We start from the raw sequence: 57,671 nt of genomic DNA, 5'->3' as shown, positions 1-57,671 counted from the left end.
CCGCGGCCGCCGAACCGGCGGCCGCCAAGCACCACCACCAGTACCAGTACCAGTACCAAGCGAAAGATCGCATTACGATGGACGATTCCGGCTTCAGCACCATGCTCGCGCGACTCTCCGAGAAGTCGCGCGACGACTACTACAACCCGTACACCAAGTTCTCCTGGCCCGACACCGTGCCCGAGGACCAGTGGTGGATGAACCCCGACTACCTCACCGTCTCCGGCACGGGTCTGATCGACGACGAGAAGACGCTGAAGGCCCTCGCACGGTACGAGACGGTCAACTTCTTCAGCCTGCACGTGCACGGCATCCGCGAGCTGATGATCGAAGTCGCGAAGCGCATCCACACGCCCGACTTCGCCGACTACAACGAGTACCTGCACCACTTCATCGGCGAAGAGAACGCCCACATGTGGTTCTTCGCCGAGTTCTGCTACCGGTACACCGGCGGGATCTACCCCGAGGCCGCGTCCCCGCTCCGCCGTGAGGGGTTCGGCGACCTGTGGGACGACGTGATCGTCTTCTCCCGGATCCTCATCTTCGAAGAGATCTTCGACTACTACAACAGCCGCATGGGCAAGGACCCGTTGATCCCGGACATCCTCCGCGAGATCCACTCGGCACACCACCACGACGAGAGCCGCCACGTCGCCTTCGGCAAGCAGCTCGTCAAGCGCCTCTACGACCGCGCCCTGGCCGCCGACCCGGGCCGTCGCGACGAGATCGAGAAGTACGTCAAGGACTACATGACGTACTCCGTGCGCAGCCTCTACAACCCGCAGATCTTCCGTGACTGCGGCGCCGAGAACCCCCTCGCCCTCCGCAGGCAGGCAATGTCGCACCCCGTGCGCGAGGCCTTCCACGTCAAGCTCATGGCGCGCGTCGACCGGTTCTTCGTCGCCAGTGAAATGTTCAGCACGTCTTGGGGGACCGACCATGTCAGCGCTTGAGAACGCCGAGTCCACGAACGCGTCGGCCGCAACGCACGCGTCGGCCGCAACGCACGCATCGATGGAAACCGTCCTCGACTTCCTCCGGAAGCTCAACGCCTCCGTTGACACCATCGCCTGGGACCGCGACCTCATCGAGGCCCGGATCCTCGACTCGCTGGCCTTCGTCGAGTTCCTGCTGCTCATCGAGGAACTGACCGGCGAGCCCGTCGACCTCGCCACGACGGACGTCAACAACTTCCGCACCCTGGAACGCATCAACGCACTGCTCACGGAGGCCGGCCATGCGCACGTCTGATCCCGGCCTCCGCGCGCCCGTCGACGTCACCGACGGCCTGGTCACCCTCGGCCCCGAGGCGGTCCGCCTCCGGACCGCACTGGACGCGGTGTTCACCGGCTGGGCCGCTGCCGCCGACGCCGCCGAGGTCCTCTACCCGCCGCTCATCCCGGTCGCCGACCTGGCCCGCTTCGACTACTTCACCAACTTCCCGCACCTGGTCCTGGCCGCAGCGCCGGTCAACACGGACGCGGCCGCCGACCTGCCCACGCACCCGGCGGAGCCCGGCACCACCCTCGGCGGCCACCAGCTCGCCGAGGCCGGCCTCGTGCTGCCCTCGGCCGCCTGCTACAACGCCTACCTGTCCCTGTCCGGCGCCCGGCTGGACGAGCCGGTCAGGTTCACCACCATCGCCCAGTGCTTCCGGCGCGAGACGCACTACGAGGGCCTGCGCCGCCTGCACGGCTTCACCATGCGCGAGATCATCGCCGTCGGCGACGCCGGAACCGTCAAGGACCACCTCACCGCCCACAAGGCCCTGATCCTCGACTTCGCCGCCCACGTGGGCCTGGACCTGACGACCGAGGTCGCGACGGACCCGTTCTTCGACGCAAACGGTTCCCGGGCCGTCATGCAGCGCCTCTTCCCCACCAAGGAGGAGTTCGTCGCCGACGGCGGCCTGGCGATCGCCTCGGTCAACTACCACCGCAACTTCTTCGGCGACCGCGCCGACATCGCGTACGCCGGCGAGCAAGCCCACACCTCCTGCGTGGCCTTCGGCATCGAGCGCTGGCTGCACGTCCTCGCCGCCCGCTTCGACGGCGACTGGGACGCCGCCGAGGAGGCCGTGAGGTCGTACCCCGCGGGGAGGCAGGCGCCGTGACCGGGCTCCTGATGCCGGCCGAGTGGGAACCGCACGAGGCCTGCATGCTCGCCTGGCCGCCCCACGCGTCGCTGTGGGGCGAGAGCTTCGCCGACGTCGAGCGGGAGTACGCCGCGATCGTCCGGGCCATCGCCGCCTTCGAACCGGTGACCGTACTCGTCCTGCCCGGCCAGGCCGAACGCGTACGGGCCCTGTGCGAGGTCGACATCACCACGGTGGACATCCCCATGGACGACGCCTGGCTCCGTGCGACCGGACCGATCGTCGTCCACGGCCCGGAAGGCCGCATCGGTGTGGACTTCCGCTACAACTCCTTCGGCGAGCGGTTCCACCCGTACGCCCAGGACGACCGGATCACCGAGCGTCTGCTGCCCGTCCTGGGCATCGACCGCCGGGCCACCATGACGGTCCTCGAAGGCGGAGCCATCAGCGTGGACGGCGAAGGGACCCTGATCGCCACCGAGCAGTGCGTCCTGAACGCCAACCGCAACCCCAGGCTCGGCCGCGCCGACGTCGAGGCCGAGTTCGAGGCCCTGCTCGGTGCCACCAAGGTGATCTGGCTGCCCTACGGCCACCTCGCCGGCGACACCGACGGGCACGTCGACCACGTGTGCCAGTTCATCGCACCGGGCCGCGTCCTGGTCGAGGCGTGCGGCGACGCCGCCCGCCCCGACCACGCCCGGCTGAAGGCCAACCGCGCCGTACTGGAAGCCGCCACCGACGCGGCCGGACGCAGCCTGGAGATCCTCGAACTGCCTCCCCAGCAGCCGGTTCGGGTCCACGGCCAGGACGCGGTCGTGAACTACATGAACTTCTACATCGCCAACGGCGCAGTGGTCATGCCGCTGGCGGGCACGAGCAGGGACGACGAGGCGCTGGAAGCGGCCGCCAAGGCGTTCCCCGACCACCGCGTCGTCGGCGTCGAGGCAACCACCCTGGCCACCGGCGACGCCGGCATCCACTGCATCACCCAGCAGCTCCCCGCCCCGCGCCCCGCGGCAGGGGCGACCGGCCGCTGAACACCCGCACCGGCCGGAGCCGAGCCGCCCCCGGGCAGCCCGGCTCCGGCCGGTGCGGGCCGAGGCCCGGCTGCTCTCCTCGGCGCGCCCGCGGCCGGTGGACAGCCCTACGGCCGCCACAGCCCTACGGCACGAGCTTGCCGACGCCGCCCAGGGCCTGGGCGGCGCGCTGGTTGATCTGCCACAACTGGCCTTCGACGTTGCTGACGTAGATCCAGCCGTTGACGGTGTCCAGCGCGAGCCCCGCGCAGGTGCCCAGGCCGGAGGCCACCACGCGCTGGGCGCCGTCGGCGAGGGTGATCTCGTACAGACGGCCGTTCGCGTGGTCGATGGCGTACGCCCGGCCGGCGCCGTCGAGCTCCACGCGGATGGTGGTCGCACCGGTGAGGGCGGTCACGACGCGGTGGGTGCCGTCGGCCAGGTTGATCTCGTAGAGCTTGCCGCTGCCGTCCTTCTGGCCGGCGTAGGCCTTGCCCTTCCCGTCCAGTGCGATGCCGCCGAGGCCCGAGCCCAGGCCCGTGGCGATCGTGACGTTCTGTCCGCCCGCCAGGCCGACCTCGACCACCTGCCCGGTGCTCCAGCTGGCCACGTAGGCCTTGCCGGCTCCGGTCAGCGCCACGCCGTACGCGCCCGGGATGTCGGCGATCTTGTGGGAGGAGCCGCTGGACAGGTCCACCGCGAGCAGGCGCCCACCGGTGTAGTCGGTGGTGTACGCCGTGCCCTGCCGGTCCACCTCCACATCGCCGATGTCGCCCAGGGCGCTCGCGGCCACGCGCGTGGCGCCGGTGCCGACCTTCACCGCGGTCAGCTTCTTGCCGCTCCGGTCGGCGACGTACGCGGTGTCCCGTGCCGGGTCGACCGCCAGGCCCTCGGACGCTCCCAGACCCGTCGCGAGGAGGGTGTGGCTCCTCTTGTTGCCGATGAGCTTCGCCACGTCTTCGAGCTTCGGCATGTCCTCGTCGCTGATGCTCACCTTCGGTGGTCCGAACGCCTTCGTGGTCGACGAGGCCATGGTGGACGTGGCGCTCGGGTCCTCCGAGACCTGGCGCTGCGCGGCGGCCATGCCCTGGGCGTTGTGGAAGAGCGGATCGAGGAAGCCCATGACGTCGAAGGCCCCGTGCGCGGTCTGGCGCACGAGCCACGGGTCGCGCTCGCTCTCCATCTTGCGCACGGCCTCCGAGACGTCCCCGGCCCCCGGCGTCCCGTCGTTGAGCTTCTGGGCGGACTGCTCGGCGGAACCGGCCTCGTCCCCGCCGTTGTCGAAAATGTTCTTGAAGGACATGGGCTTCACTCCTAGAGCGGCTGCTTCTGGTTCTGGTAATCGAGCACTTCCGGCTGGAACACCCTGTGTTCGCCGGCGCGGACGGCGACGGTCTCGGCCGTCCCCTTCTGCATGAACCGCTTTTTGTCGTCGGCCAGGTCGAAGCGGCTGTTGTCGAGGGCGGATTCGCCGAGTTTCCATGCGATGACCTTGGAATGCTTCGGCTCGGCGCCCTGCTTGGCGGGTTCTTTGACCTCGACCGGGACGGGATAGTACAAGGCGACCCAGCCGCCGAAGGTGACGGGGAATTCGTAGTCGAACTGGCGGATCTGACGCCGCGTCGTGGCCATGACGTCCGCCCGGCTCATGACGTCGAAGCTGACCGACGAGATGTGCTTCCATTCGGTGGTCAGCGAACCGCTGATGGATCCGGTGATTCCGAGCGCCAGTTCTCCCCACAGCTCTCCGGTGCCGGTGACGGAGCTGGTGGCCTTGGTGGCGCTCGTCGCCTCCGTCTGGGACTCCGTGTTGACGCCCTGGTTGTCCTTGCTGTTGAGCAGGGTGGTCTTCTGGTACTGCTTCATCTCCATGCTCTTCTCCAGCTGTTGCTGGAGCGATGCGATGGATTTCGCCCCGAAGGTGAGTTTCACCTCTCCCTGGAGCGACCAGCTGATCGTGTTCGAGATCGAGAACTCGACCGTGTCCGTCACCGTGATTTTGATCGGGTCGGTTCCGTTGATGTACGTCTGCTTGGAAATCATGTCGGGGGGAGGCTGCTGGATGTCGCTCCGCTCCTCGATCACGGGTACGCCGACGTTCATGAAGGCCCGCCAGCCGCGCTCGCGCGCGGTCTGCTCGTCCTGCGGAAAGCCGCCGTAGCGCACCGTGTTCAGGGAGAACCCGATGGGGTCGATCTGCTTGCCCCCTCCCTGGGGCGTCCGCTTGAACAGGTTCCTGAGCCGGTTCCGCTCCAGGATGCCCACGGCCCTGGCGGCGATGTCGAGTTCCTCTTGGTTCCGGCTGGTCAGCGGGTGCCGCATGAATACGTCGTTGATGTAGGCCGTGCCCACATCGTTCTTCGCGCTGCTTTCGCCCATGGCTTCATCCCTCCCTGCGTCGCAGGTCGGTGACGCTACGCATCAGTAGGCAGGGTGCGCAGCGAGGGGTACCGGCCACCTGTTCACAACCGGACAGATGTCGCTGACCAGGCACATGATCACATTCGGGCATGGCGCGTTCTCGGGCCTGCCTGCCGCCCGAGGTGCGGTGTTGCTTGATCACTTGAGGTCAAGATCGCGGACGCGGCGCGGCGGCGGAGGGAGCGGTCGGGTGTACGAGGTGTCCGGATCCGTGGCCCTGCCGGTGCCTCGGCGTAGTCGGGCCGTCACTTCCGGCTCGATTTGATCTAGGTCGAATGTTCGACTCCGCCACTCGGCGGCCCGGCCCGGCGAGACCTTCCGAGGAACCTGCACGACAGGGCCCCAAACGGCTTCAAGGCCACCGCCTGGCAAGCGGTGGCCTTGAGCGCCGGGGATCACCCGAGGGCGGTGCGTGCGACCTGTGCGGGTCGCGGTGGCGCGGTGGCGTGGTGTCGTGGTGTCAGCCCGCGAAGCGGGCCATCCAGGCCTCGACCTCGTTCGAGGTGCGCGGCAGGCCGGCCGACAGGTTCTCGTGGCCGTCGTCGGTGACCAGGAGGTCGTCCTCGATCCGGACGCCGATGCCGCGCCACTCCTCGGGCACGGTCAGGTCGTCGGGCTGGAAGTACAGGCCGGGCTCGACCGTGAGCACCATGCCCGGTTCGAGGACGCCGTCGACGTACTCCTCGGTGCGGGCCTGGGCGCAGTCGTGGACGTCCAGGCCGAGCATGTGGCCGGTGCCCGCCATGGTGAAGCGGCGCTGGAGGCCGAGCTCGTACGCGCGGTCGACGGGGCCCTCGATGAAGCCCCACTCGACCAGTCGCGCCGTCAGGTGGCGCTGGGCGGCCTCGTGGAAGTCGCGGTACGGGGCGCCGGGCTTCACCGCGGCCATGCCGGCTTCCTGGGCCTCGTACACCGCGTCGTACACGGTGCGCTGCACGGGGGTGAAGGTGCCGTTGATGGGGAGGGTGCGGGTGACGTCGGCGGTGTAGAGGGAGTGGGTCTCCACGCCGGCGTCGAGGAGCAGCAGGTCACCGGGGCGCACCGGGCCGTCGTTGTCCGTCCAGTGCATGATCGTGGCGTGGTCGCCGGCGGCGCAGATCGAGCCGTAGCCGACGTGGTTGCCCTCCAGGCGGGCCCGGCGGAAGAAGGTGCCCTCGATCCACCGCTCGGACGAGGCGACCGCGCGGGAGAGCTCGCCGACGCAGTCGGTGAACCCGCGGACGGTCGAGTCGACCGCCTTGCGCATCTCGCCGATCTCCCAGGCGTCCTTGACGAGTCGGAGGTCGCTCAGTGCCTGCTCCAGCTCGGCGTCGCGCTCCTCGTCGGTGGTGACGGCGGCTTCGAGGGCCGGGTCGATCCCGCGGACGATCCGGGTCGGCACGCCGGAGCCGGCGGCCAGGTCCTCGGTGACGGTGCGGACGTCACGGCAGGGCAGTCCGAGGACCACCTCGGACTCCGCGAGGGAGCGGCGGCGCCCCATCCACAGCTCGGCCGTGTAGCCCATCCAGAACTCGTCGTCGTCCCGGCTGTCGCGGGGGAGCTGATAGCAGTACGCGTCGTGGCCGCCGTCCGCGCGGGGTTCGAGGACGAGCGCGCCGTCGCGGGCCTGGTCGCCGGCCATGTGCACGTAGCCCGAGTACGGACGGAACGGGTACGTGTCGTCGTTGGAGCGGTACTTGAGGTTCCCGGAGGGGACCACCAGGCGCTCGCCGGGGAAGAGCGCGGAGAGCGCGGCGCGGCGGCGGGCCGCGTACGGGGCCTGCTCGGAGGGCTCGAGCCCGTGCCGCTCGGTGTCCGCCCATCCCGTCCGCATGAGGGCGGAAAGCTCTTCGGAGACGCCTCCGTAGAGGCCGTTCTTGCGACCCTGCGCCACGTCCTGCACCTTCTTCCGGGTGAGTTCTGGTGAATTCTGGTGAGTTCTCCGCCACCGGTCGTCGGCGGCAACCGGACGTTACTGCGCCGCGGGCCCGCCGGGTGCCGAGATCGGACAGTGGCACGAATCGGCCACCCCTGGTCGGCGAGGGCGGACCGGAGGGGCCGATAATGCGGTTCATGGCGAACGCGAAGCTCAGTGAGGCACTCCGACTTCTGGGGGTCGGCGATGAGGCCCGCCGGGTCTACATCCGGCTCCTGGACCTCGGCCCCGCACCGCTGAGCGCCATCGGTTCCGCGGCGGGTCTCGGGGGCGCGGAGCTCTCCGCGGCGTACGGCCAGCTCGTCGACGCGGGCCTGGCGAGCGCGGCCGCGGGGGAGCGGGACGTGGTGGCCCCGGTGCCGCCCGCCGCAGGCCTGGAGATCCTGGGCCGGCACCGGGCCGCCGAGCTCGACGAGTCGCGGATCACCGTCGGGGGCGCGTTCGAATCGTTCCGGCGGCAGCGGCTCACCGCGTACACCGACGACCTCGTCGAGGTCGTCACCGGCGACGCCATCGGCCCCCGGAGCCGGCAGGCCTGGGCCAGCGCCCGCGAGCAGATCAGGCAGTTCGACTCGCCCCCGTACACCCTCATCCCCGGCGCCACCGAGGACGCGCTGGCCACGCTGGCCCGGGGGGTGACGCAGCGCGTCATCTACTCCCAGGCGTCGCTGGAGCACCCCGACATGATGAGGACGGTCATCGAGCCGTGCATCGAGGCGGGCGAGCAGGCCAGGGTGCTGCCGTCGGTCCCGGTCAAGCTCCTGATCATCGACGAGGCGTACGCCCTGGTGTCGCTGTCGATCCGGGAGGCGGACGTGCACAACAGCATGCTGGTCGTGCAGCCGTGCGGGCTGCTCTCGGCCCTCGTGGCCCTCTTCGAGCAGGCCTGGCAGAGCGCGCTGCCCTTTCACGGCCGGACCGCGCGGCCGGCCGGACTCCTGCCTGCCGACCGGCGCCTGCTGCGGCTGCTCGCGGGCGGTGCGAGCGACGAGGTCATCGCCCGCGAGCTCGACGTCAGCCGCCGTACGCTCTTCCGCCGGATCCAGGTCCTGATGGCTCGCCTCGGCGCCACGAGCCGGTTCCAGATGGCGCTCCAGGCCCAGCGCTCGGGCTGGCTGTGACCCGGTCCCCCGGGGCCGGCCAGGTCGAGTGGAACGCGGGCACGACATCAGCCACCGGCCGGACGTGGGTGGGCATGTTCAGGTCAAGTTGCAGGTCAAGTGGCGTCTTCACGACCCTGACACAGGACATCCGCAGGACCTCCCCACTAGCGTGATGCCCGCTTCACCGCTTGAGCCCCCCGACCAGCGGGCACCGAAGCATGCCCGCCGCCAGGACTGGAGTGAATCACCATGCACCTCCGCCACGTGTGGAAGCGCCTGACCGGTGCGGTCGTCCGCCGCGGTACGGGCGCCACCATCGGCGCGCTCGCGCTCATAGCCGGATTCGTCTTCGCGGGCACCGCCGCGGGCACGTCGGACGCGGCCGCCCAGCCGGCCGGCCGGGCCGCCGCCGGCCAGTGGGCGTGCGCCGGCGCCGCCATCCCGAACGGATGGGTCCTCACCGCGTACGACAAGAACGGCTGTAGCGGCTGGGGCTCGTGGTACCAGCAGCCGGCCGCGGACGGGCTGTACACCTGCGGCGGCTCGCCGATCGTCTCGGGGTACGTCGTCACCGACTACGTCCGCCTGGGTTGCAACGGGGTCGGCTCCTGGCGGCACAACCTCCCCAAGGACGGGATCTGGACCTGCGGCGGCTCACCGATCGTCTCGGGCTACGTCGTGACCAACTACCTTTCCTACGGCTGCAACGGGGTGGGCGCCTGGCAGCACAGCATCGCGCGGGCCGGCCTGTACACCTGCCCCGGCTCACCCATCCCGTCGGGCTTCCGCTCGACCAGCTACATCGCCTACGGCTGCAACAACCAGGGCGCCTGGCTCCTCGTCCGCGCCTGACCTCCGCCGCGCGCCGGAGGTGCCGCACCACGTGCGGTGCCTCCGGACGACGTGCTGCGCGAACGCTCAGCGCCCGGCGGGTGACGAACGCGGGTGTACGGCAGTGTTCAGCGTCTGATGGGGCACGGGCGCGGGAACGGGCAGCACGGGCCGTGCCGATCGTTTCGGAATCAGATCCAGCCGCGGCGGGCCGCGACGACGCCGGCCTGGAAGCGGTTCACCGCGCCGAGGAGTTCGTGGAGGCGGCTCATGCGCCGGCGCATGGTGCGGACCGACCAACCGAGCTGACGGGCGATGGCCTCGTCCTTGAGACCACTGACCAGCAGGGTGAGCACCAGGCGATCCTCCTCACCGAGCGGGTCCTCGGCCGGGACGTCGAGCGGCAGGGCCTGTTTCCAGCACAGCTCCCAGTAGTCGGTGAGGGCGTCCAGCAGGGTGGACGGGCGGATGACCGCAGCGCGCACGCCGTCGAGGTCCAGGGAGAGCGGCATCAGCGCCAGCCGGCGGTCCGCGATGGCCAGTTTGATCCGCAGGCCCGGCATCACCCGGGCCTGCTCGCCGTGGCGCACGAGTCCGCGGATGTCCTCGAGCACCCCCGGCCACTCCAGCGCCTCGGGGGCGTAGACCGCGCGGTAGCGCACGCCGCGCCCCAGCGCCGTGCTCTCCACCGGGTTGGAGGTGGTCAGTGCGTACGGCGGCCGGTCCAGCGTCATGACGTCCTCGCGCGCCTCCTGTTGGAGGCGGACGAACCAGCGGCCGAGCGCCTCGCGGCCGGTGGCGATCTCCACCTCGTCCTCCCCGGCGGTGCCGGACTGGGCCGCCGCGAAGAGGCGGGACAGCTCACCCGCCGCCGAACGGACCCGGTCCAACTCCGCGGCCCTGGTGCGCACCAGGGACTCGACCGCCGCTCCCGGCTCGATCGCCGCGTACCGGCGGCGGACGCCCGCGAGTCGCCCGACCAGGCCTTGGTCGTGCAGCCGGTCCAGCGCCCTGGCGGCGCGGAGGGGGGAGCAGCCGAGGTCGGCGGCGAGCTCGGTCGGGGCCGCCGTACGCCGGGTCAACACGGCCCGGTAGACGCTCTCGTCGAACGGATCGATGCCTGCGGCGGTGAGATCGTTCGTCATATGCGGATACTGGCCCACTTGTGCCAGCGGCAGCAATGGGCCGCCGGGATTTGTTGTACGGAGAGTGACTTCGGGGCTAGGACTTCTCCCCATGGCCAAGAACGCACGTAGAAGCCGACGCCTGGTGGCCGTCACGGTCACCACCGTCGCGGTCGCCGGGACGCTCACCGCGATGCCCGGCACCGCGACCGCGAAGTCACCCGACCCGAACCAGAGGGTCATCGTCGAACTGTCCGGGGAGGCCGCCGTCGCAGCCGCCCCCGGCGGCTCGCTCACCTCCACGGCCGCCGGCACCACCTCCGCCGTCGGCGACGCCCGGCGGGCCCTGGCGGCACGGCAGGACGCCTTCGTCGGGACGGTGCGCAAAGCCGGACTGCACCCCGCCTCACCCCGCAGACTCGGCCTGCTCGTCAACGCCGTGGCGATGACGGTGCCCGCCTCCGAGACGGCGCGGCTGGCCGCGCTGCCGGGCGTCATCGCCGTCCGGCCCGACACCCGGATGCAGGTGCGCACGGACACCAGCGTGCCGCTGACCGGCGCGCCCGAGGTCTGGAAGCGCAAGGACCCGGCCGGGGTGAGGGCCACCGGCAAGGGCACCGTCGTGGCGGTCCTGGACAGCGGCGTGGACTACGGCCACCCCGACCTGGGCGGCGGCTTCGGCAAGGGCCACAAGGTCGTCGGCGGCTTCGACTTCGCCAACGACGACAACGACCCGATGGACGACAACGGTCACGGCACCCACGTCGCGGGCATCATCGCGGGCAAGGCGGCCAAGAAGGGAGGCGTCACCGGCATGGCGCCCGGCGCTCGCCTGCTGGCCTACAAGGTCGTCGGCGCCGACGGCAGCGGCTACACCTCCGACATCATCGCCGGCATCGAGGCGGCGGCCGACCCGGCCAACCCCCACCCTGCCGACGTCATCAACATGAGCCTCGGCGGCCCCGGTGACGGCACCGACCCGCTGGGCCGCGCGGCGACCGCCGCCGTACGGGCCGGAGTGGTCGTCGTCGCGGCGGCGGGCAACGAAGGGCCCGGCAGCGGCACCGTCAACACTCCGGCGTCGGCCGACGGCGTCATCGCGGTCGGCGCCTCCACCAGCGGGGTGCGGATACCCAGCGCCTACCTGGCGGGCAAGGAACCCGAACTGATCCAGACGTACCGGGGCATCCTGTCCGCGAACCCGCCCCGGAAACCGGTCACCGCGCCGCTCGTGGACGTCGGCGAGGGCACCGCCGAGGACTGGAAGCGGGTCGGTGACGTACGGGGCAAGATCCTGCGGGCCGACCTTCTCGTCGCGCCCAGCACGGACGTGCTGAGCCAGAGGGACATCGACTGGGCACGCGAGGCCGAGAAGCGCGGCGCGCTCGCCGTCCTCGGCGGCCTCGCGGCCCACGACGGACCCGTGCTCGCCGCCACCCCGGGCACGGTCGAGGCCCCGGCGACCCCCGCCCGCCCCGACTTCACCCGGACCGCCGCCTCCGGCGACTCGCTGCGCATGGACCGCCTGGTCGTCATGGGCATCGACACGACCCAGTACGCCCAGCTGAGCCGTGAACTGGCCGCCGGCAAGGTGTCCGTGACCCTGCGCGGCACCGACTCCACCGACGAGATCGCCTCGTTCTCCTCGCGCGGACCCGGCACCGGCTTCGGCCTCAAGCCCGACCTGGTCGCACCCGGCGTGGAGATCCGCTCCGCGATCCCCACCTCGATGTACGGGCCCGGCGTCTACCGCATGTCGGGCACCTCGATGGCGAGCCCGCACGTCGCCGGAGCCGCCGCCCTGCTGCGCCAACTGCGCCCGGACCAGGACCCCGACGCGATCAGGTCCGCACTGGTCGGCACCGCGAAGCAGCTCGCCGGCACCGGCCCCACCGTCCAGGGCAACGGACGGCTCGACGTGGCCGCCGCGGCGTCGGCCACCCTCAGCGCCTCCCCGACGACCGTGTCGTTCGGCCTCGCCGACCTGACCGACAGGAAGGTCGGCGGCACCGCGAAGGTACGCCTGGCCAACCCCGGCAAGAAGCCGCTGACCGTCAACCTCGCCAGCACCGGACCCACCACCGTCTCCCCGGCGCGGGTCACCGTCCCCGCCAGGCGGTCCGCGACCGTCACCGTCACCCTGCGCGCCGACCGCCCGGCCACCGACACGGAGATCAGCGGCCGGATCACCGCCACCCCCGCGCGCGGCCCGGCCCTCCGGGTGCCGTACCTGCTCGTCGTCCGGCACCTCGTCGTCCAGGCGTCCCCCGACCCGAGCGACGGCCGCTCCACCGTGCACGTCGCCGCCCCGGCCGCCCTGAACGCGCCGCCGGAGATCAGGGTCACGCCGCCGCACGGCAAGCCCTTCACGCTTCCCACCACCATGAACGGCGCCGGCTACTACCAGGCCGACGTGACCGGGAAGGCGGCCGGCGCCTACCGGCTGGCCGTGCGGGCCACGACCACCGACGGCCGGCGGATCACCGGAAGCGGCGCCTTCGAGGTCACCCCCGCCGGCAGCCGCGGCAACCGCTGGGAGCCCATCGGCCCGAACAGCGAGGCCGGCCACGTCGCGCTCTCGCCCGCCCGGCCCAAGCAGGCCGTCGTGACCCAGTTCCGAAAGGCCGCCCCCTGGCTGACCACCGACGGCGGCGCCAACTGGCGCCAGGTGGGCAGGCTGCCGATCGCCGACGGCAACGGCACCGGAGCGCTCGTCGTCGACGCCCACCGCCCCGACCGCTGGTGGTACGCCGTGAACGCGGCCGCCGACCCCACCCGCCGGGGCACGATCCTGCGCACCGACGACAACGGCCGCACCTGGCGCAAGCTCGACGTGCCCGACGCGCACATCGACGAGTTCGTCGCGGACGAGCGGACCCGGACCCTCGCCGCGATGGTCGACGGCACGCTGCTCGTCAGCACGGACGCGGGCGACACCTGGGCGACGTACCCCACCGGCGTGACCGGTGACGTCCGCGACGCCACCCTCGTCGGCGACACCCTGTACCTGGCGACCTTCGACGGCGTCTGGCGGATCGACGGGGTCGGCAAGGGCGACCCCGGTACGGCGCACCTCCTCCTCGACGAGCCGGTGAACAGCATCCGCGGCATGGCGGCCGACTCCACCGTGGTGGCGGCCTACGTCCCCGGCACGGGCATCCGCGGCTCCTACGACAAGGGCCGCACCTGGTCCACCCTGCTGCCCCTGGCGGAAGGCGGCAACGGACTGTCCGCCTCCGGCGGCGACCTGTACCTGCGCGCACTGTTCGGCGCCGGGCAGGTGAGCCGTGACCACGGCAAGACCTGGAAGCCCGTGCGCGCCCCCTCGAAGGCCGCCATCGCGATGGACTACGACCGCTGGGCCGACGGCTCGGTGACCGTGTCCAGCGAGCAGGACGGCCTGTACCGCGGCTCGGCCGACGGCACCGGCTACCGGAGGATCGGCGTCCAGGGCCTGACCACCCTCGCCCTCGCGGCCAGCGGCGACCAGCTGCTCGCCGGAACGGTGAGCGGCACCTACCGCACCACGATCCCCGTCGCCGGCCCGGAGTGGGGCCAGTCCGGGGGAGAGGGCATGACCGGTCGTCTCACCTCGCACATCGCCGTCTCGCCCAAGGACACCAAGGTGGTGTGGCAGGTCCGGCGCACCGCGACCGGCCTCTTCGTGGTCTCCCGCAGCGGTGACGCCGGCCGGACCTGGAAGGTGAAGGGCACGTCGTCGGAGATACCGACCTCGATCCTGGTCCACCCGGCCGACCCGAACCGGGTGGCGATCAGCTTCAGGAGCATCTTCGGGGACGGGCTGTTCTCGACGTCCGACGGCGGCACGACATGGAAGAACCTCTTCCACGAGAGGTCCTTCGGTGCCATGGCCGGTGACCCGCGCGATCCGCGGCGCCTGTGGCTCGGCAACGCCTCGGGCCTCTACCGGTCGGACGACGGCGGCGTCACCAAGACCAAGGTCGCCGAGGGCCCCGTCTCCGCGATCGTGATGGACGGCCGGCGCCTGGTCGTCGGCGGTTCGTCGGTCCGGGTCAGCACCGATGACGGCAAGACCTTCCGCACCGCCGACACCGGCCCGCTCGCGGTCCACGTCTCGGACCTGCTGCGGGTCGGCGGAGCGCTCTACGCGGCCACCACCGGCTCGACCGCGTCCGGACTCGTCCAAGGCGGCCGGGGCGTACTGCGCAGCACCGACAACGGCCTGACGTGGGAGAACATCTCGAGCGGTCTGCAGAACACCGACACCACCAAGCTGGCCGCCGCCCCCGACGGCCGCACGCTCTACGTCGGCACGGTCGACGGCGGGGTACACCGCCTGAAGCTGCGCCGCTGACCCACCCGCGCATGACGAATGCCGCCGTGTGACCGGCACGTCCGTATCACCGGCACGTCCGTACGGCCGGAGCAGGGACGTGACCGGCGCCGGCATGCGACCGGAACGAGCGCCGACCGGTCCCGGAATTCCCGGGCCCGGTCGGCGCTCGTTCGCGTGGTCGGGTCGAGGGCGCGCTGCGCGACGGCTCCCAGGCGCCGGAGGGCACGTTCGTCTACGCGCTGAGCGGGAAGCCGCTGACGGGCGGTCCCGGCGGGGCCCGGTCCGCCGGAACCGCCGGCCATTGACCGGCGTCGCGCCGGAACCGTGGGACAAGCCGAGTCTGCGGTCAGGGGGTTAGACCTGGTGGGGCCGATGCCGTGCTGGTTGAGGCATCGCGGCGATCGCCGCGGCGACTGCTTCGCTGCGCCATACGAGCATCTGTATGCCGGACATGTAGGAGTGGGTGCCGCTGGTGAGGTGGCCCAGGGCAAGGAGCGATGGCTGGGGCCTGCCGTTCCGGTCGACGAGCCGTCCGGTCCGGTTGGCGGTGACGCGGCATCAGCCCGCGCGTTCCGGCATCAGACGGGCGGCTTGAAAATGGCGGACCAGGGGAATCGCAGCCGGCGTTGCCGCGTCATGGTCCGGTTGCCGAAATCGTCCTCCCGGTGTTGGCCGTGAGCCCCGTCGCCTGCTGCGCCGGTGTTCGGAAGGGCGGGCCTGGTGGCTGTCCGGGCCTCGCGCCGATGGCCGCGATCACTGCGCGGGCCCAGTCGACGGGTGGGGCGGCGTCGAGCAGGTGAATCAGGTGGGCCGTGTTCGCCATGCGATGAGACGGGGCCATTGTCAGCGCGGTGTGCAGGGCGTCGACGAGGTCCTGCGGGTCGTGGGGGTCGGTGAGCAGTGCCGCGTTCCCGAGCTGCTGAGCGATACCGGTGTGCCGGGAGAGGACGAGGACGCCTGCACGTTCGGAGGCGGCTTGAGCGGTGAGGTATTCCTGGGCGGTGAGGTTCATCCCGTCCGCCAGGGAGGTCACCCAGAAGACGTGGGCTGCCAGGTAGTGGTCCATGACCTCGGCGAAGGGGAGCGATCGGGGGATGTATTCCACCGGCTGCCATTCACCGGTGCTCCATCGGGCATTGAGGGTGTCGATGGCCTGCTCGAGTTCGATGCGGGTCGTCTCGTAGGCACGGATGCCGGGCTCGGGTGGCGGGCACACGAGCCGCAAGCGCAGTCGGCCGCGCAGCTCTGGTTGCCGCTCGAGGAGGGTCGCGAGGGCGCGGACCTTGTGAACGGGCGCTTTGGCGTAGTCCAGGCGTTCCACGGACAGGACCAGCAGGCTGTCGTCAGCGGTGACGCGGGGGGTGCGGGAGCGCGCCAAGGCTGCGACGACTGCCTGGTCGATGCCCAGGGGATGGACACCGGTGCGCGGCACGGTGGTGCTGTCTTGCAGGAGCTGGTGGAAGTGGTCGGCGAAGGCGGCCGTGTGGAAGCCCGCCCAGTCCAGTTGGACGAGGGAGGTGCGCAGCTGTTCGGCGACGGGCAGGGCACGGAAGACGTCGGGTGGGGGGAACGGGGTGTGGTGGAACAGGCCGATGGTCAGGTCCGGCCGGGCGCGCTTGAGGAGGCCGGGGACGAGCCAGAGGTTGTAGTCGTGCAGCCACACGGTTGCGCCGTGGGCGGCGTGGACGCTGATGTGGTCCGCGAAGGCGGCGTTGACGTGCTCGTAGTCGGCCCAGTGGGCCGGGTCGTGATGGATGAGGTGGGGCTGGGACATCAGCGCCGGCCACAGCGTTTCTTTGCAGGCCCGGTGGAAGTACCCGGCCCAGCGGGACGCCGGCACGGGCAGAAGCGCCATGGGCAGGCGGTCGGGGAAAGAGGCGGGCCAGGAGTCGTGGCCTTCTGCGGTGACCGCGGCGGCCCACACGGCGTGCAGGTCGCCGTCCTTGTTCGTGCTGCCGAGGATGGATGTCAGGGTGGGCATGATGCCGTTGGGGCTGGAGGGTTGTTCCCATCGTCCTTCGCTCCAGCGAGCAGGCGCGCGGTGGTAGCCGATGACGACAGGTGAGGACGGCTCGACCCAGTTGAGGTGCTGCAGCGTTGAGAGGATGGCGGCGGCCCCGTCGAGGTGGGAGCGGTGGATCAGGGGGCCTTCGGGGGCTCGCTCGGTGAGGGCCGCCTCGGCGTTGCCCACGATGACGCCGTGGGAGCGGAGGTGGAACAGCGACAGGTCATTGAGCGAGTCACCTGCAACGAGCAGGCCGGACAAGGGCCATTGGTGCTTGTGGATGAGCTGCCGAACGGCTGGTCCCTTGCCCGCGCGCGGAGGCAGGACGTCGAAGTAGCGTTCTTCGCTGTAGGACCAGGAGCATCCCATGTTCTCCACTGCCGACGTGAGGGCGCCGGTCAGCCCTTCGGGAGCCAGAAAGAACGAGCAGCGCCCATCCTGCGCGACGTTCTGGTACGCGAGTTGAGGAAAGCCGCGCAGCGCTTCCCGGACGGCTGCGTGCCCGGGCCATCCCATCCGCAGGGGGCGTTCCAGCGCGTCGATGTGGCTCATGTCGGTGGCGTCGATGACGCTGGCACCGACGTCCGCGACGATCCACCGGGGTGAGGGGAGCAGCGGGTCCTGCCGCAGCAGCGCCCGTACAGAGTTCAGGCTGCGGCCCGTGGCGAAGACGACGGTGATCTCCGGGTGACGCTCCAGGGCCCGGCGCAGCTGCAGACGGCTGTCCTGGTCGCCGCCCAGCAATGTGCCGTCGAGGTCGGCGACCAGGACTCTTTGGCCCGCAGGGACGTGTCCGCCACGGGCCCGGCTTTCGCGGTAGTTCATGACAGCCTCGGTTTTCCTGATTCCACGTTCAGTGCGGCAGCCGTGTGAGCCAGGTCGTGAGCTCGGGGGCGTGGAGCGCGTTGCTGGAGCCCGGTCCGGTAACGGCGGCGGCTCCGCAGGCCACGCCCGCTGCCAGGCAGTCGTTCAGGGGGCTGCCGTCGATCCACCGGTGCACGAAGCCCACGTTGAAGCAGTCTCCGGCTCCCGTCGTGTCCACCACCGGCACCGTAGGAGAGACCTGAGCTGCTCGAAGCCCGTTCGTTGCGGCCATCGCGCCTGCCGGACCGCGTTTGATCACCACTGTGGGCACCAGCTCGCAGAGCAGCGCCAACGCCTCTTCGACCGTGCCGGCCCCGGTCACCCGCAGCGCTTCTGATTCGTTGGGCGCGAACACGTCCACCTGCCCCAGGGCCGTGCGTACGTCGTCCATGCCGAGGTGGCCGGGATAGTCCTGGCAGTCCATGAATACCCGGGTCCCGTGCTGGGCGGCCATCTCCAGCGCGTCCGTGGTGTCCGGGCCGAACTGGAGGAAGGGGAGCATCACCACTGACGGGCGGAAAGCATCGATCAACTCTGCGAGAGGGCGGGCCGCGATGGGGTCCTCGTGGGCGATCATTGCCCGGTCCTTCGCATCGGACAGGGCCACCGTCACATTGCGCACAGGGCGTGGGTGGTGGCGGAAGCCCGTCTCGTCCATGCCTTCTTGTCGCGCTGCGGCAAGGACCTCACGGCTGAAGACGTCCGTGCCGAAATCGGCCGCCCACACTGTCTGCCGCCCCAGCCGGTGCAGCCCCATCGCCAACGTGAACGCCCCTCCGGGCACCATGTCCAGTCCATCGGCCCACACCTCGGTCCCCGCGCTCACCGGTCCGCGCAGATCCGTGAGGACCAGGTCGACCGCGTAGGCCCCGGCGATGAGAACCGCGTCTTTCGCTCGCTGAGACGACATGGGCGTTACCGGCTCAGCCGGTGGGCGATGTGCTCCACCGGTCGGCCGTCGCGCTCGCGCCGCAGCCGGTCCACCACCGTGCGCCGTAGTCCGCCGCGGTCCACCAGCGACCGGGCGAAAGCCGGATCGCCGCTCGCCGCCTCCTGCCGGGCAGTCTCATAACCCAGTTCGTGCCACGCGCGAATCAAGTCGGTCTCCTCCTGCGGCAACTGCGGCACGTGCTGCGGATCAGGCGTGACCAGAAAAGTAAGCGAACGATGGTGTCCCATCGTGACGTTGCCGAAGGAAGTGTCCGTATACCGACTCTGCATTGCTCAAAAGGGCCCTCCGCGGCGAGCGGAGCCTGGTCCGGCGGTCGGCGAACGCAGCCGAGGGGTGAACTCCGGCCCTGAAGCCTTGCCGGATTTTCGCTCTGACTGTTCCCGCGACCCGCATGACGCTAGCGTCAAGTCCATGATCGTATGGCTCAACGGCACCCACGGCGCAGGCAAGACGACGACCAGCGCGCTCGTGCAGCAACTGATCCCGGACTCACGGGTGTTCGATGCCGAGAAGGTCGGTGAGACGCTCATGGACGTCACGCCCGGGCTGCCCGCGACGGACAACTTTCAGCACTGGCCGCCATGGCGGCCGCTCGTGGTCGAGACCGCGCGGCGCATCCTCGACTACACCGGCGGCACCCTGGTGGTGCCCATGACCGTCCTGGTCGAGCAGTACTGGCGCGAGATCAGCACGGGCCTCGCCGAGCATGCGATTCCGGTCCGGCACTTCGTCCTCCACGCCGACCAGGACACCCTCCGCGGGCGCATCGCGGGCGACACCGTTGTCGGCCCCGACTCCCCGTTCCGGCTTCAGTACCTCGAGCCCTACGCGCAGGCGGCCCGCACGTGGCTGCACGCCGAGGCCGAGGTCGTCGACACCACGCACCGCACACCCGCCCAGGCCGCCCGGCAGATCGCAGACGCCGTCAAGGGCTGAGAGATCGCCCGCCCTTCCGGCGTCGAATCGTCCACGTCGGGCAGTGCCACTCGCGCGCGGACACCCTGCCGGGCGGATCTCGTGGCCGTCCCGGCCGCAGGGGCTGTCGTCTCCGCTGTCGCCGTGCCGGCCGTCGCGGAACACGGAGTCCTGGGGCCGCGGCGGGCCGTCACCACCGCTGAACTCGAGGGCTCGGTCGGCCGCTGCGGTGGGCAGTAGCGGCTGATCCACCTGCGGGGACCGTGTGCCGGGCAGAGGCGACGCTGCCCGGCACACCCGTGCCCTGGCGGAAGGCTGTCAGACGCCCCGGAGAGCGGGTTCGCGGTCGGGCTCGACCGCCGACGGCTGGGGGGTGTCGTGACGCCTGAACAGTTTGCTGGGCCACCACATCAACCGACCGACGTCCAGGGTCAGCGCGGTGACCAGCACCGAGCGGACGATCATGGTGTCCAGCAGCACGCCGAACGCCACCGCGAACCCGAGCTCGGCCGCGAACACCAGCGGCAGCGAGGCCATCGCCGCGAAGGTGCCGGCCAGCACCAGACCCGCTGAGGTGATCACGCCCCCGGTGGTGGACAGACCCGTCAGCGCGCCGCGCCGGGTGCCGTGCAGCAGGGCGACTTCGCGTACCCGGGTGACCAGGAAGATGTTGTAGTCGATGCCCAGCGCGACCAGGAACACGAACGTCAGGAGCGGGAAGGAGGCTTCCGCGCCGGCGAAGTGGAACACGTGATTGAAGATCAGACTGCTCACGCCGAGGGCCGCTCCGAACGACAGCACCACCGTCGCCATGAGCAACAGCGGCGCGACGATCGCCCGCAGCAGCAGCGCGAGGATCAGGAGAACCACGACCAGCACGATGGGGATGATCACCTTGGAGTCGCGGGCGGCCGCTTCCTGCGTGTCGAGCATGATCGCCGTGCTGCCGCCGACCTGGGCATCCGCACCCTCGACCGCGTGGACCGCGGTTCTGGCCTGCTCGACGGTGCGCATCGCGGTCTTGCTGCTGGGGTCGTCCTTGAGTTCCCCGAGCATGATGGCCTCGCCGCCCTTGACCATCGGCGTGGAGACGCCGACGACTCCCGGTACGCCGGACAGCGCGGTCCGCACCTGCTCCGCCGAGGCGGCCTCGGCCACGACGAGGACGGGGTCGCCCGACCCGGCCGGGAAGTGTTCGGACTGGATCTTCTCGCCGACGGCCATCTGCGGTGTGCTGGTGAACTGGTCCTTGTTGGACAGTCCGTCGGCCTTGAGCCCGAACACGCCGATCGCCATGATGCCGAGCACGAGCGTGGTGCCGATCCACACGATGCGCGGTCGGCGCGAGACACCGGTGCCCACCCGGGTCCAGATGCCTTCCTTGACCGCCTCGGCCGATCCGTAGGCCGGCTTCACCGGCCAGAAGATCCAGCGGCCGCAGATGACCAACAGGGCCGGCATCAGGGTGACCATGGCGAGCAGCCCGACGAGGATGCCGACGGCGCAGGCCGGCCCGAGCCCCTGGGTGGAGCTGAGGGTGGCCAGCATCAGCAGCATCAGGCTGACCGCGACGGTCGCGGCGCTGGCGATGATCGCGGGACTGGAGCGGTACAGGGCCTCTGCCATCGCCTCGTGCCGGTCCTCGTGCCGCAACAGCTCTTCTCGGTACCGCGAGATGAGCAGGAGCGCGTAGTCGGTGGCGGCGCCGAACACCAACACGGTCAGGATGAAACTGGTCTGCTTGTTGACGACGAGTCCGGCGTTCTTCGCCAACAGGTAGATCACCGCCTCCGACGTGGCCAGGGCGACGCCCACGGTCAGCAGCGGCAGCAGTGGCAGCACAGGGCTGCGGTAGGTGAGCAGCAGGATCACGACGACCACCAACGCGGTGATCGTCGTCAGGGCGCCCCCTCCGCTGAACGCCTTGATCGAGTCGGACGCGTGACCGGCCGGTCCGGTGATGTGGAAGCCGAGACCGTTGGCGTTCTCCTCGCCGACCTCGGTCATCGCGTCGACGGTCTTGCCGATCCCTTCCCAGCCCGTCTTGTCCTTTTGGAGCTGGACCACCGTCTGGATGGCCTTGCCGTCCTGGGACTTCAACGGTCCCTGTGGCTGCCCCGCAACGTTCTCTATGCTCTTGAAGGCTTCGCTGTCGGCTCGGGCCTCGGCCATGTCGGCAGCGGTGACGCCCTCGGGCCGGTCGTAGATCACAATCGCGGGCAGGGTGTCGGCACGCTGGAAGTTCTCGGCCCGGGCGACGACCTTGGTCGACTCCGAGTTACCGGGCAGCCAAGCCGAGTTGTCGTTCTTCTCGACGTCGCCGAGCCGGCCGGCCAGCATCAGGACCGGGACCAGCAGGGTCGCCCAGAGCGCCAGGACGACCCACTTCCCGACTCTTCCACTGGGCAACGAAGCGATTCTTCGCATCATGGTGATTCCCCTGCTTCCTGACGGTGGTTCCTCGTGCCTTGTGCTCGACGTCCCATCAGTCCGACGACGCAGCCACCGGGAATGTGAGGTGGCGTACCCACATCCGGTTCACCGAGGCGCGGCGAGGGCGGCACCCCCACCGGTCCGGAAGCCGGGATCTCACGGATCCAGGAGTTCGGCCGACCGGTCGAAGAGGGCACTGCACACAGCGGGCAGGGCCCGACGGCAGCTCCGCACCACCGGATGGACAGCGACGACATCCAGACCGGCTGTCGGCGTACAAGTGAACGTGACTCTGGCTGCTTGACCTTGCCACTGGCGGCAGGGTTGCACGATGGCCGGCATGAACAGCACCGCAACGCACAGCAGCAGGGTCGTCGCCGTCACCGGAGCGGGTACCGGGATCGGCCGGGCCACCGCCCGCGCCTTCGCCGCCGAGGGCGCCCACGTGGTCGCCATCGGGCGGCGGGCCGAACCGCTCGAGGAGACCGCTGCCGGGCACGACCGGATCATGCCGCTGGCAGCCGACATCACCGCCGGGGGCGAGCCCGACCGGATCGTCCAGACCGTGCTCGGGACGCACGGCCGGCTGGACGTGCTGGTCAACAACGCCGGCATAGTGCGCAGCGGCGCCCTCGGCACGCTGACGCCAGAGACGATCGAGGTTCAGCTCGCCACCAACCTCGTCGCCCCCATCCTGCTGACCCAGGCCGCGCTGCCGCCCCTGGAGAAGTCGGGCGGGGTGATCGTCAATGTCAGTACGTCGGTGGGGCAGCGGGCCTGGCCCGGCAGCTCGGTCTAGGCGGCGACCAAGAGCGCCCTGGAGCTGCTGACCCGCAGCTGGGCGGTCGAGTTGGCACCCCGCGGGATCCGGGTGGCGGCGGTCGCCCCCGGCGCGATCGACACCCCCATCGGCGAGCACCAGGGCCTGACGCCGGAGCGGATGGCCGCGGTACGGGAGTGGCAGCTGGCGCACACCCCGCTGGGCCGGATCGGCCGGCCCGAGGAGGTGGCCTGGGCGGTCACCCAGCTTGCCGCACCGGCAGCGTCGTTCGTCACCGGAGTGGTGCTCCCCGTCGACGGCGGGGCAGTCGTCGCGTGATAGGAGTAGCCCGGGAGGTGGGATGGGTGCGCATCGGTGAACTGGCCAAGGCGACCGGGACGTCCGCCCGTGCGCTGCGCCACTACGAGCAGGCCGGACTGATCTCCTCGGAGCGGGCCCCCAACGGCTACCGCGTCTACGAGGAGCGGGCCGCGGTGCGGGTTCGCAACATCCGCCACCTGCTGGCCGCCGGGCTCACCCTGGACGACGTACGCGTGTTCCTGCCGTGCCTGGACGGCGATGTGGCCGCCGCACCGCCTTCGGACAAGGGCCTGCGGGTCGCGCTGGAACGACTGGCGGTCCTCAACGAACGGATCGCCGCCCAGACCGAGGCCCGCGACCGGCTGGCAGCGGCACTCCGGGAGAAGACCGGCAACCGGCACGACCGTCCGGGCCCGTCAGGACACGCACGGTCACTCGAGCGGCTCAGGGCGGGCGAGAGCGCGGCGACGCCCCAAGGGGCGCAGACGTTCGGCGCCCTGATCGGTCAGGTGGGTCAGACCGAGCGGGTCGATCCAGGTGTCCCACCGGTGGGCGTGCTCCAGACGCGGAGCAGGTCCACGACGAAGATCAGTGTCGAGCCCGCCGGGATCAACGGGGACGGCGACTGCTTTCCGTAGCCGAGACGCGGGGGAACAGTGATCTCACGCCGACCGCCGACCTTCATTCCCCTCACGCCCCGGTCCCAGCCCTTGATGACTTTGCCCCCGCCCACAGCGAACTTGAACGGCTGATCCCGCTCCCAGGAGGAGTCGAACTCCCTCCCGGTCTCGAACGTGACCCCGACGTAGTGCACCTGGACGACCCGGCCCGGCTTCGCCTCGTCCCCGTCCCCGACCACGAGGTCCCGGGTCGTCAGCTCGGTGGGTGCGTCACCCTCCGGAACATCGATCTCGGGCTTCGTCAGTTCAGTCGTCACGGCCGGCCCCTCCCTCTCTGCCGGAAGGCCCTCGCGCGGACCAGCCGGGACACATGGACGCTCCATGCAGCAGATGATCACGCTACCGGCAATGTTCGAGACTTCTACGCGGAGCCCTCGTGGCGGGCCTCGCGGGCGCTACTCGACCGCCCTCTTGAAGACGGCCGCCTGAAAGTCCGGTACCCGGTCCGGGGCCGGAACCAGACCCTGGCCCCGGGCCCGGCCCCGTCCCCAGCGCGGGGACCAACCCCTTGCGGTGCTTGTTGCCGTTGTCGTTGCCGCCAGCCGCCGGTCCGGCCGCAGCGCGACCGTGAAGGGGGTGTACGGGAGCACCACGGTCCGGATCTCGGGGTCCGCCGGGAGCGGCAACGGCACCTGCGGGCCGAGGAAGGCGGGGTCGTAGCCGGTGCGGTCGGCCAGCACGTTCCGGCGGGCCTCGTCGGTGTGGGCGCCGCCGGCGGCCGTTCACCATCTGACGGCCGGCGGGCCCCGCCGCGCCCGGTCGGTCACGGCCGCCTCGCCTCCTGCGGGCGTACGGTCCGCGGTCAGGGCCAGCCGCGCACCTCGCACAGCAGCGCCAGGCGCGCCTTGGCGCAGACGGGACGGCACGCACCGATGGCGGCCGCAGACGCGGGACGCGGCCGTCACCCGGCGGCACCATGGGCGTTTCGCGGGGGAGTGCCTACGGGCCTGACACCGAGCCGGTCAGCGGCCGGACGTCGTACTCCTGCAGCACATCGGGCGGGCCGTCGAGCACGTCACGGAACTGCCTGGTGATGACCGCCACACCGGTCACCTCGGACTCGGTCGTGGCCCCGGGGAGCACCTCCGGCAACAGCACCCTCAAGGTGATCTTGGTGCCGTTGCGACTCGAGGACAGAATGACGGCGGTGATCTCGGTCCCCATCTCGGTCGCCACCGCGGTGAGGTTCTCGCCGTCCACGAAGTGCTGGCGCCCCAGTGGAAGGTCGTCCCCGTCGATGGTGAGATCACCACGGCGGTATCTGATCTCGATACCGGGCCCGCTGAGGTCGTACGTGATCGGCACGCTCATCTCTGCCTCCCGTGATCCTTCCCGAGGGGCGCTCATCTCCAGTCTGTGGCGGTACAGCCAGTCGGACAACCCGGACACGCGCGTGGCAGGTGTACGGCTGAGGCCCTGCCCACGCCCCCGTGTCGTTCCCGGAGCCCGTTGATCACCCGTTTATCACCCATTGACCGGCCGTTGAACACCGTGCCGTGACATGACCGCATGAACCTCAGAAGAACTGTGGTGGGCGTCGCGCTCGCCGCGATCGCGCTCACTGCCACCGCTGTACCGACGGCCTCCGGGGCCGAGGCGCCGGCGCACGTCGGCCGTTCGCAACCGGCCTCGCACACGACTGTCGACACGCCCCACCCGGGTCCCGACAAGTCCGACCGGCCGAAGAAGGGGACCGCGGAGGTCCCCACGCTGCCGTCCGCACCCCTCAAGGGCCTTCCGACCTTGCGAGAAGCCCGGCAGAAGGGTCTCCTCTCGCAGCCGATGACGGCCGCGGGCGGTGCGACGACGCAGGCGTTCCCCGGTGACGGCTGCACCACGCCCCCGCAGGGCTGGGGGTACCACGACTACCTCAGCCCCGGAGAGTGCCTCACGCCGAACACGTACATCGCCGTCAACATCATCTTCAACCGCTGGTACGAACTGTGGGTCCAGGACGACGGGAACGTCGTCCTCTACGACCACAACGGCAGCCCGTACAAGGCCGTGTGGCAGACCGGAACCCGGGCCTCGCACGCGTCGCTGTGGATGCAGCGGGACGGCAACGTCGTCCTCTACGACGGCGTGGGCAACCCGATGTGGGCCACGGGCACCAACGGGTGCGGCGGTCAAGGGGCCTGGCTGCGGATCCAGACCGACGCCAACCTCGTCCTGTACACCCGCGACTGGACGCCGATCTGGGCGCGGTTCAACGGCCCCTCCTCCCGCCCCTGCTGAGCCGCCCCGGAGCCCGCGCACAGCGGGCCGCGGAACGGTGAACCATCCGAGGTGAGGAGTCGGGGAAAGCACGGGGCCCGCCCCGGACCGGAACCCCGGGCCACCTCGCCGCCCGAGAAGGAGGCGGACGGGCAGCCTGGTCCAGCGACAGGCACTGCCTGCGGGGACCGCGCGGGCCGCGCGCGGGTGTACGGCAGATGGTGGACCGGGCTTGTGGAGCGGGTGCGCCCCGCAGCACGCTTGCTGCATGAGCACATCCGTCACCGGTCCCGTGGCAGGGCCTGCCGGGGCGGCCCGTCCGGCCGACGCGCGCCGGGCGCTGGTGGCGGGTTCCGTCGGCAACTTCATCGAGTGGTACGAGTTCGGCGTCTACGGCTGCTTCGCCACTGTCATCGCCGGCCACTTCTTCACCCCCGAGGGCGGCAGCGCGGCGGAGGGGTTGGTCAGGACGTACGCGTCGTTCGCCCTCGCCTTCTTCTTCCGGCCCGTCGGGGCGGCGGTGTTCGGGCGCCTGGGTGACCGGGTCGGCCGCCGGCCCGCGCTCGTCCTGGTCGTCTGCCTGATGACCGGCGCCACGACTCTGATCGGCGCGCTGCCGACGTACGCCTCGATCGGAGCGGCGGCGCCGTGGCTGCTGACGCTGCTGCGGATCCTGCAGGGGCTCTCGGCGGGCGGGGAGTTCGGCGGGGCGGTGTCGCTGATGACCGAGTCCGCGCCGCCGGGGCGCCGGGGCCGGTACGGGGCGTGGCAGTCGTTCACGGTGGCGCTGGGGCTGCTCGCGGGCGCCGGTGCGGCGGCGGTACTGGCGAGCGTGCTGACCCCGTCACAACTGGAAGGCTGGGGCTGGCGGGTGCCCTTCCTGCTGGCGCTGCCGATGGGGCTCGCCGCCCTGGGTCTGCGGCTGCGACTGGACGAGCCGCCCGTCGTGGTCGCGGCGGCCGGCGGGGGAGAGACGGCCTGCGGGGGAGAGACGGTCGGCGGGAAGGCGCCGGCCGAGGCCTACGGGGAAGGACCGGCCGGTGCCACGGCGTGCGGTGGCCCGGCGGGGCGGGGCAGCGGGGGGACGGTCCGGGCCGTGGTGCTCGGGGTCGGCCGGGTGATGGGGTGGTCGGCGGCCGGCTACACCTTCCTGGTGGTGCTCCCGTCGTACCTGCAGAGCACACTGAACGCGACGTTCCAACAGGCGCTGGTCGCCACCGCCCTGGCGAACCTGGGGTTCGCGTCCTCGATCCTGCCCGCCGGCGCCGTGAGCGACAGGATCGGCCGCCGGACGGTGATGGTTGCGGGGGCGCTGCTGGTCGCCGTGTTCGCACTGCCGCTGCTGAACCTGGTGCAGGACGTCGGCGGGTCACCGTACGTCAAGGGAGCGGCGCTCCTCGCTGCGGGGGCCGTCGTCGGGCTGATGGGCGGGCCGGGGCCCGCCATGCTGGCCGAGATGTTCCCGACCCGCGTGCGCTGCACCGGACTCGGACTGGCGTACGCGCTGGCCAACGCCCTGTTCTCGGGCTGCGCGGGGCTGATCATCACCGAGGCCGTCGCGCGGACCGGGGACGTCGACATGCCCGCCCACTACGCGGCCGCGGCCTGCGCGGTCAGTGCCCTCGCGCTGCTGACCCTGCGCGGCGACGACCACCTGCGACCGCTGCGGTGAGCGCCCTGCGCGTGGTCGGGCTGATGTCCGGCACCTCGTACGACGCCATCGACGCGGCCGCCGCCGACATCGCCCTCGACGGGGACGCGCTGGTGCTCACACCGCTCGGAATGGTCAGTACGGCCTACGACGACGACCTGCGGGAGGAACTGGCCCGGGCACTGCCGCCGGCGCGGACGGACCTGGCCGCTGTGTGCCGGCTCGACACGCGCATCGGGCAGGCCTTCGCCGCGGCGGCGGTACGGGCCGACGCCGAACTGTGCGCGGGGCGGGCCGACCTGGTGGCGTCGCACGGGCAGACCGTCTACCACTGGGCCGAGGCCGGCCGGGTGCACGGCACGCTCCAGATCGGCGAGCCGGCGTGGATCGCCGAGGCGACCGGCCGCCCCGTCGTCTCGGGCTTCCGCACCCGGGACGTGGCCGCCGGCGGGCAGGGAGCGCCCTTGGTGAGCGCGGTCGACGTGCTGTGGCTGCGGGGGCGGCCGGGGGTGTCCGCGGCCCTCAACCTGGGCGGGATCGCGAACGTGACGGTCGTGTCGTCGGACCGGGCGGGCGGCGGACCGCTGGCTTTCGACACCGGGCCCGCCAATGCGCTGATCGACGCCGCGGTACGGGAGTCGGCCGGGCTCGACGCCTCGGGGCGGGCGTACGCGATGGACGTGGACGGTCTGCTCGCCGCGCGGGGGCGCGTACACCCGCCGCTGCTGCGACGCCTGCTGGCCGACCCTTACTACGCGCTGCCCGCCCCGAAGACCACGGGCAAGGAGCTCTTCCACCTGCCGTACCTGCGCGCGGCGCTGGAGGGGTGCGGGCCGCTGCCCGCCGAGGACGTGGTCGCCACACTGACCCGGCTCACGGCGCGGACCGTCGCCGACGCCGTCCGGCCGTTCGGGGCGACCGAGGTCATCGCATCGGGCGGCGGGACCCGCAACCCGGTGCTGATGCGCCTGCTGCGGGAGGAACTGGGCGGCGCGGACGGGCCCGTGGCCGTGCGGACCTCGGACGAACTGGGCCTGCCGTCGGCCGCCAAGGAGGCGTACGCCTTCGCCGTCCTGGGCTGGCTCACCGTGCACGGCCTGGCCGGTACCGTCCCCTCCTGCACCGGCGCCCGGCACGCCAGCGTCCTCGGCTCGGTCACCCCCGGCGGCCCCGGGCGCCCGCCCCTGCCCCTGCCGGCGTCGCCGGCGACCCCACCCACCCGTCTCACGATCGGTGCCGCGGCCACGGCCGCCTCCGCCGGGTGCCCGTGACCCGTTGGCTAGGACACGACGTCGAGCGGCCGCAGGAAGCGACGCTCGTACCGCTTGATGCAGCCGGTGCGTCGGGCCAGTTCGAAGGCGGCCTGGCACTCCGGGTCTGTGGCGCTGTCCGTACGGTACTGCTCGTAGGTGGCGAGACTGGGAAACGAGAAGAGGGCGTAGGCGATGTCGCTGTCGCCCTCGCTCGGCAGGAAGTAGCCGTGGTGTGTGCCACCGAACCGGTTGACGAGCCCGACCCAGCGGCGGCCGTATTCCTCGAAATCCTCAAGCTTGTCCGCGTCGATCTCGTACTTCAGATGAATGGTGATCATCCCCACATGATGCTGCATGGCGGCGGGTTGGAGAGGGGGACGGCCGCCACCGCGCGAGGGCAGGTGGACGACGGCCGCACCGTTGTGGCCCGTTCACGTGATCAGGAGCACCAGGCCCCCCGGCCGGGGCAACGCTCCAGGCCGGTACGGCCGTCCGTCAGCGGCAGTGCCCGGGAGCGGAGCTCGTGTGAATAGGGTGACCCCATGTCTGTCACATTGAGCTCCACAAGAGCCGCTGCCGCACTCCGTACCTCGGCACGGGTCTGCGCCGAGTTGCTGGTGGTCCTGGTCATGGCGGCAGTGACCTTGTGGATCCTCGGCCGGATGTGGTCGGTCGTCTGGCCGCTCATAGTCGCCCTCCTCCTCACCACCCTGACCTGGCCACTGACTGCGTTCCTGCGCCGACGGGGGTGGCGGCCCGCGCTGGCCGCTGCGGTGGTGACCGTGCTGTTCCTCCTGGTGGGCGCGGGCACCGTGGCGCTGATCGCCGTGCCCGTCGCCTCCCAGTCGGGTGAGCTGGTCGACGGCGTGTCCGAGGGCATCCAACGGTTGCGCGAGTGGGCGGCCGGACCACCCCTGAACATCGGCGACGACCAGATCACCGGAGCCTTCGACGCTGCGACGGACCGCCTCCAGAACAGTGTCGGCAGTGCGGTCTCCACCGTGGTCACGGGGGTGGGCACCGTCTTCAACGGCCTGGTCACCGCCGTCCTGGCGCTCTTCCTGATGTTCTTCTTCCTCAAGGACGGCCCCCGCTTCCTGCCGTGGCTCACCCGCCAGCTCCCCGGCCGCCTCGCCACCGACATCCCGGTCGTGGCCCGGCGGAGCTGGGAGACCCTGGGCTCGTTCGTCCGGTCCCAGGCCTTCGTCGGCCTCCTCGACGCCTTGTTCATCGGCCTGGGGCTGTGGATCGTCGGCGTACCCCTGGTGCTGCCGCTGGCAGTTCTGACCTTCGTCTCCGCGTTCGTGCCGATCGTGGGAGCCCTGTTCGCCGGTCTGGTCGCGGTCCTCATCGCGCTGGTGTCGAACGGCTTGAGGGACGCGCTGATCGTGCTGGCGATCATCGTCGTGGTGCAGCAGCTCGAAGGCAACGTGTTCCAGCCCATGATCCAGAGCCGCGGCCTCGGTCTCCACGCGGCGGTGATTCTGCTGGCGATCACGCTGGGCGGCAGCCTGGCCGGCGTCGTGGGCAGTCTGCTGGCCGTACCGGCGGCCGCGCTCGTCGCCGTGGTCTGGAACTATCTTCGCGACCAGCTCGGCGAACCACCCCAGGAACCGGAGGCCGGCGAACAGCTTCCCACTGCTCCCGCCCCTTCGTAGGAACGCCGGCGGGCGCGCGCAGCGCCGCCATGTCCGATCGGCACGCCGGGAGCCGCGCTACCCGGCGGGCGGCGGGCGGTGGCGGTGGAAGCGGCAAGGGTCACCTGCGCCGCAACCGGAACGGCGACTCGAACCGGGGTGGGTCACGCCGCACCAACGCGTCGAAGGGCCGGACCGGTCGGCGGTTGCCGTCGGGCCCGGCCCTTCGGTGCGCGGCGTCAGTTCTTGACGGGGTTCATGCAGAGCACGAACTTGTACGACTCCAGCTGCTGCGCGAGCGCAACCTCCGCCACCGTGCCGCACTTGTCGACGTCGAAGGTGTCGTCGATGACCTTGACGACCTTGTACAGGTCGGCCACCTTCTCGGTGCAGCCCTTGCTCGTGACGTCGGGGTCGTTCTCCGGGCCGGTCACGGTGACGCAGTCGCCGACCTCGGCGCGCACCGGGGCGTCTCCCGTGATGTAAGGGAGGCCGAGCTTCCAGAACAGGGCGAGGGCGATCGCTATGACGATGCCGAGGGCCTTCTTGCCGATGTTGCTCTTCTTCTTGGCGGGTTCGGCGGTCGGGACGGGCTCAGCGGGCGCGAGGGGCTGCTCGGGGGCGGGAGGCGGAGGCGTGGTCATGGGTGATTCCTTGGGGACGAGTACAAGATCGAGCGCGAACGCTACATGCAGCCGAACACCCAAAACGGACTTGTCCCCTCCGTTCCTCGATCGGATACGCAGTCGTGATCCTGTCGCCCCGTCAGGCGGCCGGCGGCGGCGACCGCGCCGCCCCGAACCGGCCCGGCGGCGTCTCGGTGGACACGCCCTGACGCGCGGTGGACGGGGACGGAGCTGCGGTGTTGGCTGACGGCCGACCGGGCTGCCCGTGTCCGCCATCACGCCTGCGCGCCCGTCCAAGTGACCAGGTCCCCGACGGCCTCTACCTTGGTGCCATGGGAGGGATCAACACGAGGAGACAGGTCGAGTTGACGCACGAGGACGTCCATGCCGGTGAGTACGGCACGCGCGCGCAGTGCCTGCCCGAGCCGTGGATGTGCGAGGTCTTCCATCTCGACGGCAGCCTCAGGGACATCCGGGTCCTCGACGTGACCCGCGTCGAGTGGATCGCGGTCCTCGAACGCCTGCGTGTCGTGGCCGACGAGACCGAAGTGGAGCACCCCTACCCCCGGCTCGATTCCGTGCGTCCGGCCTTCGCCGATCTCTTCCGCATCTGGGCGGACGAGTCGGAGGACCAGGGGACGAGTTTCGCCTTCCGGGCCCGCTTCGGCGCCGTGTGGTTCTTCGCTCTGCCCTGCGACGAGGAGGAGATCGAGTTCTCCGTCTGGCCCGAGGACGTGCTCGACGGTGCGGGGGTGTCAGCCGTACTGCGGTTCCTGGTCGAGGTCGCGACGGCCAGTCAACGGCCGGCCCTGCTGACCGCCGAGGTCGTCCGCTACGACCCGGGGCTACGGACGCTGCTCTCTCACGACCCTGTTACCGGCCGCACTTCCCACATCTGAAGGGTGTGGTGGTCGGAAGTGGCCGACGAAGAGCTCGTGCATGGCGCTGAACAGGTGGTTCACCACGGCGCTCTCGATGTCCTCGGGCGTCACGCCGCTCTTGGGGTGGAGTTCCAGTGCGATCACGGTGCGCTCCCCGGATGCCATGGATTGACTCCGTCCTATGGATGGGAGCGAGGCCAGAGAAGCCGATGCGAGGCGACCTTGCCGTCCCGTACTCCGGTCAGGCTCGCGCCTTGGGCACTCAGCTCCTGCGGCCGAATCTCGCCCTGCCGGTCGATGAAGGTGTGGATCTTCGACTCGCCCGTCGCCTGCCAGACCGTCCACACGGCGTGGTCCTCGACGAACATCCGATCGATCGTGAACTTCAGATCGCGGTAGAGCGATTCGTACAGCTTCAGGTCCGCCGCGAGGATGTCGAGTCCGGGAAGCCCGGCGAAGGTCTGCCCCTCGGGCGACTCGTAGTCCTCGTGGACGATCTCCCTCGCCGCTTCGAGATCGTTCCGATTCCACACCTCCTCGAAGAATCGACGGACGAGTGCCTTGTCGGACTCCGCTGTCATGGGGCGCTCCTCTGTGGGATGACAGGAGCGAATCTATGGTCGCGTCCATCGCGCCGCTCGGCGGCCGGCCGGTGGTGCCCGCCATCTGGAGGACGCCGTACCGGACTTCTCTGGCGCGGTCCGCGGTCCGCGGTCCGCGGTCCGCGGTCCGCAGTGCGCAGTGCGCGGCCCCGGCTCCGTGGCCGGTCGGGCGCCGCGCCGGGAGCGTCTGCGGAGACGGTCCGGGGTCTCCTCTCCGTAGTGGAGATGGCCCGAGGTCCCCCGAGGTCACCTCTTCGTGCGTGATCCTGCTCGATTCCCCGGAGTTTCGAGCATCTATTGACATGTCTCCGTCAATTGCGCTGCACTGGTGCGCGCCCGGAACCGGTGGCCGGACGCCCCGCGGCCCGGCCGAGCGCCGCCCTCCCAACCGTCAGAGGGGAACCCATGCGACTGTTCAGGCTCCTGCTCGCCGCGGTGTGCGCCGCGGCGGCGCTCACCCTGCCCGCCCAGGGCACGGCCCAAGCCGCCGCGCAGGCCCCCGGCCGAGCCGCGCCCGCGACCGTGGCGGCCGCCGCCGGCGCGCCGCAGACCGTACCCGCCCTGCGCCAGTGGACGGCCGGCACCGGCACCGGATACGCCTTCGGCGCCGCCTCCCGCATCGTCGTCGACCCGGCGTACGCCGACCGGCTGGCGGGGGAGGCGGCCACCTTCGCCGAGGACCTCGGCGCCCTGGCCGGCCGTACCGTCGCCGTCGTGACCGGCGCACCGGCCGCCGGGGACATCGCGCTGTCCCTCGGGGACGCCACCCTGCCCGCCGAGGGCTACCGGATGACCGCCGGCAGCGCCCTCACCGTCCGGGCCGGCACGCCCGCCGGCGCCTTCTACGGCACCCGCACGGTCCTCCAACTGCTTCACCAGGCGCCCACCGTCCCCGCGGGCACCGCCGCGGACTGGCCCGCCAAGCCCGAGCGGGGCCTGATGATCGACCAGGGGCGGAAGTTCTTCACCGTCGACTGGATCAGGAAGCACATCCGCGAGCTGGCCTACCTCAAGCTCAACTACTTCCACTTCCACCTGTCGGACACCTTCGGCTTCCGCATGGAGAGCGCCACCCACCCGGAGGTGGTCTCCGCCGACCACTACACGAAGCAGGACATCGCCGACCTGGTCGCCCTCGGCAAGCGCTACCACGTGACGATCGTCCCGGAGATCGACACCCCCGGCCACATGAACGCCGTGCTGGCCGCCCACCCCGAGCTCAGGCTCAAAAACAAGTCCGGCGCCGCCAGCGCCGAGTTCATCGACCTCTCCCTGCCCGGCACGTACGCCCTGATCAAGGACCTCGTCACCGAGTACCTGCCGCTCTTCCCCGCCCCCTACTGGCACATCGGAGCGGACGAATACGTCACCGACTACAGCCAGTACCCGCAACTGCTGGCCTACGCCCGCGCCCACTACGGCGCGAACGCCACCGCCAAGGACACCTACTACGGCTTCGTCAACTGGTCCGACTCCCTGGTCACCGCGGCCGGCAAGACCACCCGCATGTGGAACGACGGCATCAAGGCCGGTGACGGCACCGTCGCCCCCAACGCCGGCATCCTCGTCGAGTACTGGTACAACTACGGTCTCACCCCTCAGCAGTTGACCGCGGCCGGCCACACCGTCGCCAACGAGTCCTGGACGCCCACCTACTACGTGCTGGGCGGCGCCAAGCCCGACACCAAGTGGATGTACGAGTCCTGGAACCCCGACCTCTTCCAGGGCGGCAACACCCTCACCGACCCGTCGCGCAACCGCGGTTCGCTGATCCACGTCTGGTGCGACAACCCGGGCGCCGAGACCGAGGACCAGATCGCGGCCGGCATCATGTACCCGCTGCGCGGCCTCGCCCAGCAGACCTGGGGATCCCCCAAGCCCGTCGCCACGTACGCCGCCTTCACCCCGATCGTCACCGCCGTGGGCCACAATCCGGCCTGGCCGGGCGGCGGCCAGAGCGGCGACCTCGCGCAGAACCGCCCCACCAGCGCCTCCAGCACCGAGACCGCCGACTTCCCGGCCGCCGCGGCCACCGACGGGGACCCCGCCACCCGCTGGTCCAGCGCCTACGCCGATCCCCAGTGGCTCCAGGTCGACCTCGGCGCCGCCCAGGCCGTGACCCGCGTGGTGCTCCGCTGGGAGGCCGCGTACGGCAAGGCGTACCAGATCCAGGTCTCGGACGACGCGAGCACCTGGCGCACCCTGCGCTCCACCACCGCCGGTACCGGCGGCACCGAGACCCTGACCGGCCTGGCCGGCTCGGGCCGCTACGTCCGGCTCTACGCCACCCAGCGCGGCACGGCATACGGCTACTCGCTCTACGCCTTCGAGGTCTACGGGGAACAGCTCGGCGGTCCGCACACGCTGACCGCCGCGGGCAAGGCCCTGGACAACCCGGGCAGTTCCCGCACCGCCGGCACCCAGCTCATCACCTGGACCACGCACGGCGGCGCCAACCAGCAGTGGCAGCTGGGCGCCAACCCCGACGGCAGCTACACCCTGACCAACGGCGCCTCGGGCCTGTGCGTCGACGTCTCCGGCGGATCCACCGCCGCCGGGGCCGCCGTCATCCAGTGGACCTGCACGGGCAGCGACAACCAGCACTGGCTCCTCGCCCCGGTACCGGGCGGCGCCTACACCGTCACCGCGAAGAAGAGCGGCCTCCTCCTCACCACCGCCTCCACCCAGGACGGCGCCCGCACCACCCAACAGCCGGACACCGGGTCCGCACTCCAGCACTGGCAGCTGGGCTGAGCAGTCCCGCAGGACCTTCACCGGAGTCCGGGGGAGGCGGGGCGTACATGGCGGGCCGTCAGGCGACCGTCCGCCAGGCCGCGATCCCGCCGCCCGCGGACCGGGATGCCCCCGGGGTCAGTCCTGGAGCAGCTTGTCGCGGACCGGGATCCATTCCAGGGCGGAGCGGATGCCGTCTTCCAGGGACAGCTTCGGTGTCCATCCGAGCAGTTCGGCTGCGCGGTCGCTCTTGGTGTAGCCGCCGGCGACGTCACCGGGGCGCGGGTCGGTGTCCACGGTGGCCAGGGGTGTGGTGACGACGTTGTTGAAGGCGTCGCACAGTTCCCGGACGGTGGTGCCGGAACCGGTGCCCAGGTTGATCGCGATCGAGCGCTTGGAGTCGGTGAGGATGGAGTCGAAGCGTTCGATCGCGGCGATGTGGGCTGCGGCGAGGTCCCACACGTGCACGTAGTCCCGGATGCCCGTGCCGTCGCGGGTGGGGTAGTTCGTGCCGGTGATCGGGAACGGGCGGGCTTCCCGGTGCGCCTGGATGAGGACGCCCAGGGCGTGGCTGGGCCGCTTGAGTTGGAGACCGGTGCGCAGTTCGGGGTCGGCTCCGACGGGGTTGAAGTACCGCAGGGACAGGACGCGCGGCCCGGCCACGGAGATGTCGGCGAACATCTCCTCGCACACGGCCTTGGTCCGGGCGTAGGGGCTCTGTGGGGCCAGCGGAGAGTCTTCGTTGACGGCAGAGCCGTCCTCGGCCTGGTAGATGGAGGCCGAACTGCTGAAGATGATGCGGTCGCACCCGTTGCGGTGCAGGTGGCCGACGAAGGCCAGGGACTTCGCGACGTTCGCGTCGTAGTACCCGATCGGGTCCGCGACGGAGTCCGGCACGACGATCAGGGCCGCGCAGTGCACCACGGCGGAGATGTCGGGGTGCTCGGCGAAGATCCGGTCGATCAGCGGGCCGTCGGAGATGTCGCCCTCGTAGAAGGTGCGGCCCTCGGTGAACTCCCTCCGCCCTCGAACGAGGTTGTCGAGGATCACGGGGGTGATGCCCGCGTCCAGGCAGGCCGAGGCCACGGTGCTGCCGATGTAGCCGGCTCCCCCGGCGATGAGGACGGTTGTCACGATGATCTCTTCCCGGTCGTTTGGGGCTCGGTGGGCAACAGCCGCCCAGGCTAGTGGACCCGAAGGTGGCTCGCCGACAATGCCGGACAGCCCCTCGGGGGGATCCGCCTCCCGCCGTGCCGGCGGGCGGCTCCGCCCTCGGTGCCGACCCGGGAGTCGGCGCCTCCGCCGATCACCGGTGAAGAGGATCAAGATTCGTGCAGCGGCGGGGGAGTCGATAGGGTGCCAGGTCACGACCACACCCGGTTCGAACACGGGCAGGTCAGGGCTCTGCCGCAGTTCGTGGCACCTCCACAGCTGCCGTGCCGGCACCTGCCTGCCTGCCCGGTTCTGGGACACGGGTCGGTCTTCACGGCCGGGCAGTCGGGTTCCGGTCGACGGGTCAGGAGGAACGAGTGGCACAGGTCATCGCCGAGGTCTCAAGGACGTTCAACGAGTTTCTTCTCTTGCCCAACCGGACCCGGACCGACTGCTCGCCCGCGACGGTCAACCTGCGCACGCCCCTGGTGCGGCACGCCGTCGGAGAGTCGTCGGCGATCGAACTCGGCTCCCCGTTCACGTCCGCGATCATGCAGGCCGTCAGCACACCGGAACTCGCCATCGCACTCGCACGCAACGGCGGTCTGAGCTTCCTGCACCACAATCAGTCGATCCAGGACCAGGCCGCGGCCGTCCGACAGGTGAAGAACTTCAAGGCCGGATTCGTCACCAGCGACACCAACGTCCGCCCCGACGACAGCCTGAGCCACCTGGTCGCCGTCATGCAACGCACCGGCCACAGCACCGCCGCGGTCACCCACGACGGCAGCGCCACCGGCCGCCTGCTCGGCCTGGTGACCTCCCGCGACTTCCACCCCCAGCGCCACGACCTCGACGGACCGGTGAGCGGTCGGATGACCGCCATCGCCGAACTCCCGCACGCCGCAGCCGACACCACGCTCTCCGAAGCCAACGCCCGACTGTGGGACCAACGGCTCGACTGCCTCCCCGTGCTCGACGCCGAGGGCCACCTGCAGTACCTGGTCTTCCGATCCGACTACGCGGACAACAAGCGCTTCCCGAACCAAGCCGTCGACAGCGCCAAGCGCCTGCGCGTGGGCGCCGGCATCAACACCCACGACTACCGGGAGCGCGTTCCCGCCCTGCTGGAGGCCGGTGCCGACGCCCTGTGCTTCGACTCCTCCGACGGCTACAGCGACTGGCAGGCGCAAGCCCTGACCTGGGTGAAGAAGCACTACCCGGAGATCCCGACCGGTGGCGGGAACGTGGTCGACGGCGAGGCGTTCACCTTCCTCGCCGAGGCCGGTGCGGACTTCGTCAAGGTCGGCGTGGGCGGCGGCTCCATCTGCATCACCCGCGATCAGAAGGGCATAGGCCGCGGCCAGGCCAGCGCGGTCCTGGACGTCGCCGCCGCCCGGGACGCCTTCCGCGATCGCACCGGCGCGTACGTACCGATCTGCTCTGACGGCGGGCTGGTCCACGACTACCACGTGGCCCTGGCACTGGCGATGGGAGCCGACTTCGTCATGATGGGGCGTTACTTCGCCCGCTTCGACCAGGCGGCCGGCGCGAAGCTCCCCACCCGGGACGGCTTCGTGAAGGAGTACTGGGGCGAGGGCTCGAACCGCGCCCGCAACTGGCAGCGCTACGGACAAGGAGGCCAGGGCCTGATCTTCGAAGAAGGCGTCGACGGCTACGTCCCCTACGCCGGAGACCTCAACGAAGGGCTCGCCGTGACCATCGCCAAACTCAAGACCACGATGGTGTCCTGCGGCTCCACCACCCTTCCGGAGTTCCAGTCCACGGCCCGGCTGACCCTGGTCTCAGACCAGAGCTTCCAGGAGAGCCACGCCAACGTCACCCTGCGGGACACCCCGCCGACCGTCGCCTGACAGGCTCCCAAGAGCCGCGAACCGCTTGCGTGGGTGAAGGGCGGGCATCGGCCCGGGACGGCCGGGCCCGCCTCTCAGCTGCCGCTCAGCGGAGACGCCCACGTGGGGTCGTGCCGGGACCTCCTCGTGAGGTGGGCCAGCAGATGCTCCGCCGTGATGCAGGCAGTGTCCTGCGGCGCGCCGATGGCGGTCAGGGCGGCGATCAGCCTTGCCGATGCTGTTTCCGGCACGTCCGGGTCGGTGAGGAGGGGAAGCAGCAGCAGGAAGCGGGCGGCCGTTCCCTGGACGCCTTCGGCCGCACAGGACGGGCTGTCGGCGATCCGGATCAGGTCGAGCCATGTCAGCCCAGTGCCCGAGAAGTCTCCGCCGTCCCAACTGGCGATCTGTTCGACGCAGTTCCTTCCTGGATGGGCAAGGAGGTAGTCGGTGCCGCAGTCGCCGTCCAGGTTGCGGTAGACCACCACGGCTGCGGGGCCGTCTTCAGCCGGCACCCTGAACACCGGCCAGCGTTCAGGATCGAAGAGGACTTCGGACAGCTCATCGACATCGGCGCAGTCGTCCCCGAACCACTCCGGCACCGGGTGCTCGGCACACCCTCCGTCGCTGCACATCGCCAGCAGGTGGTTCGACCAGAAGCCCGGCCGGACCAGCAATGACTCGCCCGGCACCAGCGGGCTGACGTCGTATCCCTTGATCAGCACCCCTCGATCCTGCCACCAGCCACTGACATCGTCCGGTCCGGGATCGGCAAGGGGGCGCTGCCCGGTCACGCGAAAGGCCTTGACCGTCGGCAAACCCTGCCATCAGCCATCGTCGGATCTGATGGGATCGGCGCCGCAGGGCTCCGGATAGCCCGCGTTCATTGGACGCCCGCGGCGCCTGTCGACTCGCCGGGTCCTCCCCCGTTTTCCCGAGCGCGGCAAAACATCGCCGACATCCAAGGGCGGGATCGCCATAAGGCAGGCGGGCATAGGGAGCGCGATTGGCGATATGCGGAACGACGGAATGCGCGATACGCCATACCGTTCAGCCGCCATGGATTCAGCCAGTCGTAAGGCCATGGCTCGTCAAGCAAGTCAAGACTTATCTTCACGAAACTTTGACCGTATGGTGTGGCTCGAATCGAAGGAGCCCCCTGTTGTCGCAAATGAACGACCCCGCTGCGCGTGCGATTGAATCGGAGCGGGATTACGTTTCCTCCTTATACGAGTTGCTCACCGAGCGGCTTTCCGAGGCGCGAACACACCGAGCGAGTGTGCTGAAGGCCCCGGCGGAAAGCGCGGGTGAGGCATACGAGAGAGAAATCGCCGCCGAGCGTCTGGCCAAGGAAATCGGCCGGCTGGAGGGCGCCGAAAAAGGGCTGGTCTTCGGGCGCATCGACCGGACGGACGGCACGGCCCTGCGCATCGGGCGGATCGGACTGCATACGGAGGAGGACGACCTGCCTCTGCTCGTGGACTGGCGCGCGAACGCGGCGCGGCCCTTCTACGAGGCGACACCGGTCCACCCGATGGACCTGAGGCGGCGCCGGCACCTGCGCCTCGAGGAACGCACGGTCATCTCGGTGAGCGACGAACTGCTGGACGGGACCGCCCCGACCGACGAGGACGTCGTGGGGGACGGCCCGTTGACCGAGGCTCTGTCGGCACGGCGTACGGGCAGGATGCACGCGGCCGTCGCGACGCTGCAAACCGAGCAGGACGAGGTCGTCCGCTCCGCCCACCGCGGGGTGACCGTGGTGCAGGGCGGGCCCGGCACCGGCAAGACGGTGGTCGCCCTGCACCGGGCGGCCTATGTCCTGTACGCGTTCCCGCGCGCCGCGGAGGAGGGCGTCCTGGTGGTGGGCCCGAACGCCCGGTTCCTCGACTACATCTCCCGGGTCCTTCCCTCGCTCGGAGAGAACGACGTCGTTCTGGCGACCTGCCGGGAACTGGCCGGAGTGTCCACGGACACGGTGGACCCGTTCGATACGGCGCGTCTCAAGGGCGGTTCCGACCTCGCCGACGCCTTGGCCGCCCTGCTGCGCGCCCACCAAGCCCCCGCCGGTGACTTCACCGTGCGGGTCGGAAGGGACCTGGTTCACCTGTCCGGAGAGGAAGTCGCCAGGGCACGCGACGCCGCCGTGGCAGCCGCACCCGGACACAACCCCGCGCGCCAGGTGTTCAAGGAGCTCTTGGTCGACTCCGTCACCGACGCGATGCAACGGGACATGGGCGACCTCCTGGAGCAGATCGACGCCGATTCCGAAAGGATGACGGGCATCGACCTCGACCGGTTCACGGGAGCCGCCCAGCACCGTGCCGAAGGTGCGGCCGACTCGGGCCCCGTCCACGAGCTGGACCTGGACGCCATCCGCGCCGATCTCCTCGACGACGCCGGCGTCGACCGAGCGGTTGAGGTGTTGTGGCCGCGACTGGTACCCGGTGACCTCGTGAAGGCGCTCCTGACGGACGCCGGCGCTCTCGCCGAGCACCTGCCCCGCATGACCGCGCAGGAGCGGTCCCTTCTGCTGCGCGGTCCGGACGACCCGTGGACCGATGCCGATGTGCCGTTGCTGGACGAGGCGGCGAGCCTGGTCGACGGCCCACCCGAGCAGACGTACGGGCACGTCGTCGTCGACGAGGCGCAGGAACTGACCGCCATGCAGTGGCGGATGATCGTCCGCCGCTGCCCGGCACGGGCGATGACGCTGGTGGGCGACTTCGCCCAGGCCGGCCCGGTCGCGACAGCACGCGACTGGAAGGAAGCACTGAGCCCCCACGTCGGACCGCGGTTCAAACTGCACCACCTGACCGTCAGCTACCGCACCACGCAGGAGATCCTGGAGAGCGTCCGGGACCTGCTCACGCGGATCGCTCCCGACCAGAAGCCCACACGGTCCCTGCGCAGCGGCGAGCGCCCCCGCACCGTGACCACACCCCCGGACGGGTCGGCCGCCGCCGTCGTCCAGGAACTCCGCGCCCAGAGCACCGCGCACCCGGGCGAGCTCCTGGGAGTGATCTGCGCGGACACCAGAGTGAACGAGCTGACGGCCCGAGGCATTGCCCACCACGCCCGCATCGTGCCGGCGTCCGAAGCGCGCGGCCTGGAATTCGACGGGGTCGTCGTCATGTACCCCGAGGAAATCATCACGGCCCGCCCCGGTGGGGAGAGGGACTTGTACGTAGCCCTGACCCGGGCCACCAAGCGCCTGTGCACCATCACCGTCCAGCCCGCCTGACTACTCGGCGCCCGCGTCGTCGCCGCGGGCACACCCGGCGCGGTACGGACACCGGCCCGCGCGGGGGACTGCTCACCGCCCCACCGCGCGTGGCCGCGCCCGGCATCACGCGGCCCGGTCCAAGCCGACGACGCTCGGAGCCCCTTCGCGCAGCAGGGTGAAGTCGACGTCGAGCGTCCGCCGCCTTCATCCGGTCGGCGAGGTGGTCCGAACGAAACGGCTCAGCGGCCCGCGATGTACTGGATCTCCGGATGGCGCGGTGAGGCCCCCATGAGCAGGTTTGCGGTGTCGGGACGTCCGCGCAGCTGCGCGTCGAAGAAGGTCCGCACGGTCGCGCGTACGGCAGTGACCGCTCGCTCGGCCGGGATCGTGCCCAGCTGCAAGGGCAGGGGCATCCCCAGCTGCGGGCCGATGGCCACCAGGCGCTCGACAGCCTGAAGGAGACCCCGATCGACCGGCCTTGTGATCGTCAACTCCTCTGCATGCTAGATCATTTAGCCCGAGCCCTCGGCGCCACCCCCGCCGTGCCCGACCGTGCTGCCCCCCCGCTCGGCGAGCGGAAGATCAGAGGAAGTGGCGGACGAAGACGTCCGCCTTGCCGTTGGTGTCGCCCGGCACGATGCCGTCGACCGTGGACCGGAAGACGACGTCGTGCCCGCCGGCGCTGACCGCGTCGGTCCCCGCTGTCGCGGGCTGGACCGAGACGACCTCGTCGGTGCCCGCCTGCAGGTCGCGGAGCACGAGCGAGGGTCCGCTCGTGTCCTGCGGCGCGTACAGCAGGTAGCGGCCGGTGGGGTCGATGGCCACGCCCCGTGCGTTCGCCACTAGTTGGGCGGTCCCCGAGGCCACGTCATGGACGTAGGTGTCGGAGCCCGAAAGATAGACGATCTTGCTGCTGTCGTCGCTGAGCTGGACGAGCGCTGCGGCCTTGGACGGGCCCTCGACCGGGCCGGAGGTGGTGCCGGTGGTGCGGTCCCAGAGAAAGACGTCCCGCGTCTGGCCGTCCTCGTACGCGACATGCAGGCCGTCACCGCTGATGGACGGCCGGGAGGGAAGGGTGTGGCCGAGGTTAGCGACGGTCTGCTTGGTGCTCCAGTCCTGAACCTCGATGGTCTGACGGTTGAGCGTCGGGGTCCTCATGAGGATGGCGAGGGCGATGGAGTGGCCGTCCGAGCTCAAGGTCGGCTGGTTGCAGCTGTAGGCCGAGCAGTTCGCGGAGATCGCCTGGCCCGTGCTCACCCAATCCTGGCGAATGCGTACGTTCCTCATCCACTGGTGCGCGAACGCGATGAAGTCCCCGTTGCCGCTGATCACCGGCGGTTCGAGCGGGCTCTGAGAGCCGATCCGCTTGGTCTGCCCCGTCTGCTGGTCGCGGATGAACGCCCGGTCGCCTCCCGTCGCGGTGTCGGGCGTGAGGTTCGCAGCCGACGACGAGAAGACGACGTAGCGGCCGTCGGGAGTGATCGAGCCCCCGGCAGAGTTGCCGTCGGCCGGGCTTCCGTCGGCCGCGACGCTGATCCTTTCGACGGCGGTCGGGCGGTCGTCCGCGGCGCCCGCCACTTCCGTGGGCTCGGCCCATGCGGCTCCGGGCAGCGCCGCGGTGACCGCGCAGACCACGACCGCCGCGCTCAGGGCGGCCCGTACCCGTCTGGTGGTGCTGCTCTTCCCGCTTCCGCTCATTTTCCCCCCAGGCAAGACGCGGATTCTCCTCCGGTTCCCCACCAGAGGGACACGAGCATGCAACCGTCACGGCTCTGTGGGGTCAATGGGTCCCATGCCCCGGAGACACGGATTCGGCCATGCGGGAGCGGTCCGCTCCCATCGGCCGCAGCCGACGGTGACGCCCGCCCGCCGCCCGCCGCCCGCCGGGCCGGCTCCACCGGTGCCCCGAGCTGTGCCGTCGGCCCGACCGCGCAGCGTCCTCCCCGCCGACGCCCCGCGCCGAGGAGTCCCCACCGGCAAGTACGACGAAGGCCGTACGCCACCGGTAGGAACGTCAGCGCACGGAGGCCGGGAGGCCGCGCACGCCCTTGAGCGTGGCGCCGTCGAGCCGGGCGCCCGTGAGGTCGGCGCCCGTCACATTCGCGCCCGTGAGGTCGGCTTTGGAAAGGTTGGCCTTGGCGAGGTGGGCCCGCGTGAGGTCGACGTCGGTGAGATCCGCCCCGGACAGGTCCACGCCGGTGAGATCAACTCCCGAGAGGTTCGCACCGATGAGGTTGGCGCCCCGCAGGTCGGCACACGTGGCCACGGGCTGGGGCTCCTCGGTGCTGCCAATGGGAAGAAGGGAAAATTCCCCGCAGAACGTCGCCTTCCTGAGATCCGCGCCCGCCAGGAAAGCGCGGGTCAGGTCCGCGCAGGTCCCGGTCATCCCCTCATTGGCACACGCCGGGGCAGAACGGCCCGCCCGCCACACCGCACCTCCCCCCTATGGAGCCGCGCCGCGCGGCGGGTGTGGGTGCCGGAGTGACGGGTGGTCGGGGCGCAGGGACTGCTCGCCGTTCGCCTCGCGCACTTGTCGTGGGAGGGCGAGCGCGGGCTGTACGTCTCCGGACCACGCACCCGGGAAGAGGCCTCCCGTGCCTCGGCTGGCGGGTCCGGTGGCGTTGTCAGTGCGGGGCACGATGATGACCTTCATGACGGAAAACAGTGCCCTGCTCTCTCCTGCCGCCTACGCGGAGGCCGTGACCACCGCCCTGGCGGCGTCGGCCGCGTACTACGGCGACGGGACCACCCCGCTCGGTGACGACGAGTACGACGGGCTGCTGCGCGCCATCACGGCCTACGAGGAATCCCACCCGGACGAGGTGCTTGCCGAGTCGCCGACCGGGAAGGTGGCGGGCGGCGCCGTACAGGGTGACGTGCCGCACTCGGTGCCGATGCTCTCCCTCGACAACGTCTTCGACGCCGACGGGCTCGCCGAGTGGGCCGCAGGGCTGGAACGGCGTCTCGGGCACCCCGTGGCCGGGTGGTGCGTGGAGCCGAAGCTCGACGGCCTCGCGGTGGCCGCCCGGTACCGGGGCGGTCGTCTCGTTCAGGTCCTCACCCGCGGCGACGGCCTGGCCGGCGAGGACATCACCCACGCCGCCGACGCCGTCCTCGGCCTGCCCCCGGTGCTCACCCGGCCGATCGACGTCGAGTTGGGCGGCGAGGTGCTGCTGACGACCACGCAGTTCGAGGAGGCCAACCGGATCCGGCTCGACCACGATGCCACGCCCTTCGCACACCCGCGCAGCGGAGCGGCCGGCACCCTGCGGGCCAAGGACCGCCCCTACCGGATCGAGTTGACCTTCTTCGCGTACGGTGCGATCGGCCTGGGCGAGATCGGCCACGTCGCTCTGCTGGAGAACCTGGCCGTGCTCGGCGCGAACACGGCCGCCAGCACGGCCGCCGCTCCGATGCGGTGCGAGACCTTGGAGCAGGCGCAGGAACGCATCGACGTGATCGCAGGTCTGCGCGCAGAGCTGCCGTTCGGGATCGACGGTGTCGTCGTCAAGGCCGACACGGCCGAGGACCAGCGGCAGGCCGGCAACGGCTCGCGCGCCCCGAGGTGGGCGGTGGCCCGGAAACTGGCGGCCGAGCACAAGGTGACGCGCCTGCTGGCGGTGGAGTGGAACGTCGGCAGGACCGGGATCATCGCCCCGCGCGCCGTCCTGGAGCCCGTGGTCATCGACGGGGTGACGGTCACCTACGCCACGCTTCACAATCCGTCGGACATCACCCGTCGCGGGCTCATGATCGGCGACCAGGTGTTCGTGTACCGGGCCGGCGACGTGATCCCCCGGGTCGAGGCACCGCTGGTCGACCAGCGCACCGGTGCCGAGAGCCCGATCGTCTTCCCCGAGGCGTGCCCCCGCTGTGGCGACGCGATCGACGCCTCCGAGCAGCGGTGGCGGTGCGTGCGCGGCCGGAGCTGTCAGGCCGTGGCCTCGGTGATCTACGCGGCCGGCCGGGACCAGCTCGACATCGAAGGGCTCGGCGGCACGCGCGCGATCCAGCTGGTGGAGACCGGTCTGGTCAAGGACGTCGCCGACCTGTTCACGCTGACCCGCGAGCAGCTCCTCGGTCTGGAGCGGATGGGCGAGACCAGCGCCGCCAACCTCCTGGCCGCGATCGAGACGGCACGCGGGGCCGCATTGAGCCGCGTGTTCTGCGCCCTCGGTGTCCGCGGCACCGGGCGTACGATGTCCCGCCGGATCGCCGCGCACTTCGGCTCGATGGCCGCGATCCGGGCCGCCGACGCGGACATGCTGGCCGGGGTCGACGGGATCGGCACCGAGAAGGCCCGCGTCATCGCGGCCGAACTCGTCGAACTCGCCCCGCTCCTCGACAAGCTCCAGGCCCAGCGGGTCGGCACGCAGGTCACCGAGCCGGAGAAGCCCGCGACCGAAGGAGACGATGGCGAGGGCTCGGCGGGCGGCCCGCTGGCCGGACAGGCCGTCGTGGTGACCGGCTCCATGACCGGCCCCCTCGCGGTGTTGTCCCGGAACGAGATGAACGAGCTGATCGAGCGGGCGGGCGGAAAGGCATCGTCGTCGGTGTCGAAGCGCACCACCCTCGTGGTGGCGGGCGAGAAGGCCGGCTCCAAACGCACCAAGGCCGAGGAGCTGGGCATCCGCATCCTCGACCCCGAGGAATTCGCCGACCTCGTCGCCGGCCTCCTCCCCACCTCTTAGGTCGTCTCTTTCGGATCTCGCCGGTCAAGTCAAGCCCGCGGCGTCTGACACGGTGCATCACAAGGCGGAGCGTCGCAGCTCGTGCTTCTCGACACCGGCCGCGGGCCGCCCGGAGCGGGGCGTCGACTCGGCCTCGCCGAAATGTCGTGGTGGGACAGGGGTGTTGACCCTGACGTGGGATCAGGGTGGGCTCAGGGTCGGGCGGGGGATGTCCCCGGTGACGCGGGGTGGCGGCCGGCGGCACTGTGGGAGCCATGCAGACCACCATGCTCCGCCGCTCGGCAGCCGCAGCGCTCGCCCTGTCCGCCACCCTCACCGGTCTGGCGGTCACCCCCGCGCTGGCCGCCCCCACCCCCTCGTACGACTTCGGAGACTGCCCGGCCATCCCGGCCGGGGTCGACGCCGCCCGCTGGAAGTGCGAAGTGCTCACCGCCACCGGGTCCATGCAACTCGGGAACCGCTACATCCCCGAGCTGACCCCGATGACCATCACTCACGCCGAGGGCCCTTTGCCCGACGGAACCAAGGGCCAGGTGTGGGGAGCCCTGCGCGGCGGCCCGACACCCGTCCCCGGAGGGGTGACCGGCCACCCGTCCTCCGACCGCAGCCGCCTGCTTTCCCTCGCACTCCAGCCGGAGTACGGCGGCCGCTCCGACTTCTACTCGGTCGGTGAGAACATGGGCCTCTTCACTCTCCGCTACCGCGCAGTGAGCCCGCTCCTGCCCCAGAGCTGCGTCATAGGCGGGGGAGACACCCCCATCGAGATCCGCCTCAAGCGAATAGGCAGCTCGGAGTGGGTCTCGAAGAACCCGCCGGTGATCAAGTTCGCCGCGACCGACACTGCCTTCACCGTCCCGGCCGCCACCGGCTGCGGCCCTCTCGGAAGGCTGCTCAACGACCGCCTCGACCTCCCGGCGCAGACCGGCAACACCATCACCCTGTCCGCGCTGTACACCTTCAAGACCTACGATCAGCTCCCCGCACGCTGACCCCGCGTGCCGCGCCCGGACGGACCACGGGCCGGAGGCAACGGGGCCCGGGAGGCTGCCCATGACGAGTCCACGGCGGAAGCGGGTCGGCCGGGGGCCGGACCGGCGGGCGGCGGTGGCTGGATCAAGTCGCGGCTCGGAAGCAGAGCTTGGCCGGCCTGCGGGCGAGAGATCATCATGTGGGCATGACTGCGAACCACGCCTCCCCGGAACCGAGCGCCGTACGGCTCCCCTCGTACACGAGGGCGGATCAGGACGAGATCCTCGGAGGTGGCGACGATCCGTTCGGTGTTGCCGCGGTCGGCTTGACCTGGCTACCCAAGGAGGAACACTTCGGCATCCGACACGGCGACCGGCTCGTGGCGCACGCCGGGCTGCGCCGGCTGCCGGTCGCGCTCGGCACGGCCGAGACCGAGATGATCGGCGTCGGCGGAGTGGCCGTCGCGCCCGACGTACGAGGCCGGGGCCTGGCCCGGCTCGTGGTCGCAGCGGCACTCGACCACGCCCGCACGATGGGCCCCGAGCACGCGCTCCTGTTCTGCCGACCCGTTCTCGTGCCGCTGTACCAGCGCCTCGGATGGCACCCGCTCGGCCGGGACGTACGCGTCGAGCAACCCGAAGACCGTGTGGTGACCATGCCGTTGCACACCATGACCACGCCCCTGCGCGACGACGCGCACTGGCCTCCAGGCCCGGTCCGTCTGCTCTCCCTCCCCATGTGACCGGCGCCCATGCGCCGTGGGCTGCAAGGCCTTCCGCACCCACGGCTCCGCAGCGTGCTCGCCCCGATCGAGCCACCTACGGCCTGGGAGACGCTCGGCAGGTCAGGTCCTCGGCCGGGAGCCTGCCCGTGGTCAGGTAGACCGTGGCGCTCTTGTCCGCACAGGAGTTGGTGCCGTTGACGATGTGCCCCTCTCCGCCGGCGACGGTGACCATCCGGGAACCGCGCAGGGCCCGGTGCATGGCCCGGGCGCCGGCCAGGGGCGTCTGGGAGTCCCACTCGTTCTGCACGATCAGCACTCTGCTGCTGTTGTCCACCGTGGTCGCGGGCTCGCTGCCCGGCGTCCAGAAGGCGCACGGCTTGATGGTGGACGCGAAGTCGCCGTACAGCGGATACCGGGCCCTGTCGCGGATGGCGTCACCGCGGTACTGCTCGGTATCGCGCGGCCACGATCCGCGGGTGTCGGCGCACAGGACAGTCCAGGCGCTCGCGGCCTCGTTGTCCGGGGGAACGTCACGGCCGAAAGCCGACGCGGTCGGGGCCGGGGGCGGGGCCGGGGCCGGGGTCGGAGTCGGGGCCGGGGCCGGGGTCGGGGTCGGGGTCGGCCGAGGTGTGCCGGACGGGTCCGGCTTTCCGCTCCCGGCCGTCCGCTTCAGCCCGGCGACCCATTCGGCGGCCTTCCGGACGCGGAAGAACGTGGCGCGCCCGGCGCGGATGCCGTCCCCGGTGAGGAGGGTCCCGTTGTCGTCGATGGGCCTGCGGTCGGCCCGGGCGACCAGGTCCCAGAAGGTCTTGCGGACCTCGGCCGGGGTGCGGCCCAGGCGGTACGTCGCGTGCCGCCGGGCGGCCCATGCGCTCCACCGCACGAAGGCGGGCTCGGTCGCCTGCGCCATGCTCCGGAACATGCCCCGCCCGTACCCCGCCGGGTCCACCGCACTGTCCAGTACGAACCGGTCGGCGCGCCGCGGGAACATCTGCGCGTAGACGGCGCCGAGGTAGGTGCCGTACGAGAAGCCGAGGTAGGAGATCTTCTCCTCGCCCAGCACGGCACGGATGACGTCCATGTCCCGAGCGGTGTTGCGGGTGGTGAGGTGCCGCAGCCTGTCGCCCTCCCGGGCCCGGCACTTGGCGGCCACCGCGCGTGCCCGCCGCACGTCCTTCGCGAAGGTCTCGGCCCGGTACGCGGGCTCCGCGTCCTGCTCGTCGCGCGTCAGACCGCAGCCGACGGGGGAGCTCTGCCCGACACCCCGCGGGTCGAATCCGATGAGGTCGTACTGCCTCTTCACCGCCGGGGGGATGCTCAGCTCCGGTCCGACCGGCAGATTCAGTCCCGGCCCGCCGGGGCCGCCGGGGTTGAGCAGCAGAACACCGCGACGCTCCTTCACGCTGCCTGCCCTCAGCCGGGATATCGCGATGTGGGTCTGCTTGCCTCCGGGATCGCCGTAGTCCAGCGGCACCTTGAGCGTCGCGCACTGATGGGTGGCGGGGTTCTTCGCGTCGCATCGCTGCCACCGTGGCGTCTGTTGCGCGTACTGCCACAGAGGGTCCTTGGCCGTCGAGGCCTCGGACACAGAAGAATCGGGTACGGAAGAGGCAGTTGCAGGTGTCAGTGCCGACAGGAAAGTTGCCACGGCGCCGGCGGCCATGAGAGATGCCATGCGTGTGTTTCGCACAGTGCTGCTCGTCCTTGCTCGGTAGGGGCTGACCGGTCCTTCCGCCCTCATGGGTGCGGAACGTCGGCGAGGTGGTCGAGGACGTGACGCCGCCCGTCGCCGGTCAATTCCCGGTGAGCTGCTGGCGCACGCACTGCGTGTACTGCCGGACGCCGTCGGGCCGGTAGCACTCCTGCGTCTCGTTGGCGTACCAGACGAGGAAGACGGCGACCAGGACGGACACCACGATCGCGATGGCCGACGTCACCACGCCGGTGAGCGCCTTGGCCCGGCCGGTACCGGTCCGCTTGGCCGTCGTCAGGGCGACGACGCCCAGGATCAGGCCGACGCCGCCGAACAGGCCACCGATGAAGACGACCGACGTGCTCAAGCCGATGACGCCCAACACCATGGCGGCCCCGGCCAGGCCGTTGTTGCCGCCCGGAGGCCGCATGCCGTAGCCGAGGCCCTGAGGGCCGCGGGAATACGGGTCCGCCTCAGCGGCCCCAGTCGATGCCGTGTGATTCGGCGACATCGCCACTCCTTGCGTGTTCATCGGACGTCCTCCGGTCGACTGTTCAGGGCACGATCCTGGCTTCCGGGGTCGCGGATGCGCATCGCGGGAAGGCGGGAGAAGCTGCTCCCTCGATCGGGGGAGGCCATCGGTGAGCCGCCCGGTCATACTGGGCCGATCATGATCAAGGGACTCCGGCCGCTGCTGCGCGGCTCCACGTACTCGGGCATGCTGTTCGCCTATTGCGGCGCGTTGGCGAGCCTTCCACTGGTGCCTTTCGCACTGCTGCCGGCACTGGCGTGGCCCTCCGCTCCCTACGGAGTGCAGGCCGTCCTGGTCCTCCTGGTCTGGGCGGCACTGATCGGTCTGGTCGGGCTGGCCCGCACCACGCGGCGGGCGCTGATCGCGTTCGCCCGCCGACTTCTGCGGGTGCCGTTGCCGGACCCTGTGACCACACGCCGGCCCACGAGCTCCCGCGGCACCCGGCCGACTCCTCCCACTCCGGCCCCTGCCGTGCCGTCCGGCGCCGACCATTGGCGGACTCCCCTCTGGCTGCTGCTGCACGTAGCACTGGGGTGGACCGGGGCACTGGCGAGCGGTGTGCTGATCCTCATGGGCATGGCCCTCCCCGGGGGTTGGCTCGGCGCCGAAGCCGGGCTGAGTCTGTTCGGCCGGTCGCTGCGGTCCGACGGCGGAGGATGGCGGAGCTGGGTGGTGGCCCTCGGCTGCCTGCTGCTGGCGGCGGTCGTGTGCGCGGTGGTGACGAGCGCGCTGCGCTGGCTGGCGCCGAGGCTCTTGGGTCCTTCGGCGGCCGAACAGCTCGCGCTGATGGCCGAGCGGGAGCAGCGGCTTGCCGAACGCAACAGGCTGGCCCACGAGCTGCACGACTCGATCGGGCACACGCTGACCGCGACCACGATCCAGGCGGCGGTGGCGGGCGAGGTGCTCTCCGCCGACCCGGTGGCGGCGCGAGCCGCGCTGCGCAGCATCGAGGAGTCGGCCAGGGCCGCGCTGGAGGACCTGGATTACGTACTGGGCGTACTGCGCGAGGAGAAGGCGGAGACGGCACCGACCCGGACCCTGGCCGACCTGCCCGAGCTGCTCGACCGGTTGCGGCACGCGGGCGCGGTGCTGGAGGTGGAGCTGTCGGGCGAGACGGCGCAGGTGCGGGGGGCGCTCTCCCGGGCCGCGTACCGGATTCTCCAGGAAGGGCTGACGAACGCGTTGCGGCACGGGACGGGCGGTCCGATCGGGGTCCGGGTGGCGGTCGCGCCGGACCTGCTGGAACTCGGTGTGGTCAACGGGGCGGGCGCGGGCATGCGTACGGGCGCGGATGTCTTCCGAACGTCCGGGCACGGCCTGCCCGGGCTGGCCGAGCGCGTGCGGCTGCTGCACGGTGAGATCGAGGCCGGCCCGGACGGACCGCAGCACTGGCGGCTGGCGGTCCGGCTGCCGGTACGGGTGTCGGCATGACCGGCTCCGAGGCGGAATCGCCGGTTATGACGGGCGCGGGCTCCGGCCACACCGCCACCAGCCCCGCCCGTACCCCCGTCACGCTCTTGATCGCGGACGACGACGCGGTGACCCGCAGCGGTCTGCGCACACTGCTCTCGGCGCAGCCGGGAATCACGGTGGTCGGGGAGGCGTCCGACGGGGTCGAGGCCGTCGAGCAGGTGCGGCTGCTGCGGCCGGACGTGGTCCTGACGGATGTGCGGATGCCCCGGTGTGACGGGATCGAGGCCACCCGGCGGCTGCTCGCCGAGTCGGCCGGACCGCCGAAGGTCGTGGTGATCACCACCTTCGAGAACGACGGCTACGTGACCGCCGCGCTCAGCGCAGGGGCCAGCGGGTTCGTGCTCAAGCGGCTCCCGGTCCCGCAGATCGCCGAGGCGGTACGGGTAGTGGCGGCGGGGGAGGCGATCCTCTTCCCCGCGGCCCTGCGCCGGATGGTCGCCGCCCGCCCGCTGGACGGTGCCGAGGCGTTGCCGAAGGCGGCGCTGACGGAGCGGGAGGAGCAGGTGCTGCGGTCGATGGCCACGGGCCTGTCCAACCCGGAGATCGCACGGTCGCTCATGGTGAGCCTGGAGACGGTGAAGACGCACGTCGGGAACGTGCTGACCAAGCTCGGTGCGCAGAACCGGACCCACGCGGTGGTGATGGCCTACGAATCAGGTCTGGTGGTGCCGGGATTCCCCGGCTGACGCGCGACACGGCCCGCGTGATCGCCACCGTTCCGGGTGCCGCTCGGTCCGAGCAGCGTCTGCCCGTCGAACCGACCCGAGAGGAGGCGGTGCCGGGCCGTCGGGAGATACGCTCGATGCAGGTGTCGAACACTGCGAGGCCGTGAAGCCCATGGGAGTGCATCCCGCCGCAGAAGGCCGGTTCCGTCATCGAGGGGCGGAGTTCGTGTACGACGATGCCGGTCACGGCCCGCTCGCCGTGTACGCGCACGGCGGGTTCGCGAGCCAGGCCCAAGAGGACCGGATGGGCCTCTTCGACTGGGCGCCCGTCCTGGACGCCGGGCGGCGCCTGGTCCGCTACGACGCCCGGGCGCACGGCCGGTCCACCGGCCGCCCGATCGCCGCCGACTACACCTACGCCTCCCTTGCCGACGACCTCCTCGCCCTGCTCGACCACCTGGGCGCCGCGGAACCGGCCGTGGGCATCGGCGCCTCCATGGGGTGCGGTACCGTCCTGCACGCCGCCGTCCGGGCGCCCGACCGGTTCTCCCGGCTGGTCCTGCTGGTCCCGCCCACGGCGTGGGCGACCCGTGCGGCGTACGCGCGCGCCAACACGGCTGCGGCCGACGCCGTTGAACAGCAGGGGGCGGAGGCCTTCCGGGCCGCTGAGGGGCGGGACGTCCGCCCTGCGGTCGTAGCCGACGTCCCCGATCTCCCGCCGACACCCGACGAGCGGGTCCTGCCCGCCGTGCTGCGCGGCCTCGCGCTGTCGGACCTGCCCGCGCCCGCCGAGATCGCCGGGCTGCGCCATCCGGCCCTGATCCTGGCCTGGGCAGGTGACCGCGGCCATCCGTTGGCCACGGCGGACGCCCTCGCGGCCTGCTTGCCCGACGCGCAGCTGCGCGTGGCGCGGACGCGCGGCGACATCCGGACGTGGGGAGAGCACATCGCGGAATTCCTCAGGCCGAGGCGGTCGCCGGCCGCAGACGAGGAGGGCGATCCCGTCCCTCCGAACTAGAGCCGAACTAGAACCGAACCAGAGTCCGTCTCTTGCCGGGACAACGATGATCGATCCGCTCCACGGCTGGATCCACGGCGGACGCCGGGGCGGCGGGCGTGGCGTCGGGATTTGTGCGGGTTGTCGGGTGATGATGGCGCAGTGCGACTTGATCACGTGTCCTATGCGGTGGCCCGCGACAGCTTCGTCTCGACTGTCCAGTGGATCGGATCGGCCCTCGGCGCCGGGTTCGTCGACGGGGGCGTGCACCCACGATTCGGCACCCGCAATTTCATTCTCCCGCTGAGCGGCGGCACCTACGTCGAGGTCGTCACCACACTCGACCACCCCGCCGCCGACCGCGCACCCTTCGGCCAAGCGGTCGCGCGCCGCGCCGCCGAGGGCGGCGGCTGGCTCGGTTGGGTGGTCTCCGTCGACGACATCGCCCCGGTCGAGGCCCGCCTCGGCCGCACCTCGGCCGAGGGCCACCGTGTCCGCCCCGACGGGCTCGACCTGAGGTGGAAGCAGATCGGCCTGCTGGAACTGCTGGAGGACCCGCAACTGCCCTACTTCCTTCAGTGGCTGGTCCCCATCGAAGAGCGCCCGAGCGCCGACCCGCGCACCTCCACCACCATCCACGGGGTCTCCATCGCCGGCGACGCCGCCTCCATCGCCGAATTCCTCGGCGAACCGGCCGACCACCCCCTCGACCAGATCGACGTCACCTGGGTCGAGGATGAGGAACCGGGCCTGGTCTCGGTCGAGTTCGCCACCGCCCACGGCCCTGTCACGATCTGACCAGGCCCGACTGCCCCGCGGGAGCAGCCGACTGGGGTCTCCTGGCCGGCGCGTGTCTATTTTGGGCCGGCGACGGTACCTAGTCGGGCGGCTCCTGGCCGGGGGCATTGCCGGGGCCCGCGGGTTCGCCGGTGTCCTCGGGTTCGCCGGTGTCCTTGGCCTTGGGCTGCGGCTCGGGCTCGTCCGGGACGGCGGGTGCGGCGGGCTGGTCCGGAGCCTTCGGGTCGGGGGGCGGAAGGTCCGGGGTCACGGCATCGGGGTTCTCGGGGACCGGGCGCGGGGCGCCGGGGGCCGGGGTACTGGTCATCGCGGTCCTCCTCCGGTGCGCGGCGGGTCGCCGCGCGTCGTGGCGTACCGGTCGCCTACCCCGGTTCGCCCGAGCGACTCGCCTGCACCGGTGGTACGCGTAGTGCGTACTGCCGGTGGCGATCGCGGGGCGTTCCGTCACAGGGTGCTCCCCCGATCGGTGAGGCGGCGGGGCCCGGGGTCAGCCGCCGAGGTGGCGGGTCCGGCGCAGCGGCGACAGCAGCAGGGGCAGTACGGCGCACAGCTCGGCCGCCGCGCCGGCCCACAACGTCGGCCGCGTGCCGTAGTGGCGGCCGAGCAGACCTCCGATGAGCGCACCCACCGGCATCACGCCCCACACCACGAAGCGGACCGTCGCCGTCACCCGCCCCAGCAGTTCGGGCGGGCACGACCGCTGGCGCAGCACCACCGCGGTGATCTTGAACGGCATGAAGGCGGCCCAGCCCAGGCCCTGGAGCGCCACGGCCACCGCGAGCCGCCAGTCGGCCTGGAAGAACGGCACCGCCGTGAGCCACAGCAGCCCGCTGAGCAGGACGGCTCCGCACATCGCAGGCCCCTCGCCCAGCCGCGCCGCCACGCGCGCGGTGAGCAGGCTGCCGAGCAGCCCGCCGATCGCCTCGGCCGTGAACACCAGCCCGCACCAGAGCGGTGACAGGCCCAGCTCGCCCGCGAGCAGCACCATCAGCACGGCCGCACCGACCGTGCCGCACAGGTTCGACACCGCGGCGGCGAGGGTCACGGCCCGCAGCAGCCGGTCCCCGAACACGAACCGCAGACCGGCCACGACCTCCGCACGGAGGCCCGCCGCGGCAGGAGCGCGGTCCACCCCGGCCGGCGCCGGCCCGGGCACCGTGCCCGGACCGCCACCGGCTCCCCGTATGCGGGAGAGCAGAACGGCGGAAGTCAGGTAGCTGAGCGCGTCGAGGGCCAGGACGAAGGGCGCCGCCAGGACGGCCAGCAGCAGCCCGCCCGCGCCGGGGCCACCGGCCTGGACGATGTTGCGGGTGGTCTCCAGCCGTACGTTCGCCGCCACCAGCTGCCCGCCGTCGACGAGCCGGGGCAGTGCGCTCTGGGCGGCCACGTCGAAGAACACGGTGCAGCAGGACAGCCCGAAGGCGACCACGTACAACTGGGGCAGCGTCAGGACACCGAGCAGCGCCGCCACCGGGACCGAGGCGAGCAGCGCGGCACGGCCGAGATCGCCCGCGATCATCACCCGGCGCAGGCGCGACCGGTCCACCCAGGCGCCCGCGGGCAGCCCGAAGACGAGGAAGGCCAGGTACTCGCAGGCCAGCAGCAGGCCCGTCTGGAACGGGCCCGCCCCGAGCGCGCCGATGGCGAGGAGCGGCAGTGCCGGCAGAGTGACGGCGGTGCCGACCTGGCTCACGGTGTCGGCGGCCCACAGGCGGCGGAAATCGGACGGGACCGCGGCGCGCCGCGTACCGACGTCGGGGCGAAGGTGAAAGAGGGTCATGACCCGTGAGACCACCACCCACGGGGATCCCGGACCATTGTTTTAGTCTGGGCGAAAACATTGTGCCGGGCAGTGCGGGGGAAAGGCGGGCAGGTCCGTGGGAGAGGTGCGTTTCGCGGTGGACGACATGGTGAACCTGAGGTTCGCCGTCTCGCCCCTGTGGGAGACCGTCGCGGCGCTCGGCGCGGTGACCGATCCGGGGCGGCACGCCGTGCACCTGCCGTGGATCAAGCAGGCCCTGGCGGCCGGCGGACCGCCGCCCGCCCCGGGCTTCGGCATCGGCCTGCACCCGGACACCGTGCCGCCCCCGCGTTGCCCGCTGGCCGAGATCGAGGAGGAACTGGCCACCGTGGCCACCGAGTTCCCCACGAACACCGCGTCCGGCCGCGCAGCCGCCGGCCCCGACGTCGAGCCCGTGCTGCGCTGGTGGCGTGCGGCGGTGCGGCCGCACTGGCCGCGGATCCGGGCCGTACTGGAGGCCGACATCGCCCACCGCACCCGGCAACTGGCCGAAGACGGCATCGGCGAGGTGCTCACGCGGCTGCACCCCGCCCTCGCCTGGACGGGGGACCGGCTCGTCTCCCGCGACCTGCCCGCCGGCGAACACGCTCTGGCCGGGTCCGGAGTGACCCTCGTCCCCAGCGCCTTCGCCGACCGCTGCCGGCTGGTGGCCGGCCGCGGCCCGGTACCGCCGTGCGTGATCTACCCCGCCCGCGGCATCGGAACGCTCTGGGAGCGGGCGAGCACCGGCGACGGCCTGCCCCGGCTGCTCGGCCGCAGCCGGGCGGGCCTCCTCGCGGAAGTCGCCGCCCCGGCCACCACCACCCAGCTCGCCGCCCGTACCGGCCTGAGCCCCGGCGCGGTCTCGCAGCACCTCACGGTCCTCCGGGACGCGGGCCTGGTCACCGGACACCGCTACGGCCGAGAGGTCCACTACGTCGCCGGCCCCCTCGGCCACGCCCTCCTCGGCGGCGCCGGACCGCAGCCCGCCGGCTGACCCGTTCCGGCGATCGCCGGCCGCGGCATCGCAACCCGGTGAACCGTGCCGCTCGCAGCACTAGGGGAGCGTGCCCGGACCGGACGGCTGCCCGACGCGGTGCCGTCGCAGAGACAGGACCAGCCCGCCGGCCGTCACGAGCCACATGCCGAGCGCGATCCACAGCAGCACCAGCCCGGTGGAGTGCATCCAGTCGAGGCCTGCGACCGCCGCCGCGGACAGGCAGGCCACGGCGGTCATGCCCAGGGGGAACACGGTGGCCCAGCGGCGGATGTCGTACGACGGGCGGGGCCAGCGGGCCTCGGCCGTCAGCAGGACGACGTACCACGCCAGGGCGAGCACGATGAGGGTCACCGTCACGGCCCGCAGCGCGGTGTGCCCGCTGCCCGCCCACTGGGGCAGGGCGAGGAGCTTGGACCCGGCCAGCGCCGAGATCGCCAGTGCACCGCCCGCGATCCACTGGTCCCCGCCGCCCTCCCGGATCTGCCGGAAGTCGAAGCGCACCAGCGCCTCGGCGTAGAGGAGCAGCCCCAGGACGAACGCGGCGAGGGCGGCGTCCCCGAGCCAGGGGACGCCCCCGGTGAACGCGGGTGCGGGACCGGCGGCCAGGGTCGCGGCGAGGACGGCGGGGCCCTGCGTGGCCACGCACACCAGGAAGGCGGACCCGGGCATGCGCCGGTGCCAGCCGCGGACCACGGTGTAGAGGAGCACCGGCCAGATGAACGTGGCCACCGCGAGCAGCGCGTACGCCACGCCCGTCCAGCCGAACTGCGA

General features: G+C 71.3%; 48 protein-coding genes and 2 pseudogenes (2 of these 50 cut by a window edge). 26 read left to right on the top strand and 24 right to left on the bottom strand.

Going from position 1 to position 57,671, the window contains the following annotated elements; translation table 11 throughout:
• The 4 genes in view from OG764_RS02590 to OG764_RS02575 are tightly spaced (each overlapping or abutting the next) and all read left to right on the top strand, a layout consistent with a single transcriptional unit that may run on beyond the window.
• Positions 1–953 carry the 3' portion of a diiron oxygenase gene (locus OG764_RS02590; protein WP_328966719.1) on the top strand. Its footprint begins 4 nt before the window's first position, so the window shows 953 of its 957 coding nt (coding positions 5–957); the start codon falls outside the window, past its left edge; the stop codon is at positions 951–953.
• Positions 940–1,251 carry an acyl carrier protein gene (locus tag OG764_RS02585; protein ID WP_328966718.1) on the top strand — a complete coding sequence of 104 codons (312 nt, stop codon included), beginning with the start codon at positions 940–942 and terminating at the stop codon, positions 1,249–1,251. The genes OG764_RS02590 and OG764_RS02585 overlap by 14 nt, the downstream gene beginning before the upstream one ends.
• Positions 1,238–2,113, top strand: coding sequence for an aminoacyl--tRNA ligase-related protein (locus OG764_RS02580; RefSeq protein ID WP_328966717.1), 876 nt, complete (start codon positions 1,238–1,240; stop codon positions 2,111–2,113). Before OG764_RS02585 ends, OG764_RS02580 begins: the two co-directional genes overlap by 14 nt.
• Complete coding sequence (locus tag OG764_RS02575) at positions 2,110–3,132, top strand: agmatine deiminase family protein (RefSeq protein ID WP_328966716.1); 1,023 nt, start codon at positions 2,110–2,112, stop codon at positions 3,130–3,132. Before OG764_RS02580 ends, OG764_RS02575 begins: the two co-directional genes overlap by 4 nt.
• A 124-nt stretch (positions 3,133–3,256) precedes the next feature.
• Here OG764_RS02575 and OG764_RS02570 read toward each other — a convergent pair whose 3' ends face one another.
• The 3 genes from OG764_RS02570 to OG764_RS02560 form a co-directional block, all read right to left on the bottom strand.
• Positions 3,257–4,414, bottom strand: a complete 1,158-nt coding sequence (locus OG764_RS02570; protein WP_328966715.1) for a hypothetical protein — start codon at positions 4,412–4,414, stop codon at positions 3,257–3,259.
• An 11-nt stretch (positions 4,415–4,425) separates the two neighbouring features.
• The gene (locus OG764_RS02565; protein WP_328966714.1) at positions 4,426–5,490 is read right to left on the bottom strand and encodes a gluconolaconase; all 1,065 of its coding nucleotides are present in this window, start codon (positions 5,488–5,490) and stop codon (positions 4,426–4,428) included.
• A gap of 502 nt (positions 5,491–5,992) precedes the next feature.
• A complete protein-coding gene (locus tag OG764_RS02560) occupies positions 5,993–7,405 on the bottom strand; it encodes an aminopeptidase P family protein (RefSeq protein ID WP_328966713.1) in 1,413 nt (470 codons plus the stop codon).
• 179 nt (positions 7,406–7,584) lie between these two features.
• On the opposite strand from OG764_RS02560, the gene OG764_RS02555 reads away from it, so the two are divergent.
• Together OG764_RS02555 and OG764_RS02550 are read left to right on the top strand one after the other, a co-directional pair.
• Positions 7,585–8,568, top strand: a complete 984-nt coding sequence (locus OG764_RS02555) for a helix-turn-helix transcriptional regulator (protein WP_328966712.1) — start codon at positions 7,585–7,587, stop codon at positions 8,566–8,568.
• A 231-nt stretch (positions 8,569–8,799) separates the two neighbouring features.
• On the top strand, positions 8,800–9,402 hold the full coding sequence (locus OG764_RS02550) for a hypothetical protein (protein ID WP_328966711.1): 603 nt from the start codon (positions 8,800–8,802) through the stop codon (positions 9,400–9,402).
• Between the two features lie 170 nt (positions 9,403–9,572).
• On the opposite strand, the gene OG764_RS02545 is transcribed toward OG764_RS02550, so the two are convergent.
• Positions 9,573–10,526 (bottom strand): helix-turn-helix domain-containing protein, encoded by a 954-nt coding sequence (locus OG764_RS02545; protein WP_328966710.1) that lies wholly within the window; start codon positions 10,524–10,526, stop codon positions 9,573–9,575.
• 91 nt (positions 10,527–10,617) lie between these two features.
• Between OG764_RS02545 and OG764_RS02540 the strand changes: the two genes are divergently transcribed.
• Complete coding sequence (locus OG764_RS02540; protein ID WP_328966709.1) at positions 10,618–14,841, top strand: S8 family serine peptidase; 4,224 nt, start codon at positions 10,618–10,620, stop codon at positions 14,839–14,841.
• Positions 14,842–15,457: 616 nt separating this feature from the next.
• Here the strand turns inward: OG764_RS02540 and OG764_RS02535 are convergent.
• The 3 genes from OG764_RS02535 to OG764_RS02525 are packed head-to-tail and all read right to left on the bottom strand — an operon-like array spanning position 15,458 to position 18,913.
• Entirely contained in the window at positions 15,458–17,653 is a 2,196-nt protein-coding gene (locus OG764_RS02535) for a trehalose-6-phosphate synthase (protein ID WP_328966708.1), read from the bottom strand.
• 28 nt (positions 17,654–17,681) lie between these two features.
• The gene (locus OG764_RS02530) at positions 17,682–18,602 is read right to left on the bottom strand and encodes a carbohydrate kinase family protein (protein ID WP_328966707.1); all 921 of its coding nucleotides are present in this window, start codon (positions 18,600–18,602) and stop codon (positions 17,682–17,684) included.
• A 5-nt stretch (positions 18,603–18,607) separates the two neighbouring features.
• On the bottom strand, positions 18,608–18,913 hold the full coding sequence (locus OG764_RS02525; protein WP_328966706.1) for a hypothetical protein: 306 nt from the start codon (positions 18,911–18,913) through the stop codon (positions 18,608–18,610).
• Positions 18,914–19,055: 142 nt separating this feature from the next.
• On the opposite strand from OG764_RS02525, the gene OG764_RS02520 reads away from it, so the two are divergent.
• On the top strand, positions 19,056–19,580 hold the full coding sequence (locus tag OG764_RS02520; protein ID WP_328966705.1) for an ATP-binding protein: 525 nt from the start codon (positions 19,056–19,058) through the stop codon (positions 19,578–19,580).
• Between the two features lie 297 nt (positions 19,581–19,877).
• Here OG764_RS02520 and OG764_RS02515 read toward each other — a convergent pair whose 3' ends face one another.
• Positions 19,878–21,989 (bottom strand): MMPL family transporter, encoded by a 2,112-nt coding sequence (locus tag OG764_RS02515; protein WP_328966704.1) that lies wholly within the window; start codon positions 21,987–21,989, stop codon positions 19,878–19,880.
• Between the two features lie 334 nt (positions 21,990–22,323).
• Here OG764_RS02515 and OG764_RS02510 point away from each other — a divergent pair.
• Positions 22,324–23,091 (top strand): annotated as a pseudogene (locus OG764_RS02510) (SDR family NAD(P)-dependent oxidoreductase).
• A 26-nt stretch (positions 23,092–23,117) separates the two neighbouring features.
• A pseudogene (locus tag OG764_RS02505) lies at positions 23,118–23,471 on the top strand (MerR family transcriptional regulator); the annotation flags it as partial.
• A gap of 116 nt (positions 23,472–23,587) precedes the next feature.
• Here OG764_RS02505 and OG764_RS02500 read toward each other — a convergent pair.
• The 3 genes from OG764_RS02500 to OG764_RS02490 all read right to left on the bottom strand — a co-directional run bounded on the left by OG764_RS02500 (position 23,588) and on the right by OG764_RS02490 (position 25,064).
• A complete protein-coding gene (locus OG764_RS02500; RefSeq protein WP_443056177.1) occupies positions 23,588–23,998 on the bottom strand; it encodes an FKBP-type peptidyl-prolyl cis-trans isomerase in 411 nt (136 codons plus the stop codon).
• A gap of 150 nt (positions 23,999–24,148) precedes the next feature.
• Complete coding sequence (locus tag OG764_RS02495) at positions 24,149–24,433, bottom strand: hypothetical protein (RefSeq protein WP_328966702.1); 285 nt, start codon at positions 24,431–24,433, stop codon at positions 24,149–24,151.
• A 259-nt stretch (positions 24,434–24,692) separates the two neighbouring features.
• Positions 24,693–25,064, bottom strand: a complete 372-nt coding sequence (locus tag OG764_RS02490; protein ID WP_328966701.1) for a hypothetical protein — start codon at positions 25,062–25,064, stop codon at positions 24,693–24,695.
• Positions 25,065–25,262: 198 nt separating this feature from the next.
• Here OG764_RS02490 and OG764_RS02485 point away from each other — a divergent pair, with 198 nt between their 5' ends.
• The 3 genes from OG764_RS02485 to OG764_RS02475 all read left to right on the top strand — a co-directional run bounded on the left by OG764_RS02485 (position 25,263) and on the right by OG764_RS02475 (position 28,889).
• Positions 25,263–25,988 carry a hypothetical protein gene (locus OG764_RS02485; protein ID WP_328966700.1) on the top strand — a complete coding sequence of 242 codons (726 nt, stop codon included), beginning with the start codon at positions 25,263–25,265 and terminating at the stop codon, positions 25,986–25,988.
• 247 nt (positions 25,989–26,235) lie between these two features.
• The gene (locus OG764_RS02480) at positions 26,236–27,639 is read left to right on the top strand and encodes an MFS transporter (RefSeq protein WP_328966699.1); all 1,404 of its coding nucleotides are present in this window, start codon (positions 26,236–26,238) and stop codon (positions 27,637–27,639) included.
• 5 nt (positions 27,640–27,644) lie between these two features.
• On the top strand, positions 27,645–28,889 hold the full coding sequence (locus tag OG764_RS02475) for an anhydro-N-acetylmuramic acid kinase (RefSeq protein WP_328972857.1): 1,245 nt from the start codon (positions 27,645–27,647) through the stop codon (positions 28,887–28,889).
• A gap of 8 nt (positions 28,890–28,897) precedes the next feature.
• On the opposite strand, the gene OG764_RS02470 is transcribed toward OG764_RS02475, so the two are convergent.
• Positions 28,898–29,209: an NIPSNAP family protein gene (locus tag OG764_RS02470; RefSeq protein ID WP_328966698.1), complete on the bottom strand. Its 312-nt coding sequence runs from the start codon at positions 29,207–29,209 to the stop codon at positions 28,898–28,900.
• Between the two features lie 204 nt (positions 29,210–29,413).
• Here OG764_RS02470 and OG764_RS02465 point away from each other — a divergent pair, with 204 nt between their 5' ends.
• The gene (locus tag OG764_RS02465) at positions 29,414–30,529 is read left to right on the top strand and encodes an AI-2E family transporter (protein ID WP_328966697.1); all 1,116 of its coding nucleotides are present in this window, start codon (positions 29,414–29,416) and stop codon (positions 30,527–30,529) included.
• A 218-nt stretch (positions 30,530–30,747) separates the two neighbouring features.
• On the opposite strand, the gene OG764_RS02460 is transcribed toward OG764_RS02465, so the two are convergent.
• Positions 30,748–31,152 (bottom strand): LppU/SCO3897 family protein, encoded by a 405-nt coding sequence (locus OG764_RS02460; RefSeq protein ID WP_328966696.1) that lies wholly within the window; start codon positions 31,150–31,152, stop codon positions 30,748–30,750.
• A 314-nt stretch (positions 31,153–31,466) separates the two neighbouring features.
• On the opposite strand from OG764_RS02460, the gene OG764_RS02455 reads away from it, so the two are divergent.
• Positions 31,467–32,033 carry a hypothetical protein gene (locus OG764_RS02455; RefSeq protein WP_328966695.1) on the top strand — a complete coding sequence of 189 codons (567 nt, stop codon included), beginning with the start codon at positions 31,467–31,469 and terminating at the stop codon, positions 32,031–32,033.
• A 161-nt stretch (positions 32,034–32,194) separates the two neighbouring features.
• On the opposite strand, the gene OG764_RS02450 is transcribed toward OG764_RS02455, so the two are convergent.
• The gene (locus OG764_RS02450; RefSeq protein WP_328966694.1) at positions 32,195–32,596 is read right to left on the bottom strand and encodes an ester cyclase; all 402 of its coding nucleotides are present in this window, start codon (positions 32,594–32,596) and stop codon (positions 32,195–32,197) included.
• Between the two features lie 426 nt (positions 32,597–33,022).
• Between OG764_RS02450 and OG764_RS02445 the strand changes: the two genes are divergently transcribed.
• Positions 33,023–35,371 (top strand): family 20 glycosylhydrolase, encoded by a 2,349-nt coding sequence (locus OG764_RS02445; RefSeq protein WP_328966693.1) that lies wholly within the window; start codon positions 33,023–33,025, stop codon positions 35,369–35,371.
• 117 nt (positions 35,372–35,488) lie between these two features.
• On the opposite strand, the gene galE is transcribed toward OG764_RS02445, so the two are convergent.
• Positions 35,489–36,484, bottom strand: a complete 996-nt coding sequence (gene galE / locus OG764_RS02440) for a UDP-glucose 4-epimerase GalE (protein WP_328966692.1) — start codon at positions 36,482–36,484, stop codon at positions 35,489–35,491.
• Between the two features lie 395 nt (positions 36,485–36,879).
• Between galE and OG764_RS02435 the strand changes: the two genes are divergently transcribed.
• Positions 36,880–38,376, top strand: a complete 1,497-nt coding sequence (locus OG764_RS02435; RefSeq protein ID WP_328966691.1) for an IMP dehydrogenase — start codon at positions 36,880–36,882, stop codon at positions 38,374–38,376.
• Positions 38,377–38,450: 74 nt separating this feature from the next.
• Here OG764_RS02435 and OG764_RS02430 read toward each other — a convergent pair whose 3' ends face one another.
• The gene (locus OG764_RS02430; protein ID WP_328966690.1) at positions 38,451–39,146 is read right to left on the bottom strand and encodes a hypothetical protein; all 696 of its coding nucleotides are present in this window, start codon (positions 39,144–39,146) and stop codon (positions 38,451–38,453) included.
• 377 nt (positions 39,147–39,523) lie between these two features.
• On the opposite strand from OG764_RS02430, the gene OG764_RS02425 reads away from it, so the two are divergent.
• Positions 39,524–41,596, top strand: a complete 2,073-nt coding sequence (locus OG764_RS02425; protein WP_328972856.1) for a HelD family protein — start codon at positions 39,524–39,526, stop codon at positions 41,594–41,596.
• A 221-nt stretch (positions 41,597–41,817) separates the two neighbouring features.
• On the opposite strand, the gene OG764_RS02420 is transcribed toward OG764_RS02425, so the two are convergent.
• From OG764_RS02420 to OG764_RS02410, 3 genes are all read right to left on the bottom strand, one after another.
• On the bottom strand, positions 41,818–42,069 hold the full coding sequence (locus tag OG764_RS02420; RefSeq protein WP_328966689.1) for a hypothetical protein: 252 nt from the start codon (positions 42,067–42,069) through the stop codon (positions 41,818–41,820).
• Between the two features lie 91 nt (positions 42,070–42,160).
• Complete coding sequence (locus tag OG764_RS02415) at positions 42,161–43,276, bottom strand: hypothetical protein (protein WP_328966688.1); 1,116 nt, start codon at positions 43,274–43,276, stop codon at positions 42,161–42,163.
• A gap of 316 nt (positions 43,277–43,592) precedes the next feature.
• Positions 43,593–43,844 (bottom strand): pentapeptide repeat-containing protein, encoded by a 252-nt coding sequence (locus OG764_RS02410; protein ID WP_328966687.1) that lies wholly within the window; start codon positions 43,842–43,844, stop codon positions 43,593–43,595.
• Between the two features lie 376 nt (positions 43,845–44,220).
• Here OG764_RS02410 and ligA point away from each other — a divergent pair, with 376 nt between their 5' ends.
• The 3 genes from ligA to OG764_RS02395 all read left to right on the top strand — a co-directional run bounded on the left by ligA (position 44,221) and on the right by OG764_RS02395 (position 47,980).
• The gene (gene ligA / locus OG764_RS02405) at positions 44,221–46,269 is read left to right on the top strand and encodes an NAD-dependent DNA ligase LigA (RefSeq protein WP_328966686.1); all 2,049 of its coding nucleotides are present in this window, start codon (positions 44,221–44,223) and stop codon (positions 46,267–46,269) included.
• A 254-nt stretch (positions 46,270–46,523) separates the two neighbouring features.
• Positions 46,524–47,258 carry a hypothetical protein gene (locus OG764_RS02400; protein ID WP_328966685.1) on the top strand — a complete coding sequence of 245 codons (735 nt, stop codon included), beginning with the start codon at positions 46,524–46,526 and terminating at the stop codon, positions 47,256–47,258.
• A gap of 185 nt (positions 47,259–47,443) precedes the next feature.
• A complete protein-coding gene (locus OG764_RS02395) occupies positions 47,444–47,980 on the top strand; it encodes a GNAT family N-acetyltransferase (RefSeq protein WP_328966684.1) in 537 nt (178 codons plus the stop codon).
• A gap of 76 nt (positions 47,981–48,056) precedes the next feature.
• Here the strand turns inward: OG764_RS02395 and OG764_RS02390 are convergent, their stop codons facing one another.
• The gene (locus tag OG764_RS02390; RefSeq protein ID WP_443056176.1) at positions 48,057–49,625 is read right to left on the bottom strand and encodes an alpha/beta hydrolase; all 1,569 of its coding nucleotides are present in this window, start codon (positions 49,623–49,625) and stop codon (positions 48,057–48,059) included.
• Positions 49,626–49,755: 130 nt separating this feature from the next.
• Complete coding sequence (locus OG764_RS02385; protein ID WP_328966682.1) at positions 49,756–50,166, bottom strand: DUF4190 domain-containing protein; 411 nt, start codon at positions 50,164–50,166, stop codon at positions 49,756–49,758.
• Positions 50,167–50,325: 159 nt separating this feature from the next.
• Here OG764_RS02385 and OG764_RS02380 point away from each other — a divergent pair, with 159 nt between their 5' ends.
• From OG764_RS02380 to OG764_RS02365, 4 genes are all read left to right on the top strand, one after another.
• A complete protein-coding gene (locus tag OG764_RS02380; RefSeq protein WP_328966681.1) occupies positions 50,326–51,618 on the top strand; it encodes a sensor histidine kinase in 1,293 nt (430 codons plus the stop codon).
• Complete coding sequence (locus tag OG764_RS02375; protein WP_443055843.1) at positions 51,615–52,346, top strand: response regulator; 732 nt, start codon at positions 51,615–51,617, stop codon at positions 52,344–52,346. The genes OG764_RS02380 and OG764_RS02375 overlap by 4 nt, the downstream gene beginning before the upstream one ends.
• Before the next feature lie 151 nt (positions 52,347–52,497).
• Entirely contained in the window at positions 52,498–53,343 is an 846-nt protein-coding gene (locus OG764_RS02370; RefSeq protein WP_328972854.1) for an alpha/beta fold hydrolase, read from the top strand.
• 141 nt (positions 53,344–53,484) lie between these two features.
• Positions 53,485–54,120, top strand: a complete 636-nt coding sequence (locus OG764_RS02365) for a VOC family protein (RefSeq protein ID WP_328966680.1) — start codon at positions 53,485–53,487, stop codon at positions 54,118–54,120.
• A 79-nt stretch (positions 54,121–54,199) separates the two neighbouring features.
• Here the strand turns inward: OG764_RS02365 and OG764_RS02360 are convergent, their stop codons facing one another.
• Complete coding sequence (locus OG764_RS02360; protein ID WP_328966679.1) at positions 54,200–54,427, bottom strand: hypothetical protein; 228 nt, start codon at positions 54,425–54,427, stop codon at positions 54,200–54,202.
• Between the two features lie 180 nt (positions 54,428–54,607).
• Positions 54,608–55,900 (bottom strand): MFS transporter, encoded by a 1,293-nt coding sequence (locus OG764_RS02355; RefSeq protein WP_328966678.1) that lies wholly within the window; start codon positions 55,898–55,900, stop codon positions 54,608–54,610.
• 97 nt (positions 55,901–55,997) lie between these two features.
• On the opposite strand from OG764_RS02355, the gene OG764_RS02350 reads away from it, so the two are divergent.
• The gene (locus OG764_RS02350; protein WP_328966677.1) at positions 55,998–56,897 is read left to right on the top strand and encodes an ArsR/SmtB family transcription factor; all 900 of its coding nucleotides are present in this window, start codon (positions 55,998–56,000) and stop codon (positions 56,895–56,897) included.
• Positions 56,898–56,957: 60 nt separating this feature from the next.
• Here the strand turns inward: OG764_RS02350 and OG764_RS02345 are convergent, their stop codons facing one another.
• Positions 56,958–57,671, bottom strand: the 3' portion of a protein-coding gene (locus tag OG764_RS02345) for a tellurite resistance/C4-dicarboxylate transporter family protein (protein ID WP_328966676.1). It continues 273 nt past the right edge of the window; the window shows 714 of its 987 coding nt (coding positions 274–987); the start codon falls outside the window, past its right edge; it ends in the stop codon at positions 56,958–56,960.

It is taken from the genome of Streptomyces sp. NBC_00239, assembly GCF_036194065.1.
Classification (GTDB): Bacteria; Actinomycetota; Actinomycetes; order Streptomycetales; family Streptomycetaceae; genus Streptomyces.
The sequence above is the reverse complement of the archived record's forward strand: the minus strand, read 5'-3'. Positions and strand labels throughout refer to the sequence as shown.

Coding starts and splice junctions, on each gene's coding strand:
- OG764_RS02585 (WP_328966718.1), top strand. CDS start 940: ATGTCAGCGCTTGAGAACGCCGAGTCCACGAACGCGTCGGCCGCAACG.
- OG764_RS02580 (WP_328966717.1), top strand. CDS start 1,238: ATGCGCACGTCTGATCCCGGCCTCCGCGCGCCCGTCGACGTCACCGAC.
- OG764_RS02570 (WP_328966715.1), bottom strand. CDS start 4,414: ATGTCCTTCAAGAACATTTTCGACAACGGCGGGGACGAGGCCGGTTCC.
- OG764_RS02565 (WP_328966714.1), bottom strand. CDS start 5,490: ATGGGCGAAAGCAGCGCGAAGAACGATGTGGGCACGGCCTACATCAAC.
- OG764_RS02555 (WP_328966712.1), top strand. CDS start 7,585: ATGGCGAACGCGAAGCTCAGTGAGGCACTCCGACTTCTGGGGGTCGGC.
- OG764_RS02550 (WP_328966711.1), top strand. CDS start 8,800: ATGCACCTCCGCCACGTGTGGAAGCGCCTGACCGGTGCGGTCGTCCGC.
- OG764_RS02545 (WP_328966710.1), bottom strand. CDS start 10,526: ATGACGAACGATCTCACCGCCGCAGGCATCGATCCGTTCGACGAGAGC.
- OG764_RS02540 (WP_328966709.1), top strand. CDS start 10,618: ATGGCCAAGAACGCACGTAGAAGCCGACGCCTGGTGGCCGTCACGGTC.
- OG764_RS02535 (WP_328966708.1), bottom strand. CDS start 17,653: ATGAACTACCGCGAAAGCCGGGCCCGTGGCGGACACGTCCCTGCGGGC.
- OG764_RS02530 (WP_328966707.1), bottom strand. CDS start 18,602: ATGTCGTCTCAGCGAGCGAAAGACGCGGTTCTCATCGCCGGGGCCTAC.
- OG764_RS02525 (WP_328966706.1), bottom strand. CDS start 18,913: ATGCAGAGTCGGTATACGGACACTTCCTTCGGCAACGTCACGATGGGA.
- OG764_RS02520 (WP_328966705.1), top strand. CDS start 19,056: ATGATCGTATGGCTCAACGGCACCCACGGCGCAGGCAAGACGACGACC.
- OG764_RS02515 (WP_328966704.1), bottom strand. CDS start 21,989: ATGATGCGAAGAATCGCTTCGTTGCCCAGTGGAAGAGTCGGGAAGTGG.
- OG764_RS02490 (WP_328966701.1), bottom strand. CDS start 25,064: ATGAGCGTGCCGATCACGTACGACCTCAGCGGGCCCGGTATCGAGATC.
- OG764_RS02485 (WP_328966700.1), top strand. CDS start 25,263: ATGAACCTCAGAAGAACTGTGGTGGGCGTCGCGCTCGCCGCGATCGCG.
- OG764_RS02480 (WP_328966699.1), top strand. CDS start 26,236: ATGAGCACATCCGTCACCGGTCCCGTGGCAGGGCCTGCCGGGGCGGCC.
- OG764_RS02470 (WP_328966698.1), bottom strand. CDS start 29,209: ATGATCACCATTCATCTGAAGTACGAGATCGACGCGGACAAGCTTGAG.
- OG764_RS02465 (WP_328966697.1), top strand. CDS start 29,414: ATGTCTGTCACATTGAGCTCCACAAGAGCCGCTGCCGCACTCCGTACC.
- OG764_RS02460 (WP_328966696.1), bottom strand. CDS start 31,152: ATGACCACGCCTCCGCCTCCCGCCCCCGAGCAGCCCCTCGCGCCCGCT.
- OG764_RS02455 (WP_328966695.1), top strand. CDS start 31,467: ATGGGAGGGATCAACACGAGGAGACAGGTCGAGTTGACGCACGAGGAC.
- OG764_RS02450 (WP_328966694.1), bottom strand. CDS start 32,596: ATGACAGCGGAGTCCGACAAGGCACTCGTCCGTCGATTCTTCGAGGAG.
- OG764_RS02445 (WP_328966693.1), top strand. CDS start 33,023: ATGCGACTGTTCAGGCTCCTGCTCGCCGCGGTGTGCGCCGCGGCGGCG.
- OG764_RS02425 (WP_328972856.1), top strand. CDS start 39,524: ATGAACGACCCCGCTGCGCGTGCGATTGAATCGGAGCGGGATTACGTT.
- OG764_RS02415 (WP_328966688.1), bottom strand. CDS start 43,276: ATGAGCGGAAGCGGGAAGAGCAGCACCACCAGACGGGTACGGGCCGCC.
- ligA (WP_328966686.1), top strand. CDS start 44,221: ATGACCTTCATGACGGAAAACAGTGCCCTGCTCTCTCCTGCCGCCTAC.
- OG764_RS02400 (WP_328966685.1), top strand. CDS start 46,524: ATGCAGACCACCATGCTCCGCCGCTCGGCAGCCGCAGCGCTCGCCCTG.
- OG764_RS02395 (WP_328966684.1), top strand. CDS start 47,444: ATGACTGCGAACCACGCCTCCCCGGAACCGAGCGCCGTACGGCTCCCC.
- OG764_RS02390 (WP_443056176.1), bottom strand. CDS start 49,625: ATGGCCGCCGGCGCCGTGGCAACTTTCCTGTCGGCACTGACACCTGCA.
- OG764_RS02385 (WP_328966682.1), bottom strand. CDS start 50,166: ATGTCGCCGAATCACACGGCATCGACTGGGGCCGCTGAGGCGGACCCG.
- OG764_RS02380 (WP_328966681.1), top strand. CDS start 50,326: ATGATCAAGGGACTCCGGCCGCTGCTGCGCGGCTCCACGTACTCGGGC.
- OG764_RS02375 (WP_443055843.1), top strand. CDS start 51,615: ATGACCGGCTCCGAGGCGGAATCGCCGGTTATGACGGGCGCGGGCTCC.
- OG764_RS02370 (WP_328972854.1), top strand. CDS start 52,498: ATGGGAGTGCATCCCGCCGCAGAAGGCCGGTTCCGTCATCGAGGGGCG.
- OG764_RS02360 (WP_328966679.1), bottom strand. CDS start 54,427: ATGACCAGTACCCCGGCCCCCGGCGCCCCGCGCCCGGTCCCCGAGAAC.
- OG764_RS02355 (WP_328966678.1), bottom strand. CDS start 55,900: ATGACCCTCTTTCACCTTCGCCCCGACGTCGGTACGCGGCGCGCCGCG.